The 57671-nt window shown below is 35.1% G+C and carries 49 protein-coding genes and 1 other RNA gene (1 of these 50 running past the window's edge); 31 read left to right on the top strand and 19 right to left on the bottom strand.

Annotated elements, in window-relative coordinates:
• Nucleotides 1–408 carry the 5' portion of an RNA polymerase sigma factor gene (locus L1I30_RS07395; protein WP_236133638.1) on the bottom strand. Its footprint begins 177 nt before the window's first position, so 408 of the gene's 585 nt are visible here — the first part of the coding sequence; it begins with the start codon at nt 406–408; its stop codon lies beyond the left edge, outside the window.
• A gap of 243 nt (nt 409–651) precedes the next feature.
• Between L1I30_RS07395 and uvrA the strand changes: the two genes are divergently transcribed.
• Together uvrA and L1I30_RS07385 are read left to right on the top strand one after the other, a co-directional pair.
• Nucleotides 652–3438 (top strand): excinuclease ABC subunit UvrA, encoded by a 2787-nt coding sequence (gene uvrA / locus L1I30_RS07390; RefSeq protein WP_236133637.1) that lies wholly within the window; start codon nt 652–654, stop codon nt 3436–3438.
• A 174-nt stretch (nt 3439–3612) separates the two neighbouring features.
• Nucleotides 3613–4773 (top strand): hypothetical protein, encoded by a 1161-nt coding sequence (locus L1I30_RS07385; protein ID WP_236133636.1) that lies wholly within the window; start codon nt 3613–3615, stop codon nt 4771–4773.
• Nucleotides 4774–4862: 89 nt separating this feature from the next.
• Here L1I30_RS07385 and L1I30_RS07380 read toward each other — a convergent pair whose 3' ends face one another.
• The 4 genes from L1I30_RS07380 to L1I30_RS07365 are packed head-to-tail and all read right to left on the bottom strand — an operon-like array spanning nt 4863 to nt 10345.
• Nucleotides 4863–6323 (bottom strand): oligosaccharide flippase family protein, encoded by a 1461-nt coding sequence (locus L1I30_RS07380; RefSeq protein ID WP_236133635.1) that lies wholly within the window; start codon nt 6321–6323, stop codon nt 4863–4865.
• Between the two features lies 1 nt (nt 6324).
• Nucleotides 6325–7608: a glycosyltransferase family 4 protein gene (locus tag L1I30_RS07375; protein WP_236133634.1), complete on the bottom strand. Its 1284-nt coding sequence runs from the start codon at nt 7606–7608 to the stop codon at nt 6325–6327.
• A gap of 23 nt (nt 7609–7631) precedes the next feature.
• Nucleotides 7632–10049: a YfhO family protein gene (locus L1I30_RS07370; protein WP_236133633.1), complete on the bottom strand. Its 2418-nt coding sequence runs from the start codon at nt 10047–10049 to the stop codon at nt 7632–7634.
• Nucleotides 10050–10075: 26 nt separating this feature from the next.
• Nucleotides 10076–10345 (bottom strand): DUF4834 family protein, encoded by a 270-nt coding sequence (locus L1I30_RS07365; RefSeq protein ID WP_236133632.1) that lies wholly within the window; start codon nt 10343–10345, stop codon nt 10076–10078.
• Nucleotides 10346–10451: 106 nt separating this feature from the next.
• Between L1I30_RS07365 and L1I30_RS07360 the strand changes: the two genes are divergently transcribed.
• Nucleotides 10452–11420 (top strand): transporter, encoded by a 969-nt coding sequence (locus L1I30_RS07360; RefSeq protein ID WP_236133631.1) that lies wholly within the window; start codon nt 10452–10454, stop codon nt 11418–11420.
• A 73-nt stretch (nt 11421–11493) separates the two neighbouring features.
• On the opposite strand, the gene capB is transcribed toward L1I30_RS07360, so the two are convergent.
• The 3 genes from capB to L1I30_RS07345 form a co-directional block, all read right to left on the bottom strand.
• Complete coding sequence (gene capB, locus L1I30_RS07355) at nt 11494–12753, bottom strand: cysteate-C-fatty acyltransferase (RefSeq protein WP_236133630.1); 1260 nt, start codon at nt 12751–12753, stop codon at nt 11494–11496.
• 143 nt (nt 12754–12896) lie between these two features.
• A complete protein-coding gene (capA, locus tag L1I30_RS07350; RefSeq protein WP_236133629.1) occupies nt 12897–13937 on the bottom strand; it encodes a cysteate synthase in 1041 nt (346 codons plus the stop codon).
• A gap of 102 nt (nt 13938–14039) precedes the next feature.
• The gene (locus L1I30_RS07345) at nt 14040–16166 is read right to left on the bottom strand and encodes a S9 family peptidase (RefSeq protein ID WP_236133628.1); all 2127 of its coding nucleotides are present in this window, start codon (nt 16164–16166) and stop codon (nt 14040–14042) included.
• Between the two features lie 63 nt (nt 16167–16229).
• Here L1I30_RS07345 and L1I30_RS07340 point away from each other — a divergent pair, with 63 nt between their 5' ends.
• On the top strand, nt 16230–16553 hold the full coding sequence (locus L1I30_RS07340) for a YbaB/EbfC family nucleoid-associated protein (protein WP_236133627.1): 324 nt from the start codon (nt 16230–16232) through the stop codon (nt 16551–16553).
• Nucleotides 16554–16626: 73 nt separating this feature from the next.
• Here the strand turns inward: L1I30_RS07340 and L1I30_RS07335 are convergent, their stop codons facing one another.
• Nucleotides 16627–17655 carry a threonine aldolase family protein gene (locus tag L1I30_RS07335; protein WP_236133626.1) on the bottom strand — a complete coding sequence of 343 codons (1029 nt, stop codon included), beginning with the start codon at nt 17653–17655 and terminating at the stop codon, nt 16627–16629.
• Nucleotides 17656–17830: 175 nt separating this feature from the next.
• Between L1I30_RS07335 and prfB the strand changes: the two genes are divergently transcribed.
• The 4 genes from prfB to L1I30_RS07315 all read left to right on the top strand — a co-directional run bounded on the left by prfB (nt 17831) and on the right by L1I30_RS07315 (nt 22349).
• Nucleotides 17831–18929 (top strand): peptide chain release factor 2 gene (gene prfB / locus L1I30_RS07330; protein ID WP_236133625.1). Its coding sequence is split into 2 segments (ribosomal slippage): nt 17831–17893 and nt 17895–18929, totalling 1098 coding nucleotides; the frame shifts between segments, so codons are not numbered across the junction.
• Nucleotides 18930–18994: 65 nt separating this feature from the next.
• Nucleotides 18995–19336, top strand: coding sequence for an arsenate reductase (glutaredoxin) (gene arsC / locus L1I30_RS07325; protein WP_236133624.1), 342 nt, complete (start codon nt 18995–18997; stop codon nt 19334–19336).
• Between the two features lie 30 nt (nt 19337–19366).
• Complete coding sequence (locus L1I30_RS07320) at nt 19367–19744, top strand: hypothetical protein (RefSeq protein WP_236133623.1); 378 nt, start codon at nt 19367–19369, stop codon at nt 19742–19744.
• 109 nt (nt 19745–19853) lie between these two features.
• Nucleotides 19854–22349: a TonB-dependent receptor gene (locus L1I30_RS07315; RefSeq protein ID WP_236133622.1), complete on the top strand. Its 2496-nt coding sequence runs from the start codon at nt 19854–19856 to the stop codon at nt 22347–22349.
• Nucleotides 22350–22496: 147 nt separating this feature from the next.
• On the opposite strand, the gene L1I30_RS07310 is transcribed toward L1I30_RS07315, so the two are convergent.
• The gene (locus L1I30_RS07310) at nt 22497–22673 is read right to left on the bottom strand and encodes a hypothetical protein (RefSeq protein WP_236133621.1); all 177 of its coding nucleotides are present in this window, start codon (nt 22671–22673) and stop codon (nt 22497–22499) included.
• A 203-nt stretch (nt 22674–22876) separates the two neighbouring features.
• On the opposite strand from L1I30_RS07310, the gene fumC reads away from it, so the two are divergent.
• Entirely contained in the window at nt 22877–24274 is a 1398-nt protein-coding gene (fumC, locus tag L1I30_RS07305) for a class II fumarate hydratase (protein WP_236133620.1), read from the top strand.
• Nucleotides 24275–24342: 68 nt separating this feature from the next.
• On the opposite strand, the gene L1I30_RS07300 is transcribed toward fumC, so the two are convergent.
• Complete coding sequence (locus tag L1I30_RS07300; protein WP_236133619.1) at nt 24343–27534, bottom strand: cytochrome c biogenesis protein; 3192 nt, start codon at nt 27532–27534, stop codon at nt 24343–24345.
• 122 nt (nt 27535–27656) lie between these two features.
• Between L1I30_RS07300 and L1I30_RS07295 the strand changes: the two genes are divergently transcribed.
• From L1I30_RS07295 to L1I30_RS07250, 10 genes are all read left to right on the top strand, one after another.
• Nucleotides 27657–28418, top strand: a complete 762-nt coding sequence (locus L1I30_RS07295) for a Rossmann-like and DUF2520 domain-containing protein (protein WP_236133618.1) — start codon at nt 27657–27659, stop codon at nt 28416–28418.
• Nucleotides 28402–28923, top strand: coding sequence for a KdsC family phosphatase (locus tag L1I30_RS07290; protein ID WP_236133617.1), 522 nt, complete (start codon nt 28402–28404; stop codon nt 28921–28923). Before L1I30_RS07295 ends, L1I30_RS07290 begins: the two co-directional genes overlap by 17 nt.
• Nucleotides 28920–29246, top strand: coding sequence for a DMT family transporter (locus tag L1I30_RS07285; RefSeq protein WP_236133616.1), 327 nt, complete (start codon nt 28920–28922; stop codon nt 29244–29246). Before L1I30_RS07290 ends, L1I30_RS07285 begins: the two co-directional genes overlap by 4 nt.
• A 12-nt stretch (nt 29247–29258) precedes the next feature.
• Nucleotides 29259–30173, top strand: a complete 915-nt coding sequence (locus L1I30_RS07280; protein WP_236133615.1) for a geranylgeranylglycerol-phosphate geranylgeranyltransferase — start codon at nt 29259–29261, stop codon at nt 30171–30173.
• A gap of 6 nt (nt 30174–30179) precedes the next feature.
• Nucleotides 30180–30770, top strand: coding sequence for a Maf family nucleotide pyrophosphatase (locus tag L1I30_RS07275; RefSeq protein ID WP_236133614.1), 591 nt, complete (start codon nt 30180–30182; stop codon nt 30768–30770).
• A 31-nt stretch (nt 30771–30801) separates the two neighbouring features.
• Nucleotides 30802–31692 (top strand): septum formation inhibitor Maf, encoded by an 891-nt coding sequence (locus L1I30_RS07270; RefSeq protein ID WP_236133613.1) that lies wholly within the window; start codon nt 30802–30804, stop codon nt 31690–31692.
• Nucleotides 31692–32231 carry a mechanosensitive ion channel domain-containing protein gene (locus L1I30_RS07265; RefSeq protein ID WP_236133612.1) on the top strand — a complete coding sequence of 180 codons (540 nt, stop codon included), beginning with the start codon at nt 31692–31694 and terminating at the stop codon, nt 32229–32231. The genes L1I30_RS07270 and L1I30_RS07265 overlap by 1 nt, the downstream gene beginning before the upstream one ends.
• A gap of 56 nt (nt 32232–32287) precedes the next feature.
• Complete coding sequence (locus L1I30_RS07260) at nt 32288–34774, top strand: PIG-L family deacetylase (protein ID WP_236133611.1); 2487 nt, start codon at nt 32288–32290, stop codon at nt 34772–34774.
• A gap of 107 nt (nt 34775–34881) precedes the next feature.
• On the top strand, nt 34882–36591 hold the full coding sequence (locus tag L1I30_RS07255; protein ID WP_236133610.1) for a sodium:solute symporter family protein: 1710 nt from the start codon (nt 34882–34884) through the stop codon (nt 36589–36591).
• Nucleotides 36581–37555 (top strand): Gfo/Idh/MocA family protein, encoded by a 975-nt coding sequence (locus tag L1I30_RS07250; protein ID WP_236133609.1) that lies wholly within the window; start codon nt 36581–36583, stop codon nt 37553–37555. The genes L1I30_RS07255 and L1I30_RS07250 overlap by 11 nt, the downstream gene beginning before the upstream one ends.
• 56 nt (nt 37556–37611) lie before the next feature.
• On the opposite strand, the gene L1I30_RS07245 is transcribed toward L1I30_RS07250, so the two are convergent.
• Nucleotides 37612–38454 carry a DUF2911 domain-containing protein gene (locus tag L1I30_RS07245; protein WP_236133608.1) on the bottom strand — a complete coding sequence of 281 codons (843 nt, stop codon included), beginning with the start codon at nt 38452–38454 and terminating at the stop codon, nt 37612–37614.
• A gap of 134 nt (nt 38455–38588) precedes the next feature.
• On the opposite strand from L1I30_RS07245, the gene L1I30_RS07240 reads away from it, so the two are divergent.
• Genes L1I30_RS07240 through L1I30_RS07230 form a run of 3 tightly spaced genes read left to right on the top strand, consistent with a single transcriptional unit; the run spans nt 38589 to nt 41108 of the window.
• Nucleotides 38589–39098, top strand: a complete 510-nt coding sequence (locus tag L1I30_RS07240; protein WP_236133607.1) for an SRPBCC family protein — start codon at nt 38589–38591, stop codon at nt 39096–39098.
• Nucleotides 39099–39108: 10 nt separating this feature from the next.
• A complete protein-coding gene (locus L1I30_RS07235) occupies nt 39109–39807 on the top strand; it encodes an SDR family NAD(P)-dependent oxidoreductase (protein ID WP_236133606.1) in 699 nt (232 codons plus the stop codon).
• Nucleotides 39807–41108: a cryptochrome/photolyase family protein gene (locus tag L1I30_RS07230; RefSeq protein WP_236133605.1), complete on the top strand. Its 1302-nt coding sequence runs from the start codon at nt 39807–39809 to the stop codon at nt 41106–41108. Before L1I30_RS07235 ends, L1I30_RS07230 begins: the two co-directional genes overlap by 1 nt.
• Before the next feature lie 16 nt (nt 41109–41124).
• Here the strand turns inward: L1I30_RS07230 and kdsB are convergent, their stop codons facing one another.
• A complete protein-coding gene (gene kdsB, locus L1I30_RS07225) occupies nt 41125–41868 on the bottom strand; it encodes a 3-deoxy-manno-octulosonate cytidylyltransferase (RefSeq protein ID WP_236133604.1) in 744 nt (247 codons plus the stop codon).
• A gap of 21 nt (nt 41869–41889) precedes the next feature.
• A complete protein-coding gene (locus L1I30_RS07220) occupies nt 41890–43329 on the bottom strand; it encodes an ATP-dependent DNA helicase (protein WP_236133603.1) in 1440 nt (479 codons plus the stop codon).
• 114 nt (nt 43330–43443) lie between these two features.
• On the opposite strand from L1I30_RS07220, the gene L1I30_RS07215 reads away from it, so the two are divergent.
• The 4 genes from L1I30_RS07215 to L1I30_RS07200 are packed head-to-tail and all read left to right on the top strand — an operon-like array spanning nt 43444 to nt 45824.
• Nucleotides 43444–44094 carry a hypothetical protein gene (locus L1I30_RS07215; protein WP_236133602.1) on the top strand — a complete coding sequence of 217 codons (651 nt, stop codon included), beginning with the start codon at nt 43444–43446 and terminating at the stop codon, nt 44092–44094.
• A 25-nt stretch (nt 44095–44119) separates the two neighbouring features.
• Nucleotides 44120–44908: a DUF3822 family protein gene (locus L1I30_RS07210; RefSeq protein ID WP_236133601.1), complete on the top strand. Its 789-nt coding sequence runs from the start codon at nt 44120–44122 to the stop codon at nt 44906–44908.
• A complete protein-coding gene (locus tag L1I30_RS07205) occupies nt 44899–45447 on the top strand; it encodes an RsmD family RNA methyltransferase (RefSeq protein WP_236133600.1) in 549 nt (182 codons plus the stop codon). Before L1I30_RS07210 ends, L1I30_RS07205 begins: the two co-directional genes overlap by 10 nt.
• Complete coding sequence (locus tag L1I30_RS07200; protein ID WP_236133599.1) at nt 45444–45824, top strand: hypothetical protein; 381 nt, start codon at nt 45444–45446, stop codon at nt 45822–45824. Before L1I30_RS07205 ends, L1I30_RS07200 begins: the two co-directional genes overlap by 4 nt.
• Here the strand turns inward: L1I30_RS07200 and rnpB are convergent.
• Nucleotides 45821–46153, bottom strand: an RNA gene (gene rnpB, locus L1I30_RS07195) — RNase P RNA component class A. The two genes, L1I30_RS07200 and rnpB, sit on opposite strands and share 4 nt — an antisense overlap.
• A 133-nt stretch (nt 46154–46286) precedes the next feature.
• Between rnpB and L1I30_RS07190 the strand changes: the two genes are divergently transcribed.
• The gene (locus L1I30_RS07190) at nt 46287–48119 is read left to right on the top strand and encodes a DNA polymerase III subunit gamma/tau (RefSeq protein ID WP_236133598.1); all 1833 of its coding nucleotides are present in this window, start codon (nt 46287–46289) and stop codon (nt 48117–48119) included.
• Between the two features lie 3 nt (nt 48120–48122).
• Nucleotides 48123–48704, top strand: a complete 582-nt coding sequence (locus tag L1I30_RS07185; RefSeq protein ID WP_236133597.1) for a MiaE family protein — start codon at nt 48123–48125, stop codon at nt 48702–48704.
• Nucleotides 48705–48707: 3 nt separating this feature from the next.
• Here L1I30_RS07185 and L1I30_RS07180 read toward each other — a convergent pair whose 3' ends face one another.
• From L1I30_RS07180 to pdxH, 4 genes are read right to left on the bottom strand one after another with little or no spacing between them, the layout of a single operon-like run.
• Nucleotides 48708–49598 carry a Ppx/GppA phosphatase family protein gene (locus tag L1I30_RS07180; protein ID WP_236133596.1) on the bottom strand — a complete coding sequence of 297 codons (891 nt, stop codon included), beginning with the start codon at nt 49596–49598 and terminating at the stop codon, nt 48708–48710.
• On the bottom strand, nt 49595–51697 hold the full coding sequence (gene ppk1, locus L1I30_RS07175) for a polyphosphate kinase 1 (protein WP_236133595.1): 2103 nt from the start codon (nt 51695–51697) through the stop codon (nt 49595–49597). The genes L1I30_RS07180 and ppk1 overlap by 4 nt, the downstream gene beginning before the upstream one ends.
• A 6-nt stretch (nt 51698–51703) precedes the next feature.
• The gene (locus L1I30_RS07170) at nt 51704–52189 is read right to left on the bottom strand and encodes a SixA phosphatase family protein (RefSeq protein WP_236133594.1); all 486 of its coding nucleotides are present in this window, start codon (nt 52187–52189) and stop codon (nt 51704–51706) included.
• Between the two features lie 2 nt (nt 52190–52191).
• On the bottom strand, nt 52192–52836 hold the full coding sequence (pdxH, locus tag L1I30_RS07165; protein ID WP_236133593.1) for a pyridoxamine 5'-phosphate oxidase: 645 nt from the start codon (nt 52834–52836) through the stop codon (nt 52192–52194).
• 329 nt (nt 52837–53165) lie between these two features.
• On the opposite strand from pdxH, the gene L1I30_RS07160 reads away from it, so the two are divergent.
• From L1I30_RS07160 to L1I30_RS07150, 3 genes are all read left to right on the top strand, one after another.
• On the top strand, nt 53166–53654 hold the full coding sequence (locus L1I30_RS07160) for a hypothetical protein (protein ID WP_236133592.1): 489 nt from the start codon (nt 53166–53168) through the stop codon (nt 53652–53654).
• Between the two features lie 482 nt (nt 53655–54136).
• Complete coding sequence (locus L1I30_RS07155; protein ID WP_236133591.1) at nt 54137–54640, top strand: hypothetical protein; 504 nt, start codon at nt 54137–54139, stop codon at nt 54638–54640.
• Nucleotides 54641–54675: 35 nt separating this feature from the next.
• Nucleotides 54676–57671, top strand: a 2996-nt coding sequence (locus tag L1I30_RS07150; RefSeq protein WP_236133590.1) for a DUF11 domain-containing protein, incomplete at its 3' end; no start/stop codon positions are given.

Here is a 57671-nt window from a genome sequence, read left to right as displayed (position 1 = left end):
CTTTATCAATTCCTGAACATCACATTCAATTTGATCTTTTATAAGTTGTCTCTCAATATCAAGATCTCCATCGCTTAAAACCGAAAAAATATTAAAATCCCCATTGTTCTCGAACATAGGCATTCTCTTATTTCTTCTGAAATGATCTATTACCAAATTATGAGCAATACGCATCACCCAAGGTAAAAATTTCCCCTCTTCATTATACTTACCTCTTTTTAGAGTATTAATTACTTTAATGAAAGTATCCTGAAAAACATCTTCAGCAATATCTTTATCAAATACTTTGGAATAAATAAAACTGTAAATACGGTGTTGGTGCCGGCTAATTAGAATAGAAAGAGAATTTTCGTTTCCCTGAATATAGGCTTTTACTAGTGAAGCATCAGTTGCCTTAGCATTTTCCATAATAGTTACTTTATTTCAGGTATTCAGAATACCCGGGGTTAGGTTTATTTTAAAACTTAAAAAGTAACTTTATGCAATAGGCAATAGATTTTTAGATTGTTCGTTGATGGCTCAAATATAGCAACATATTTTTAACAAAAACAAATATCAATCTTATTTTTTAACATACCTTACAGATATTCTTCACTTTTTACACTGATTGTTATTGAGTACCTTTGCATTCCGCATGAATAAAACAAATATATGTCTGCAGATATTTTAGATGTGAATCCGAAGGAAAACATCATAATTAAAGGTGCTAAACTTCACAATTTAAAGAATATAAACGTTGTAATTCCACGTAATAAATTAGTAGTTATTACGGGGCTGTCCGGCTCTGGGAAATCCAGCTTAGCCTTTGACACTTTATATGCTGAAGGCCAACGAAGATATGTGGAAAGTCTATCTTCTTATGCTAGACAGTTTCTTGGCAGACTTAATAAGCCAAAAGTTGATTATATAAAAGGAATTGCACCTGCAATTGCAATTGAGCAGAAAGTGAATTCTACTAATCCACGCTCTACGGTGGGTACAACTACAGAGATTTACGATTATCTGAAACTCCTTTTTGCAAGAATAGGAAGAACCTACTCCCCTATTTCCGGAGATGAAGTGAAAAAAGATACTGTTACAGACGTAATAAATTATATTAAATCCTTTCCTCAAGGTGAAAAAATGCTACTTCTTGCGCCAATTCTTGTTGAAGAAGGAAGAACTTTAGAGGAAAAACTTAAAGTCTTATTACAGCAGGGATACAGCAGGATAAAAGTAAAAGATAAGGTTATACGAATTGATGATGGAGAACTCGCAAAAATCAAACAAAAAGAGGTTTTTCTTGTGGTTGATAGAATCGTAACTAAAGATGATGAAGATTTCTATAACCGACTTGCAGATGCAACTCAAACAGCATTTTTTGAAGGAAAAGGAGAATTGTTCATTGAATCTCTATCAGATAATAAAGCAAGACATTTCAGCAATAAATTTGAATTGGATGGCATGAGTTTTTTAGAGCCGAATGTTCATTTATTTAGTTTCAATAATCCATACGGTGCTTGTCCAAAGTGTGAAGGTTATGGTGATGTAATTGGAATAGATGGAGATCTTGTTATTCCAAACACCGGACTTTCTATTTACGAAAATGCTATTTTTCCCTGGAGAGGAGACAGCATGAGCTGGTATAGAGATCAGTTAGTTAATAATTCACATAAATTCGATTTCCCTATACATAAACCTTATTTTGAGCTAACTGATGAACAGAAAGAACTTATATGGACAGGAAATCAGCATTTTGAAGGATTAAATGATTTCTTCGCTTTCTTAGAATCCAAAGCCTATAAAATTCAAAATAGGGTAATGTTATCTCGATATAGAGGTAAGACCAAATGCTCTGTTTGCAAAGGTAAAAGATTACGTCCCGAAACACATTATGTAAAGATTGGAGGAGCTAATATTACCGATCTTGTTGAAAAGCCCCTTGATAAGGTAAGAGATTTCTTCAAAAATCTTGAACTAAATGAATATGACGCTCAAATAGCAAAAAGGTTATTAGTAGAAATCAATAACCGCTTAGAATTCCTATCAAATGTAGGGCTCGATTATCTTACACTTAATAGAAAGTCTAATACCCTTTCTGGAGGAGAATCACAACGTATTAATCTGGCTACTTCACTAGGGAGTAGTTTAGTTGGATCGATGTATATTTTAGATGAACCCTCAATTGGGCTCCATCCTAGAGATACAAAGAAATTAATAACGGTTCTGGAGAAATTACGAGATTTAGGAAATACAGTAATTGTAGTAGAGCATGATGAAGATATCATGAAGGCTGCCGATGAAATAATAGACATTGGGCCCGAGGCCGGGACACATGGTGGAGAGGTAGTAGCAGCAGGGAATTACGATGAGATATTAAGATCCGATTCTTTGACCGCGAAATACTTGAACGATTCCATGAGAATTGAAGTTCCTAAGAAAAGAAGAACTTCAAAACAATTTGTAAAGATATTTGGAGCTAGAGAAAACAACTTAAAGAATATTGACGTAACATTTCCTTTAGGAGTATTTACTGCTGTTACGGGAGTTTCGGGAAGCGGAAAGAGTACGCTGGTTAAAAAAATAATGTATCCTGCATTGTTGAAGGAAATTGGCGGTTATGGAGAAAAAGCTGGACAATTCACTAAAATTGAAGGCAATTTTTCGAATACCACCTCTATAGAATTTGTAGACCAAAATCCAATTGGTCGCTCTTCCAGATCAAACCCTGTAACGTATATTAAGGCTTATGATGATATTAGAAACTTGTTTGCCAATCAAAAATTATCAGAAATAAGAGGTTTTAAAGCAAAACATTTTTCTTTTAACGTAGATGGGGGAAGATGCGAGACCTGTAAGGGAGAAGGAGAAGTTACCATCGAGATGCAATTTATGGCAGATGTTCATTTAGAATGTGAAACCTGCAGTGGTAAGCGCTTTAAAAAGGAAGTATTAGAAGTTACTTTCGCCGATAAGAATATAGACGATATTCTTAAAATGACTATTGAAGATGCCATAACTTTCTTTGATGAAAATGGAGAATCTAAAATTAAAAGAAAGCTAAAACCTCTTAAAGAAGTTGGATTAGGCTATGTTCAATTAGGCCAGAGTTCTTCTACCCTTTCTGGTGGAGAGGCACAGCGTATAAAGCTGGCTTCTTTTCTTGTTAAGGGAATCACTAAGGAAAAAGCACTTTTTATATTCGATGAACCTACAACCGGTTTGCACTTCCACGATATTCAGAAATTACTGAAATCCTTTAATGCTTTAATAGAAAAAGGACATTCGGTAATTGTAATAGAGCATAATATGGATCTTGTGAAATGTGCCGATCATGTTATAGACCTTGGACTTGACGGTGGAGAAAATGGAGGTTACCTTATTGCCACAGGAACTCCAGAAGAGGTTTCAAAAAATAATAAATCTTATACAGCTCCCTTTCTCGACGAGAAACTATAATTTTCATATAAAACTTAAATACTGGTTACCAACTAATTAAGCATGGATTTTGCTTTAAGTTGGTAACCTTTTTTTATGAGAGCCACTGATTATGGGTTATTGGCATGCAGTTTGTATAAGTCTAAGCAACTACCTCCAAGCAATAATTCAATATTAATTTTAAACCAGTGCCTTATGAAAAATATTACCTTAATACTAGCACTCTTATTAGTTGGATGGTCTGCTACAGCAGAAAATAACAAAGATTTTACTTACCCTTATAATAATTATGGTGAATCCTTCATCTTTATAGAAGGCGGGGTTGAATTTGCAGTTTATCCAAATGGTGAATTCGATTTCTACTATAATCCGCAATTTGAAAGAACTTCAATAGTAAATATATCCACCCCAGTAGTAAATATCAGTTACAACTCAGGTTATAACTATGATACTTATGTACAGTACGATGATTATGGTGCAGTAATTCAAATTGAAAATGTACCAATCTATTATGATTACTATGGAAGGATAATTCAGGCAGGAAACGTTGATATAGTTTATAACAATCATGGGAGCCTTGCACGTTTGGGAGGAATGCGTATCCAATATAACCAGTTCAATCAGCCTGTACGTTATGTAGGATATATCAACAGATATAATTCACATTATATATACAGACCATGGCATAAATATTATGTTAGACCACATGATTCTTACCGTGTGGTATATTATGAGCCTTACCGTACTTATTATGAACCAGTAAGATATAGTTATGTACAATACGTAAATGTTTATCACACAAATAACATTTATAAAACAAAAAAATTTTATAGACCCGGACAAAATGTTGTTAGCTATAATCATGGAAGAAGAACAACTTCAGCAAGGGAGATTACACCTGCTGTAAGATCTAATAGAAATGTTACTCATAGAACAAATGTAAATTCCTCATCAAAAAATGTTTCGAGCGGGAGAAGGTCTGTAAATGAAAGTTCAAATAGATCAAGTTCAAGACGGGAAGTTGCAAACACCAATAAACATGAAAACGCCGTAAGGAGCCAGAATAATAGAGGAAGAACAACAAGTTCAGACTCTAATACTAAATCGGTTTCAAGATCAGTTTCAACCCGAACCTCTGTTCCATCTAGGGTTGATACAGGGAGTACAAGAAGTGTAGTAAAAAAAGACAGAAATACCTCTGCACGATCTTCTCGAGCTAGCAGGAATTCAAATTCTAAAGTTCAGGATACCAATAGATCGAGAGAAACACAGGTGAGATCGGCAAACACTTCAACAAATTCAAATTCCAGAAATTCTTCTACTTCATCCAGAGGAAGAAGTTCCAGAGGAAATTAAAATAAGGCATAATAATTGAATTTAAACTTTTGGTTGGTTAGTTAGAAGCCCCCATAACATTGTAAAAAATGTGTGGGGGTTTTCATTTCCTATAACCATTTTTGAAGATATTTTTCGATTAAGTGGTTTACATCTTCTGAAAACCTGAATCGAACTGCAATCAGCAAATATATACTGCTACATAAAATTGATTTCAATATTATATTGATAATTGGATGAAAAGGAAATTCCCAAACATAAAATCCAATGGTTAATGCCGCAGAGAATAACAAAATATACAGGGTTTTTAGTGTAAAAGGCTGAATATGAAATTTATTAAGCACTATCAAAATCTTTGTTGCATTGTAAACACCAAAAGCCAGAAAACTCGCTATTGCTGCACCCACTATTCCGTATAATGGTATTAAAAGTAAATTAAATCCGAAAGCAACAAGAGATAGCGCTACCCCAAAAATCAGTACTAACCTGTAATAATCAGAATTAAATAATATGCTATTGTTATTACCCAGCATATTATCGAACAATTTCACTAACGAAATCAGCAATACAATCATCGGACTTATTTGATACTCCTCTGGCATAAGCACATATAATTGCTGAATATTGATAATGATTAGAATAAAAATCAAAGCACTGATTACGAGTAAACTTAAAGAACTTCTTTTATAAAGATCGGCCATACCCAACTTATCTTTTGCATTTAACAAACTCGCGGTAAGAGGATGAATAATTTGATGCATTGCCTTCTGCGGAACAGATATAACAGTGGCTATATATACTGCAATTCCATAAATAGCCACATTTTCGATTGGTAAATAATGTTCTATCATTACCTTATCTAAGTCTAATAAAATAGTTGCGACTGAGCCCGCAATCAATATTAGTGCTGAATATTTAAATACCGAATTCAAATTATCAGGCATTAAAAAACTGAATTTGGGTCTATATAATGAAAAGGCATAAATTTGCATGGTTATAGCCCTAAACACAAATATTACCGCAATAGCATATATAAATGTGTGAACATCAATCCATTTTAGATATACGGCAAACAAGAGTATTGTTACACAAATTCGGTGAAAAACCTCTTTCATAAAATTTCCATAAACGGTTTGGAGGTGGATTTTAGACCAAGCAAAAAATACTTCAAAATAAGTTGTAGCAAATGCAATTACGAATATGAGCCATACATATGGTTTTACAAGTTCGTTGCCTTCATCGAAATATTGCAGAATAAAATCATAACTAAAGAGACCAATAATTCCTAATAGAATAGAAACCCCTACCGGAAGTACAACTATTAGATTTAACAATTTATCCTTTTCGGAATCAGTTTTATAGGAAGAATAGAATTTAACTAGCGTATTATGAACACCAAAAGCCATTAATGGCCATACTAAATTTGCTGCAGAGAGCAAAAAACTAACCAGACCATAATATTCCTTTTCTAAAAAATAAGTGAACAAAAAGAGTGTATTGATTGCTCCTATACCAAACCCAAAATAGGTGGTCACCATATTTTTGAAAGACTGATTTAGAATTACCCCCATTTTAAATGTTCTTAATTAAGTTAGCGAGCTTCCCCGTAAGCATTTTTCTGCTGTATTCTTCGATATTCTTAGATGAAGACCTTAGCTCTTTATCCTGATACAAATTAAAGTAGGTGAGTATTTGTGATTTAAGTTGTTGTGTATCTTGATAAGAGTAATATTTTCCGCTATTGGTATGCTCCAATATCCTTATAACATCCCATTGCTCTGGTCCTATCGCCAAAATTGGACGTTTTGCAGCCAAATATTCGAAGATCTTTCCCGGAATAATACCTCTAGTTTCTATACTATCAATTTCAATTAACAATAATACTTGGGACTGGCGTTGAATTTTCAATGCCTCCTGGTGAGTAACATAGGCAACCACTTCTAAATTATTTTGCAAACCAAATGAATTAATGGTCTCTAAGACTTCTTTGCTTACCGCCCCAACCAGTTTAAGCTTAAATTTTTTAGCAAATAATTCATTTTCGGAAATTAATTGAGATAAGACCTCCCATAAATTATAGGGATTTCGGCCAGATAACAAAGAACCAATATGGGCAAGTGTAAAATTAGCATCGGGAACTACCTCCTTAATTAAAGTTTCATCGTACCCATTTGTAATTACAGTGATGGGTTTAGATGTTTTTTCCCGAAATTCAGCTTTAGTTGTATAACTGGTAGTGATAATAGTATCAGCAGTATTTAAAACCTTATGCTCAAAATTTAAATGTTTTCTTTTTGAAGCTGAAGAAAGTTTCAATTTTTTATGATAGCCTATTTGTGTCCATGGATCTCTAAAATCTGCTATCCAAGTAATAGGCAAATTAGACTTTATTTTTAAGCCTATAAGATGTAAACTATGCGGTGGTCCAGTTGTAATCACCGTTTTTATATCATTTTCTGAAATGTATTTTGAAAGATATTTTACAGATGGTTTTATCCAAAACTTTCGTGCATCAGGTATAAAAAAGTTACCTCGAATGTATAAAAACAACTTTTGAAGTGTTGTTTGTTTCTTAGTTTCAGGAATAATCCCAGAACTAATGTTTGAAGTATCTTTTTTTGAAAATACTTGTGCCAGTTGATAAGGCTCGAAGATCTTTTTCTTCAATATGCTTATCCCTTCCGGGATCTCATCCTGCAAAGATTCATCTATTAAGGGATATTCGGGATTCTCTGGTATGTAAACAATTGGTTCTACATTATAAGCCTTCAAATACTTTACGAACTTTAACCAGCGCTGTACCCCCGGACCCCCAGCGGGTGGCCAATAATAAGTTATAATAAGTACCTTTTCCATAAAAGTTTTGAAGATCAGATCAGCTATTCCTTTTTGTTTTTAAAGGTAAAGAATAATCCTCCCAAAAGTAAAAGGCCTAATATAATTGAACTTGCTAAAGCTATATTACTACCGGTTTTTATTACTTGCGGCTCAAATTCAAAAGTAATGGTATGAGCTCCTTTAGGAACAAGCATTGACCTTAAAACATAATTTGCTCTAAAATGTGGAACGGCATTTCCATCGACGTAAGCATTCCAGCCATCCTTATAATACATTTCTGAAAATACCGCTAGTTGATCTTGAGTACTATTAGTTCTATAAACCAACCTATTTGGCTGTTGTTCTATTAACTTAATTGTTGTGGTATCTGTCTGAATGCTTGTGGGCATTAGTTTTTTATATTCAGAATTTAAAATTGCGACCTTTGACAGATCTGTTTCCCCCAGGCTCGTTATTTCTTCATCTGCATTTGAAACATATTTTATTGAATTAACAAACCAGGCATTTCCATATGTTTCAGGATTCTGTTGAGCAATTACACCATCTTTTGTAGGAACGATGAAGTATTTTACATTCAACATATTCAGAATGTCCATATTATTCTTAGATATATAGAAATCGTAAAGATCTTGCATTCTCCCCGGCTTTGCAGCATGATACCCCCCTATCGAGTTATGAAAATAAGAAGTCTTCCCGGTATTAAAAGGGTTTTCGACAAGATCGAAGACTCTATAGTGCCCTTTATCCTGAAGTATTTGAGCATCTGCTGAAGACTGTTGAAATGGTTGATTCATTTGTCTTGCAGAAACAAAATCATCTGAATTCACATACCTTTTATCCACGCCTACCAGATCAACTAAAATTAGTATCACAAAACCTCCAATTATTAAATTCTTCGAGGCTTTTTCTTTTAAATATAACCAGATTAATCCTGCAGAAAGAAGCACAAATATCAAAGATCTTATGGCATCTGCAGAAAATATAGATTTCCTATCATTTTTTAAGGCTCGCACAAATTCGGCTCCCATTTGCTGAAGATAAGTTCCATCATTTGCCCCACTAAAATCGAACAATGTTGACTTCAGCAATAAAAAGAATAAAGCTACCCCCCCACTAATAATTGTAGCCCATTTTAGGGCATGTTCTTTTTCTTTCTTCTTTTCAAAATCATGGAATACCCTATATAAACCAAAAACAGCTAAAATTGGAATACACAGCTCGATAATAACCTGAATAGATGAAACCGCTCTGAATTTATTATATAGAGGAACAAAATCGATAAAGAATTGAGTAAGAAATGCGAAATTCTTTCCCCAAGATAAGAATAAAGCCAATAACGCTCCACCAACTATCCACCATTTCAATCTGCCTTTTACAAGAAAAAGAGCCAGGACGAATAAAAATAATACTGTTGCGCCAAGGTATGCTGGAGCACCTACAAATGGCTGATCACCCCAATACATGGGAGCGTTTTGTGCAAAATCTAGTGCCTGAGAAGGAGATGCGCCCATCTTTATTAGCTGCGCATACATTTCAGAATCTTTATCAAGCTTTTCCGAATTTGAGCCTCCCATGAACCTTGGGATAAAAAGATTAAATGACTCTAATTTCCCATAACTGTATTCGGTAATATAATCGTAATTCAATCCGCTATCCGTTTTAGTTTTACCATCGGGACCAATACCTAATCCAGTATCACCTCTTGTACTAAATGCGGTATATTCCTGGGTAGCCATTAAGTTTGTAGCATTGGCACCAATGGCCAGAACCACAGCCAACACCATAACTCCTAACGCCTTAAAATAATTTGGTAATTGCTTATGTTTATAGGCTTCAATTAAATAAACAATTCCCAAAACAATTACTAAAAGTAATAAGTAATATGTCATTTGAAAGTGATTTGCTCCTATTTCTAAAGCCATTGCAATAGCTAACAACAGGAAACCACCAATATATTTACTTCGGAAACAAAGCAAAATTCCTGCAAGCACCATTGGCATATAAGCTATGGCATGAGCCTTTGCGTTATGCCCCACCCCTAAAATAATAATGAGATAGGTAGAAAAACCAAATGCTAATGCACCCAGAAACGCTAACTTATAATCGAGTTTTAATACCAGTAATAGTATATAAAAACCTATAAAATAGATGAATAGGTAATCTGCAGGGCGAGGGAGAAATCTTAAAACAGAATCGATCTTTTTAATATAATTATGAGGATAATGTGCACCAAGCTGGTACGTTGGCATCCCTCCAAAGGCAGCATCCGTCCAATACGGTTCTTCTCCAGTAGCTGCTCTAAAATCATTTTGTTGTTTAGACATTCCTATATACTGCACTATATCACTTTGAAATATTTCCTTTCCCTGAAGTACGGGGCTGAAATATGCTAGTGAAATAACTACAAAACCTAAAACAACTAAAACATGCGGAAGAATACCTTTAAAAGACCTAATCATTATGAAGTATTTATTAGGCCCGAAAATTAATCAATTTCTTCGTAATCGATATACTCGCCAACATTTTTGTTGGATTTCTTCTTTCCTTTTTCCTTTTTATCAATAACAACATCGCCCTCTTTTTTAGTAGAACTTTGGGCTTGTGTAAATTGCTGTTGGAATTTACTTCCTATTTTCTTTAAAAAGTATTTCAGAATAAGAGGTCCGAACCATTTAATGAAGATCTTAAATGCAAAATAGATCAACATTATGATTAAAACAGTTTTCAGAATACCTTCAAATGAAGCTTCGTTCATCTTTTTATTTTTGGCAAAATTACTATTATACCGAGACAAAATTGGTATATATGCCCTAAAAAATTAATAAAATCCCATATATTTGATCGCAATAAACAGGCGAAATATGCAACACTCCACTTCCAAAGCCGTATTACTTCTACTGGTATTTTTCGTGAATTTTAGTATTTATGCTCAATACACAGAAACCATCAATTCCAACAGACCTGGTAGTTCTCAGGGGGCTTTTTCGGTAGGAACCGGTGTGCTTCAAGTTGAGGCCGGAGGATACTTAGGAAACGATCAACACAATTTGTTAGTTACAGATACCGATATTCTTGGAGCAGATTATGCTTTGAGGTACGGCTTATTTTTTGAAGCTTTAGAGGTAAGTCTAATTGGTAGTTTTCAAAATGAATCAACTACTCTAAAAGTTGGTGGCAATGAAGAAGAATTCAAAAGAAGCAATTTCAAGACTAATACTTTAGGGATAAAATATCTGATTTTTGATCCTTCTCGCAGTATTGAACCAGATAAACCAAATTTATATAGTTGGAAAGCAAATCAACAGTTCAAGTGGAAGAGTTTAATTCCTGCTGTTGCGGTATATGCGGGGGCTAATTTTTCATTTGGTGACAACCCGTATTTATATGAAGGAGAAAATAAATTGAGTCCTAAAATTGTAGTTTCCACTCAAAATAACTGGATTGGCAGCTATGTATTGGTAATGAATTTTATTGCCGATAAATTAACTGAAGATTCTCCTACTTTCGCGGGAATTGTAACTCTTACACATGCATTTACACCTAAAGTTGCAGGTTTCATTGAATATCAAGGACTTATAAGCGATATCTATGCCGATGATATAGCTAGAATTGGAGGAGCTTATTTATTTACAGATGACTTTCAAGTAGACCTGTCTGGATTAATCAATTTTAAAAATACTCCTTCCAGATGGCAGGTGGCTGCCGGCATTTCTTACAGATTTGATATGCATACAAAAGATGAATATATAGATGACTCTTTTGAAGGTGATCGCAGAAGGAAAAGATCTGAAGAACAGCAAGGGAACACAGAAGAACCGGAAACCGAATAATAATTTACCTGATACCATAAAAAAAATCCGCTACAAGTAGCGGATTTTTTTATTTATAAACTTTTGGATATTACTATTCTTCTGCTGAAGCAGTAACCGCCTCAGAAAGTCTTTTATAAGTTCCATTCTCTAATCGTTCTCTAATTGCAGAGAAAGCTTCTAAGGTAAGTTCTACATCTTCTAAGGTGTGCGTAGCAGTAGGAATCATTCTAAGTAATATAAGACCTTTAGGAATTACCGGATACACAACTATTGAACAAAAGATTCCATGATTCTCTCTAAGATCTTTCACCAAAGCCATTGCCTCAGGAATACTACCTTTAAGATAAACTGGAGTTACACAACTTTGTGTAGTTCCAATGTCGAAACCTCGTGATTTTAATCCATTTTGCAAAGCATTCACATTCTCCCATAACTTAGCTTTAAGTTCTGGCATGGTTTTCAACATCTCTAAACGCTTACGGGCACCAATTACCAATTGCATCTGTAAAGATTTGGCGAACATTTGCGAACGCAGATTATATTTTAAATAATCCATGATCTCTTTATCCCCAGCAATAAAAGCACCTGTACTGGCCATAGATTTGGCAAAGGTTGCAAAGTACACATCTATATCGTCTTGAACTCCTTGTTCTTCTCCTGCTCCTGCTCCTGTAGCCCCTAAGGTTCCAAAACCATGAGCATCATCTACAAACAATCTGAAGTTATATTTCTCCTTTAAAGCAACTATTTCCTTTAATTTACCTTGCTCTCCACGCATTCCGAACACACCCTCAGAGATCAATAATATACCTCCACCGGTTTGTTCTGCAATTTTAGTAGCACGCTGCAGGTTCTTCTCGATACTTTCCATATCGTTGTGCTTATATGTAAATCGCTGCCCCAAATGCAATCGAACACCGTCAATAATACAGGCATGTGCATCTACATCATATACAATAACATCAGCCTTAGAAACCAAAGCATCAATAGTAGAAACCATTCCCTGGTATCCAAAATTCAATAAATATGCTGCTTCCTTACTTACAAACTCAGCGAGCTCTTCTTGCAACTTTTCATGCATATCGGTATGCCCGCTCATCATTCTAGCCCCCATTGGGTAAGCAGACCCATACTCGGCTGCCGCTTCAGCATCTACTTTGCGAACTTCAGGGTGATTAGCCATTCCCAGGTAATCATTTATACTCCAGGTAATAACTTCTTTCCCTCTAAACTTCATTCGGTTAGAAATTGGCCCTTCCAGTTTAGGGAACACAAAATATCCTTCTGCCTGTTCAGCCCATTTTCCTAAAGGACCCTTGTCCTTATATATTTTATCAAATAAATCTCTCATAGATCTTTTATTTACGAGCTGCAAAAGTAGTTAAATACAACTCAATTTTACAATAATAATATTTAATGCCCGCATTATGTAAAATAAAAGCATCCTTTCAAAAGGATGCTTTTAAATATTAAATGTTATTAAAGGAGCATCTCTTACTTTATAAACTCAATACTTTGTGCAGCTGCTGCGTTCTTAGTGTCGAAAAATCCTTGTTCTGTCATCCAGTCGTCACTAAAAACTTTACTCATATATCGTGATCCGTGGTCAGGAAATATAACCACAACCTTACTATTCTTATCAAACTCGCCTTGTTCACTAAGTTGCTTTATTCCTTGCATAGCGGCACCACTAGTGTAACCAACAAAAAGCCCTTCGGTTTTTGCTAACTCACGCGCGGTATGCGCACTTTCTTCATCTGTAACTTTTATGAATTTATCTATTGCATCAAAATCGGTAGCAGTAGGAATGAGATTCTTACCTAAACCTTCAATTCTATATGGATATATCTCTTCAGAATCAAATTCGCGAGTTTCGTGATATTTCTTAAGCACAGAACCAAAAGCGTCTATTCCAATAACTTTTATATCTGGATTTTGATCTTTCAAATATCTGGCAGTTCCAGAAATAGTCCCTCCAGTACCACTGCAGGCTACCAAGTGAGTGATTTTTCCCTCTGTTTGATTCCAAATTTCCGGCCCTGTAGAATTGTAATGAGCATCCATATTAAGCTCATTAAAATATTGATTGATGTATACTGAACCTTTTCTTTCCTCGTGTAATCTTTTAGCTACCTGGTAATAAGATCTCGGATCGTCTGCCGAAACATGCGCCGGACAAACATATACCTTTGCCCCCATAGTTTTCAGCATATCGATCTTATCTTTTGAAGATTTTGAACTAACTGCTAAAATACATTCGTAGCCCTTTATTATACTCACCATTGCAATACTATAACCTGTATTTCCCGATGTAGTTTCAACAATAGTGTCTCCCGGTTTTAGAATCCCTTTTCTTTCCGCTTCTTCTATAATGTATAAAGCGATACGGTCTTTAGTAGAATGACCGGGGTTAAAAGCTTCGACTTTTGCGAAAAAATTACCTTCAAAATTTTTTGTGATGGAGTTTAAATGTATTAAAGGTGTATTCCCTATTAATTGTAATACATTATCATAAACTTTAATCTCTTCTCTCATAAATGAAGTTCTTTTGCAGAATTTGTATTTTTATAAAACAGCGCAATAAAAAAGTACCGTCTTAGTTATAAAAACCGGACAAATTTAAGCGAAATTTTTTAATTATTCATCAATTCCTTCCATGTCTAACAAAAACGCGTACTCTTCTGCTACCTCTTTCAAGGCTTCAAACCTTCCTGAAGCTCCTCCGTGCCCCGCATCCATATTTGTGTGCAGCAATAAAATATTGTCATCTGTTTTAAGCTCTCTTAGCTTAGCAACCCATTTTGCCGGTTCCCAATATTGTACCTGAGAATCATGAAGCCCTGTAGTTACCAGCATATTAGGGTATTCATGTTTACCAACATTATCGTACGGGGAATAAGAAAGCATGTAGCTATAGTACTCAAGGTCGTTAGGATTCCCCCATTCATCATATTCTCCTGTAGTTAAGGGAATACTGTCGTCTAACATAGTTGTAACAACATCTACAAAAGGAACTGCCGCTACCACTCCATTATAAAGTTCTGGCGCCATATTAACCACGGCTCCCATTAATAATCCTCCGGCCGAACCTCCCATAGCATAAAGATGCTGTGATGAAGTGTATTTTTGATCTATTAGATACCGGGATACATCTATAAAATCGGTAAATGTATTCATTTTCTTTAATAGTTTTCCATCCTCATACCATTGTCTGCCAAGATACTCCCCACCTCTAATATGGGCAATTGCATAGATAAACCCTCTGTCCAACAAACTAAGTCGAGCGGTAGAAAAATAAGGATCTATAGTAGAACCATACGAACCGTATGCGTACTGAAGTACAGGGTTACCTCCATTTCTCTCAATATCTTTTCTATAAATTAAGGAAACTGGAATTTTAGTTCCATCTGCAGCCGGCGCCCAGATTCGTTCAGTTGTATAGTTATCTTTATTAAATTTTCCACCCAATACTTCCTGCTCCTTAAGAACTACTTTCTCCTTAGTGGTCATATTAAAATCCACTACAGAGGTTGGAGTATTCATAGAATTATACGTGTATCTTAAGATATCGGTATCAAAATCGGGGTTAATACTAGTGTAGGCGGTATAAGTTTCATTATCAAATGGTAAATAATAGCTTTCCTGAGTATCCCATTTAGTGATTTTAATTTTATTTAGACCATTGTTACGTTCACTCACCACAAGGAACTTTTCGAAAATATCAATATCTTCCAATAAGTAATCATCTCTATGAGGGATTACTTCCACCCAATTCTCCATTCCGGTTTTATCTACCGGACATTTCATCAATTTGAAATTTGTGGCTTTGTCTTTATTAGTAAGAATATAAAATTGATCTTCATAATGACTTATTCCATATTCTAAACCTCTTTGGCGTTCTTGAAATATTTTGAACTCTCCTTCAGGAGTATTGGCGTCTAAAACCCTGTATTCACTAGTAAGGGTACTATGTGAACCTATTATTAAATACTTGCGTGACTTCGATTTATACACATAAGTATTATAAGTTTCATCTTTTTCTTCAAACACTAATACATCTTCACTGGGGTCTGTACCAAGTATATGCTTAAATATTTGATTGGACCTGAGTGTTTGTTCATCCTTTTTAGTATAAAAAAGCGTTTTATTATCATTCGCCCAAGTAGATCCTCCCGTAGTTGTTTCAATTTTTTCAGGTAGAATTTCACCTGTTACCAAGTTTTTTATCTGGATAGTATATTTTCTTCGGCTTAGCGTATCCACGCCAAAAGCAACCAATTTATTATCCATACTTACATTCAAACCTCCAAGACTATAGTATTCAAAGCCTTCAGCCATCTCATTAACATTGAAGAGAATTTCCTCCGGGGCATCAAGTGATTCCTTTTTACGAGAATAAATAGGATAATCTTTACCCTTTTCAAATCGGGTCAAATACCAATATCCGTTTAATTTATAAGGCACAGATTCATCATCCTCCTTTATACGACCTTTCATTTCCTCAAAGAGTTTTTCCTGAAACTCTTTAGTATGAGAAGTCATTTGCTCGTTATATAAATTTTCACTTTCCAGATAGGAAATCACTTTTGGATCTTCCCTGTCATTCATCCAGTAGTAATTATCTACCCTCGGCATATTGTGAGCTACTAATTCTTTTGCAATCTTCTCTGCTTTTGGGGATGTAATATCTTTTTTCAATTCGGTTTTATTTTGAGCGGTCACAAAGGTAAAACTTCCCATCAAAATAAATAATAGTGTTTTCATAATAACAGCTTTGGTAATGTAATTTAGTAATTTTGTAATCAATTAATTTTAAAAACTACTATTATGTTTGGAGATATGATGGGAATGATGGGGAAACTCAAAGAAACCCAACAGAAGGTGGAAGCCACCAAAGAACGAATGAAAACCGTTCTAATTGATGAGCAGTCTACAGATGGATTATTAAAAATAACGATAACAGCTGCCAGAGAAATCAAGAATATATCTATTGCCGACGAGTTATTAGAAGATAAAGAGCAATTAGAAGATTATTTGGTATTAACGCTAAACAAAGCGATTAAAAGAGCTACTGATGTGAATGAGGCTGAATTAGCTGCAGTAGCTAAAGATGGGATGCCTGATATCCCTGGATTAGACATGTTCAAATAATTAAAGATTCTATTGTATTAAAAAAAGCCCCGATATAGACATCAGGGCTTTTTCTTTTTTATAAACTTAAAGTTTACAGAGTGATCGTTTTAAGCACTTCTAAGAATTTCTGATGCATTTCTTCGGGATAATCCAGATGCGTCACTATTCGTAATTTTCCTTGCCCCATATTACTTATACGAATATTTTCCTTTTGAAGCGATTTCATAAAATCAGCTTCCTGAGAAACATCTTTTAAATAAAATATAATGATGTTGGTTTCAATAGTTTCTACAGTAGCAATATAAGATTGAGCACTTAGTACTGCTCCAATCTCTTTAGCTCTTTTATGATCATCATCCAATCTGTGAATGTTATTATCTAAAGCATAAATTCCTGCGGCAGCCATAAAACCAACTTGCCGCATTCCGCCTCCTAACACCTTTCTTACCCGAATAGCATTTTTCATAATATCTTTATTCCCCAATAATACAGACCCCATAGGAGTTCCTAAACCTTTTGATAAACATACAGATATTGTATCAAATAATTTTCCATACTCTTTTGGTGATTCCCCCTTTGCCTGCAACGCATTAAAAAGACGGGCACCATCTAAGTGTAGCCCCAAATTATGAGTGTTACAAACCTTGCGAATCTTTTTAATTTCTTCTAGATCATAACAAGCCCCTCCCCCTTTATTGGTAGTGTTTTCCAAACAAACTAAGCTAGTTAAAGGGCTATGGTAAAAATCTGGCGGATTAATATTCTCTTCTACTTGAGCAGCAGTAATCATCCCTCTGTCTCCATCTACTAATTTACATGAAACACCACTGTTAAAAGAAACTCCTCCCCCTTCATAATTGTATACATGTGCCCATTTATCGCAAATTAACTGCTCTGCAGGCTGAGTATGTAATTTTATCGCAGCCTGATTTGCCATGCTACCTGTTGGAAAGAACAAAGCTTGATCCATCCCAAACATTTTAGCCAGTTTTTCTTCAAGTTCATTCACCGTTGGGTCCTCTTTGTAAACATCATCCCCTACTTTAGCTGTCATTATAGCCTGTAGCATTCCTTTGGTAGGTCTTGTAACGGTATCACTTCTTAAATCTATTTCTTCCATATAATTATATCAATTTCTATAAAATTAAAGCCTTAGTCTCCTTTCAATCTCAATTAGGGGCTGCCATTTCCGGCTGCTTGTATTAAAATTAAATAGTGCTTAAAACTATAAAATAAATGCAAAATAGTTTTGGGTACAGGGGTTTAATTCTATTTTTACACTAAAAATAACACATATGATCACTTCAGAACATATAAAAGATCTTAGAGATCGCCTGGTAGCGTTAAGGAGGTATCTTTGACGTTGATGCCAAACAAATAGAAATTACCAATTTAGAAGAAAAGACCTATGCTCCCGACTTTTGGAACAATCCAAAAGAGGCAGAAATTTTAATGCGTGAACTTAACACTGAAAAAAAATGGGTGAACGATTATTTACAAGGGGAAACTCTTGTAGATGACCTAGAAGTAATATTTGAATTCTTCAAAGAAAAAGAAGCTACCTCAGAAGATGTCGCAACTCGGTTTGATAAGGCTTTAAAGCTTATAGAAGATCTTGAATTCAAAAACATGCTTTCTGATGAAGGAGATAGTCTAAGTGCCGTCTTACAAATTACAGCCGGTGCAGGGGGAACAGAAAGTTGCGATTGGGCAGAAATGTTAATGCGCATGTATCTTAGATGGGCGGAAGCAAAAGGATTTAAAGTTAAGGAACTTAATTATCAGGCAGGAGAAGTTGCAGGAATAAAGACCGTTACTTTAGAAATTGAAGGAGAATATGCCTTTGGCTGGTTAAAAGGCGAAAACGGAGTACACCGCTTGGTTCGCATCTCTCCTTTCGACAGTAATGCTAAACGTCATACTTCATTCGCTTCAGTTTATGTATATCCTCTTGCAGACGATACCATAGAAATAGAGATCAATCCGGCCGATATCTCCTGGGAAACTATGAGATCATCAGGAGCGGGAGGACAGAACGTAAACAAAGTGGAAACCGCCGTACGATTAAAACATGCTCCCACAGGAATTGTTATAGAAAACTCGGAGACCCGATCTCAATTAGATAACAAGACCAAAGCAATGCAGTTGCTTAAAAGTCAGTTATACGAAATTGAACTTCAAAAGCAACAGGCACAGCGTAGGGAGATTGAAGACTCTAAAATGAAGATTGAATGGGGATCGCAAATACGCAATTATGTATTACATCCTTATAAATTGATAAAAGATGTTAGAACTGCTGAAGAAACTGGAAACGTAGAAGCAGTAATGGATGGTGAAATTGATCAGTTTTTAAAGGCTTATTTAATGATGATGGGACAACGGCACGAAGATTGAATTAACTCTGGCTAAATGTTTAAAAAATAAAATTAATTGTTTATTTTAAAGCAACGATAGAAACCATGATAACTATATACCATAATCCTAGATGTAGCAAATCCAGAGAAGGCTTGGAAAAATTAAAAGCCTTTGGAAAGGAATATAAGATTCGGGAATATTTAAAAGAGGAATTATCTAAAAAAGAATTGACCCAGTTAATTAAGAAGCTTAATATAAATCCCGAAGCGCTCATACGAAAGAATGAAAAAGTATGGAAAGAGAATTATAAAGGCAGAGACTTAAATGACGATGAATTGATAAATGCAATGCTTGGAAACCCTAAACTTATAGAAAGGCCTATTATAGAAAGTAAAGAAATGGCTGTGATAGGTAGACCGGTGTCAAATATCGATCAGGTATTATAGCTATAGTTAACAAAATAAAAAATAAGATTCATGAAACTTCGAAACAGATTCATGCTTTTAGGTTTAACCGCCGCAGTTACCGGAGGATTTGTTATCTCTCAGATCTACATGCATGAAAAAAATAGAAAAGAACTTAGAGAAATTGCGCAGGAACTAGCTGCCAATTGGAGAATTAAATTAGGCCTGACTAAAGCACAGTGTACCTTATTAGAAGATATTTTAATAGAATATACCATTCGTAAAAATGAGGTTATTAACTCTGAGCTTACCGAGAGTCGAAAAATTAGCAGACTACAAGAAATTCAAAAACACGAGCATAATAGATTACGCAAAATATTTACAGAAGCTCAGTTCAACGAATATGTTGGAATAAACAAAAAAATTCCTAACGAGATTATGGATTCATAATCAGATAATTATTCAATTTAAATGTAATGGTTTAAACTTTTTAACGTTCTTTTAACGTTGGGAGTTTAAACCATTCTTTTTTTGTGTGGTCTAACTGTAAAAAGTTACTATGACCACCAAAAAATTACTTTCCATCAGCATCCTGCTGATTTTTATTTTTTCATTTTCACAATATTCCCATGCGCAATCTAAAAATTTCACCATTTCCGGTAAAGTTGTAGATGATGCACTGAATGTTCCCTTAGAATATGCCACCATTTCTATTACCAGAGCCGATGACCCTTCTTTTTTAGATGGAGGCGTTACAGACATCAATGGTGATTTTGCTATTCCGGTTCCGCCGGGAACATATTCTATAAAGGTTGAATTTATTTCTTATGAGACCAAAACCTTTAGAAATAAGGAAGTAAACTCCGATCTTAATCTAGGAACAATTAAACTCGGAATTAGTTCAGCAAATTTGGATGAAGTAGTAGTAACCGCCGAAACTACGCAGGTAGAAGTACGACTTGATAAGAAAATATATAATATAGGAAAAGACCTTACAACTGCTGGGGGTACTGTAAGTGATGCTTTAAACAATGTGCCTTCTGTATCTGTTGATGTTGAAGGTGGTATAAGTTTAAGAGGGAATGAGAATGTACGAATTCTTATAAATGGCAAACCATCAGCCATGGCTGGTTTTGGATCTACTGATGTACTAGGTCAATTACCTGCAAATGCTATTGAGCGGGTAGAGGTTATCACGTCTCCTTCCGCAAGATATGATGCTGAAGGAACTGCAGGGATACTGAATATCATTCTTAGAAAGGAAAAAACTTTAGGATTCAATGGGTCTTTAACTACCAACATTGGAGATCCTGCAGATTATGGAGTGACTGCAAATGCTAACTGGAGAACACAGAAATTCAACCTTTTTAACACTACCGGTTTTAATTACAGCAATGCTCCCGGAAATGCGAATTTTGATACACGTTATTTTGATGGTACCTATGATAGGGTTATTGAAGATAGAAAATACGACCGATTAAGAAGAGGCTTTAATACCAACTTAGGTTTAGAATATTATATTACCGATATGTCCTCGATTACTGCGAGTGCTTTCTATAGGTTAGGTAATAATAACGATGAAACTCGTAATTACACCAACAGGTACGTAAATGAAGAATTGGTTGCTCAAACCCTAAGAAAAGAGAGAGAAGCTGAAGATGATAATAGCTTACAGTTTGCGGTGAATTATATCAATAAATTCAATGAAGATGGACATCAGTTAACTGCCGATTTTCAATATGAATACGATAAGGAAAAAGAACCTTCCTTTATAACTGAAAATATTTTGTTAGACAATACACCTAATGGTCTGGGTTTCCTTGCTTCCGAAGAAACAATTAACAAAGAAACTCAAAAAGAATACTTAGCCCAGGTAGATTATGTGTTACCAATTGGTGAAGATTCACAGTTTGAAGCAGGTTATCGAGGAAATTTTAAAAATGAAATAACCGATTATACATTAAAGCAAGAGGATGAACAAACTACTCAGTTAATTGTAAATGACACCCTAACAAATATCTTTGATTACACCGAAAATGTAAATGCGATCTACACGCAATACGGATCAAAATTTGGAAATTTTTCCTTCTTATTAGGACTTAGATTAGAGAATACCCAATTAACAGGTTCTATAGATTCTGAACTTACAGATGAAGAAATTACAGCGGCTTTCGGTTTTCCCATAGACACCGATTTTGATAACAACTATTTAGGACTTTTTCCTACAGTGAATTTAATTTACGAATTAAGCGATACCGAAAATGTAACTTTGGGTTATAACAGACGTATTAATAGACCAAGAGGTTGGTTTATCAATCCCTTTCCTTCTCGCTCCAGTAGAACTAACATTTTCCAAGGAAACCCTAATCTCGCTCCTGCCTATTCCAGTGCGTTTGATTTAGGTTACTTAAAAAGATGGAAGAAATTAACTTTGACATCTTCGGTGTATTATCAGCATGAAACCGATGCTTTTGAACGAGTTCAACAAGGTACTGGCCAGTTGTTTGATGGAATCGAGATTGTTAGAACTATCCCTATTAACCTTGCAACCAACGAGCGAATTGGAGCAGAAATAGGCGCTCTTTACAATCCTGCAAAATGGTTGCGCTTAAATGGGAGCATCAATTTCTTTCAATTTAAGAAAGAAGGAGAATTTAATGGAAGAGATTATAGCTCTGAAAGTACCAGCTGGTTTGGAAGATTTAGTTCTAAGGTAAGTCTACCTGCAAGTATTGACTGGCAAACAAATGCTAATTATTTTGGACCTTCCGAAAACTCACAAACTAAGAGCGATGGAATCCTGAGCCTGGATGTGGCTTTAAGCAAAGAGATCTTTAATGAAAATGCTACAATATCACTAAACGCTCGTGATTTACTGAACTCAAGAAAAAGATCTTCTACCACCACTACCGAAACTTTTATTCAGGAGAGTGAATTTCAATGGAGACAACGTCAGATCACACTTTCTTTAACGTATAGATTCAATCAGCAAAAGAATCAGCAGCGTAAAAGGCAAATGAATGGTGGCGAAGAAGGTGGTGACTTCGAAGGATAACAGAAAATTAAAGTAATTAAAAAGGCTTGTCTCACGACAAGCCTTTTTTTATTATCCAGAAACCAACTCATTGCTAATAAAGAAATAAAAAAACCTTTCTGCTTATTCAGCAAAAAGGTTTTTTTAGGTATTCTATATTTTTAGGTCTTAAGCTTTACGCTCACGCTCTAAACGTTTTTTCTCTCTGTATTCTTTAAATAATTCTGTAACCGAACCACCTATCCAATAAGGTACAATGGCTACTAAAAATATCATTAACCAAAATCCCATGGTTAATATTACAAGAAAAGCTAAAAAGCCTAAGTACTGATCAAAGTCAAACATAATTAAAGAAGATTTTTAAATCATAGCAAAGATAGTGACTCTATTTTTTATCTGCCAACTAAAATTTAAATTTTTACCTGCCAATTGTAAATTTAAACTTCATCATTTGAAAATTTAGCTATGTTAAAAGATTTAAAATTTGTCGAAAAATTCAACATTAAAAAATTACTAACATGTAAATTTGTATTCAAATAGTAAAAATTATGGATTACAGAATAGAGAAAGACACTATGGGCGAAGTAAAGGTTCCTGCAGATAAACTGTGGGGTGCCCAAACTGAACGTTCTAAAAATAATTTTAAAATTGGTGCTGCAGGAAGCATGCCTTTAGAGATAGTATACGGTTTTGCATATTTGAAAAAAGCTGCAGCATTTACCAATTGTGAGTTGGGAGCATTAGCTGTTGAAAAAAGAGATTATATAGCCCAGGTTTGTGATGAGATATTAGCAGGAAAGCATGATGACCAGTTTCCTCTTGTTATCTGGCAAACAGGAAGTGGAACCCAAAGCAATATGAACCTCAATGAGGTTATTGCCAACAGAGCACATCAGCTTGCCGGAAAAAAAATAGGAGAAGGTGAAAAAACATTACAACCTAATGATGATGTAAATAAATCTCAATCTTCTAACGACACCTTCCCAACAGGAATGCATATTGCTGCATACCATAAAATTATTCATGTTACTCTCCCGGGAATAAAAAAGCTAAGAAATACTCTTAAGAAAAAATCGGAAGATTTTAAAGACGTAGTTAAAATTGGAAGAACCCATTTTATGGACGCTACTCCCCTTACTTTGGGGCAGGAATTTAGTGGCTATGTGGCACAATTAGATCACGGTATTAAGGCTTTGGAAAACACACTTCCTCACCTAGCCGAATTAGCCTTAGGTGGTACAGCAGTAGGAACCGGTTTAAACACGCCAAAAGGATATTCTAAACGTGTAGCAGAATTTATCTCAAAATTCACCGATCTTCCTTTTACTTCTGCTCCTAACAAATTTGAAGCGCTGGCTGCTCATGATGCGTTAGTAGAATCTCATGGTGCATTAAAACAATTGGCAGTATCACTTAATAAAATTGCCAACGATATAAGAATGCTTTCTTCAGGACCAAGAAGCGGTATTGGAGAAATTACAATTCCGGCAAATGAACCTGGATCTTCTATTATGCCCGGAAAAGTGAATCCTACGCAATGTGAAGCTTTAACCATGGTATGTGCTCAGGTAATGGGGAACGATGTGGCTATAAGTGTAGGTGGTATGCAGGGACAGTTTGAGTTAAATGTCTTTAAACCTGTTATGGCTGCAAATTTCTTACAAAGTGCACAATTGCTTGGAGATGCTTGTGCTTCTTTTGAAGAGCACTGTGCAAAAGGTATTGAACCTAATAAAAAACGTATCAAGGAATTATTAGATAACTCCTTAATGTTAGTTACAGCTTTAAATACCAAAATTGGATATTACAAAGCTGCAGAAATTGCAAATACCGCACATGCTAATGGTACAACCTTAAGAGAAGAAGCTGTTAATTTAGGCTATGTTACCAAAGAAGAATTTGACGAGTGGGTTAAACCTAAAGATATGGTTGGAGGATTAAAATAATTTCCAATCTTTCCCAATAAAAAAATCCTGCTATTAAAGCAGGTTTTTTTATTTATAAACTAAGATTTCTATTCTTTAACCTCTTTCTTAGGTGTCTTTTTATAATACTTATTATACTTCCAGTAAGATACCGCCCCAAGAACAGCAACTCCTGCAATGGTGTAATAAATAAACGTTGGAGTTATCACTTTATCACCACTCGCATAAGAATGCAATCCTGCAAGGTAAAAGTTCACACCAAAATAGGTCATCATTATACTGGCAAAGGCTACCACTGCCATTAAGTTGAAGAACCATCTACCTCTAAGCCCCGGCACTAACCTCATATGTATCACAAAAGCATAAACCATTATACTAATTAGCGCCCATGTTTCTTTTGGATCCCAGCCCCAGTAACGTCCCCAACTTTCATTTGCCCACTGGCCACCTAAAAAGTTTCCAATGGTTAACATTACCAGACCTACGGTTAAAGCCATTTCGGTAATAATAGTGATCTCTTTTATATTAAGATCCATTTTATGCTTATTCTTCTCGTTGGTAAGTATCATTAACAGTAATGAAACTGCTCCTAATATCATTCCTAAGGTGAAAGGTCCGTAGCTCCCAACAATTACAGAAACATGTATCATTAACCAATACGAGTCCAAAACGGGTTGTAAATTAGCGATTGCAGGATCCATCCAGTTCCAATGAGCAATCATCAAGATCATGGAAGCAACAAATGCTGTGGAAGCAATGGTCAAATTACTTTTTCTTCCAAAAGCCAATCCGAAGAACATAGTTGCCCAGGCAACATAGATCATAGATTCGTAAGCATCACTCCAGGGTGCATGACCAGAAATATACCATCTTGCAGCCAAGCCTAATGTATGTAAGATAAATAGCAAAAGAATTACTACTGCACTCGTGCCAATCAAAATTCTAATAGCTTTATTATCATTAAATATTTGAAAGATCACAAATACAAGCATTAGTAATCCAGCAAACATATAATACATGAACAAGCTTCTGAAAATATCATATTTATTGTAGGCTATTTCAGCGTCTATCTTGTTTTCAGAAGGCATTACTTCTGAACCAAATTTCTTCTGATATCCGGTAATACTTTCTAATAGCTCTTCCGCTTTATCATAATCACCAGTCGTTTTTGCCTCGCGAAGTGCGTTCATATAAATAGGAAGTATCTGTCTTGCATACAGCGAATCCATTCCCTTAAAATTAGCTTCAGGCACCTCAGGATAGGAAACCCATTTATTGTTTTCATCTCCAGGAATCGGAAAAATACGAAGCACTTTTCCCTGAAGCGCGTTAAAAAGAAGGTTTACCTTTCTATCGGTTTCAATAAAATCTTTTTGAAATTGATCTGGAACCGCTGCCTGATAAGCACTTTCCAAATAAGGTGATAATTTATAAGCGCCAGTACCATCAAAAAAGTCTGTCATTGCCAAGTACTTTTTATCTTTTTCCACACCGGCAATATGCCTAATACTATCATTATTAGGCTTCACATATATTAATGGAACATTGTACCAAAGAGCAGGATTTTCTGTCATTGAGATCAAAACCTGGTCGGCATTCAGGTCTTCATAATTATCCTTCTTACTAAGTTTCCTTAATAATTCTGAAGAGAAAGTATTTGCAGGCTTCATACGTCCTCCGGCATCTTGAATTACCAATCGCCCAAATTTTGCAGCGTGTTCAGGTTTAACAACATTATTAAGCAATAATGAATCAACCTGTTCTTTTGGAGATCTTACATGCGCATGCTCTTCTTCATTATCCTGAGCATAGCTTATAGATGTTAATAACAATAATGCTACAACACTAACTAATTTTGATTTTTTGACCTTTATTTTGTCCAGCATTACTTTCAGTTTTCCAAAACGGCTTCCTTTATCAAAAAGAATTAGCATTAAACCTCCATACAGTAAAAAGTATCCTATATAAGTAATCCAGGTTCCCCAAAAATCGTGATTTACAGAAAGTACAGTTCCCTTTTCATCCGGATCAAAAGAAGCTTGAAAAAAGCGGTAACCTTCCTTATCTAAAACATGATTCATGAAAATCTCATATGGCTCAGAACCTTTATCATCAATTACCTCAACTTTACTTTTAAAAGCTGAATAACTAGGAGTAGGATTATTTTCGGTTCCTGGATATTTATCAGCTATAAAATCATTTAGTTTGATGGAAAACGGAAGTTCCATTTGTTTAGAGCCATAGCTTAAGAAAACTTCCAATCCGCCAATCTCTATATTTTTAGGAGGATTAACCAAACCTTTACCTCCAAGCAGACTAAGGGTTTTTGATTCACCCCCAGTACTTACTTTTAAAGCAACCGCATCGGGCTGATTCTTATTTTTTTCTTCTGTAGGAACAATATCAAAATTTCCACGAGTAACAGGCTCAGGGATAACAAACTGCATCCCTCCCATATTGTATAAAGACCTCAGCATTAAAGTTTGTGTGCTATCGGCAATCATCTCACCTTTAAACTGATCGGCCATTCTCATGAAGGTTCCGCTAAAAGGAGATCTTATCTTATAACTCCCATCTGCTTCATCAACTATAATATTTACAGCTCCATCGGTAGGCTTATTAAAAGCAAAGAGCGTATTATGAATATTGGCAACCTCCCCTTCTTTCAAATAATGTTCATGACGCTGGCCATCACCAGCTTCAACAACCTGCAAATAGTTATCGCCATTTTCGCTTAGCACTAAGCCTTCCTTGGCCCCATGTATAAAATTGGTGACCTCAATTTTTACAGGTTGACCATTATAATCGGTATTTATTGATAAGTCGTTTTCAGTCTCAACTGCAAGAAGTACTTTCTCCTGCACCACTCGTCTACGTGGCTCTCCATCAATCTCTCCATCTAAATATGCAGTAAGATATGTGTCACCCGAAAGAAACGTATTTGTTGTTTCCCCTTCCCTAATAGGCATTATACCTTCATAACTAATATATCTTGTTACAAAAGCTCCAACCAGAATTAAAACAAACGATAAGTGAATAAGTAGAGAAGACCATTTTTCTCTTTTATGAAGATTATACCTTACAATATTGCCGGCGAAATTAATAACGAAGAATAACATTATTCCTTCAAACCACCAGGTATTATAGATCAAAACTCTTGCAGTTTCAATGGTATACCAACTTTCTATAAACGTCCCTAAAGCCATAGCAACAGAGAACACAATGAACAAAACTGCCATGATCCTTGTGGAGAACAAAACAGCACTAATTTTATTTTGCATTTAAGACTACTTTAAAACGCTGCAAATTTAACAAAATTTAAAGTTTTAAGAGGTTTAATAAAGAATCAATTCCTATGCTGATATGTTAATTTTAAACTCAGAATTTTTGGTAATTTAGCGGCATGACCAGCATAGTAATTTTTGGGACCGGGAATGTTGCAAAACATTTGTTTGAAGCTTTCCAATTAATAGAAGATTTCAAGGTAATCCAGATTTATAATCATTCGAGAACCAGCCTTCAGTATTTTGAAGATAAAGCAGCTACAACTACTTTATTGGAAGAGGTTGTGGAAGCCGATATCTATCTATTAGCGTTGAAAGATGATGTTTTACAACAAACTGCCAAACACCTTTCTTACAGAAAAGCTTTAATGGCACATACTTCGGGAGCTAATTCTATAGAGATATTTAAAGATTTTGACAGGTACGGATTGTTTTACCCACTTCAAACCTTTTCAAAGAACAGACACCTGGATCTTTCAAATGTTCCACTTTGTATTGAAAGTAATAATGAAAACGATCTGGACTTATTAGAAAAATTAGCTTCGAAAATTTCTTCAAACATATATAAGATCTCTTTTCAACAAAGAAAGGCGCTACATGTTGCCGCCGTATTTGCAAATAATTTTGTGAATTACCTTTATACAGAGGCCGAAGAAATTGCAAAAAATAATGATGTCCCTTTCGAGATATTGCATCCGTTAATTATAGAAACTGCTGCCAAAATAACTCAGTTAAGTCCGAAAGAAGCTCAAACCGGCCCGGCAAAAAGAAATGACCTGGAAGTTATAACTGCTCATTTGAAGCTTTTAAATACCGAACAAAAAGAAATATACCAACTTTTAACCAAATCAATTCAGCACCTTCATGGAAAAGAATTATAAAGAATATTTAAATCATATAGACACTTTTATTTTTGATGTAGACGGGGTTTTAACCGATGGATCTATTCAAATAAATACTCAAGGAGAACTCTTTAGAACTATGAACATTAAAGATGGATATGCTCTTAAAACCGCCGAACAAGCCGGGTATCATGTTTGTATTATTTCTGGCGGCAAAAATGAAGGGGTAAGACTTCGTCTTAGAGAATTGGGACTAACTAATATTTTCCTTGGAGTTCATGATAAAGTTGAAAGACTCGATGAATTTATGGATGTGTACGATATCAATCCCGAGAATGTACTTTATATGGGAGATGATATTCCGGATCTTTATTCTATGCAAATGGTTGGAATGCCTTGCTGTCCTCAAGATGCTGCCCCTGAAATTAAAGAAATAAGCAGATATATTTCCCATAAAAAAGGGGGGAAAGGCTGTGTAAGAGATGTTATTGAACAGGTATTAAAAGTACAGGGAAAATGGCTTCAAAATCATAGCGCATTATGAAATGGGTCCTGTTAATTATTGCAGGACTTTTTGAAGTAGCTTTCGCTTTTTGCTTAGGCAAAGCAAAATTTTCTTCGGGCTCTACTGCCAATATGTGGTTATTAGGCTTTATTGTCTCCCTTGTTATAAGCATGGGATTGCTTTATAAAGCTACTCAAACACTTCCAATTGGAACAGCTTATGCAGTATGGACAGGTATTGGAGCTGTAGGCACCGTATTATTAGGGATATTTATTTTTAAAGAACCTGCGCATTTCTGGAGATTGTTCTTTTTGTGCACGCTTATTATTTCTATTATAGGTCTAAAATTTGTATCCCATTAAACTGAACGCGCTATGTTATTAGCATTTTTCAAAGTTTGCCGATTGCCCAATTTACTTATTATCATTATTACTCAATATTTAATAAAGTATAGCTTATTCAACAGTTTTGGGATTGATATTACACTAAGTGATTTTGGCTTTTTTCTCTTGTGTTTAGCTACAGTATGTATAGCGGCAGCAGGAAATATCATTAATGATATATATGATATTGAAACAGATCAAATCAATAAACCTCAAAAGCAGATACTGGATAAGGATATTTCTCTTAAAACGGCCAATAATCTCTATATAATTTTAAGTGTACTCGGTGTTGGGATAGGTTTCTATCTTTCCAATTTAATTGGGAAACCTGGGTTTTCTGCCATTTTCATTCTTATTTCAGCTTTACTCTATTTGTATGCTACCTATCTAAAACAGGTTGCCTTGCTGGGAAATGTTGTTATTAGTTCACTGGTGGCAATGGTCATTTTAATTGTTGGTTTATTTGATCTATTTCCCGCAATAACTCCTGGCAATAGACAAACACAATCTGTTATATTTTCCATACTTTTAGACTATGCTTTATTTGCTTTTTTGCTGAATATTCTGCGAGAAATTATAAAGGATCAGGAAGATATTATTGGAGATTACAATTCTGGAAGAAAGACCCTGCCCATTATTTTAGGGGCACAGCGTACCAATAAACTTATATTTTTAATAGGACTTATCCCTCTTGCGGCGGTTATTTTCTACATTTATCAATATTTATATCAACATCTATATGCAGTAATCTATGCATTACTGTTAATAGTAGCGCCCCTCCTCTATTTTTTAATTCAATTATGGACGGTTAAAACCACATCAGAATATAGAAAATTAAGCCTTATTTTAAAACTGATCATGGTTTCCGGATTATTATCTATAGGTTTATATCAATTCATATTATAATTAGTTATGCTGAAAGAAATTTTAAAAAATCACCATGTCGTTCTAGCTTCAGGATCTCCCAGAAGACATCAGTTTTTAAAAGACCTTGGTATTCCATTTATAGTGGAACATAGAAAGATTAAAGAGATCTTTCCGGAAGAACTTAAAGGAGCTGAAATAACCGATTATTTATCTGAATTGAAAGCCAAGGTGTTTCTTTCAGAATTAAAACCTCAGGATATTTTAATTACCAGTGATACTATTGTTTGGCATAATGAAAAAGCCTTAGGAAAATCCGAAACCACTTCAGAGGCATTTAAAATGATTGAATCCCTATCAGGTAAAACACATGAGGTAATAACGTCGGTTACTTTTACCACCAGTAAAATTCAAAAAACGGTGAATGCAACAACTAAAGTCACATTTAAAGAACTTAGTAAAGACGAAATAGATTATTATATATTGAATTATCACCCTTTAGACAAAGCCGGTGCTTATGGTATCCAGGAATGGATTGGTTTAATTGGAATTACTACTATTGAAGGTAGTTACTTCAATGTAGTGGGCTTACCCACACACTTGGTATATAAAACGCTAATAGAAATAGCCTCCCGATGATATTTCTTAATTTTATAAGAAATTGATCTCCATGAAAAACAAACTACTATTAAGCATACTTATAACGTTCCAGCTTCTTACAAGTTGTAATGGTCCAGCTTCAAAAAAATCGCCTATTCCAAGGATAGAACTATCACAAGACTTTAAAAATTACTGGTTCTCGGGAGAGGCTGAAATTACTTCCTATCAGTTAAATCAATCGCGGTATGGAGAAAATAGAACAGGAACAGCGGTACTTATTTATGTTACAGAAGATTTCTTAAAAGATCAACAAGTTAAAGCATCAGGTATTAATAAAAGCAATATTCCTGTTATTAAACTTAATTCCACAAAAAAGTTCACAACAGGCATATATCCTTATTCCATCATGCAAAGCGTATTTTCCCCGTTAGAAGGGAATTCTCACGCAATAAAAACCTCGACCTCTGTGCAGGAATGGTGTGGGCACGCCTATACCCAAATTAATAATAGAAATGAATTTGAAGTTAGTTCGCATTCTTATTTTGAAAATGAAGCAGATCAGGGTTTCTCCCTTGCCCCATCATATTTAGAAAATGAGATTTGGACATTGCTTAAAATTGATCCCAACTTATTACCAACTGGCGAAATACAAATGATACCTTCTTTAGAAAGTATTCGTCTAAATCATTTTCAAATTAAAGCCTATTTGACAGAAGCAGAATTCTATCAGGATGGCAAATTGGGAGTTTATAAATTATACTATCCTGAGCTTAAAAGAAGTCTAAGTATTTACTACCAAACCAGTTTCCCTTTCAAGATTGAAAAATGGGAGGAAATCCTTGAGAAAAATGGAAAGAAAGAGCTTACAATAGCAACAAAAATGGCTGATATAAAAACTGCTTATTGGACAAAAAATTCTAATATTGATTTACCTTTGCGTAAGAAATTGAACCTAGATTAATGTACGAGCTATACACTATTAATAAATCTCAAATTGCATATACCCTTGCAATAATTGTAATATTAGTAATCTTTCAATTTGTTTTAAAGAAAGCGGCCAACCGTGTAGGAAAACGCAGTGAAATTCATATTTCCCGTACCAGACTCATGTTCAAATATATTAATATCCTGGTAGTATTAATTGCAGTGTTCATGTTGGCCTTTGCATGGGGAGTAGGGCTGAAAGATCTTTCTCTAATCTTCTCTTCTGTGTTTGCTGTAATAGGAGTTGCATTATTTGCAATCTGGTCTATATTAAGCAATATCACTTCGGGTATTATTCTCTTCTTTTCCTTTCCTTATAAAATTGGAGATAAAATTAAAATTCACGACAAGGAGATGCCAATTATTGGTGTTATTGAAGATATAAAAGCTTTTCATTTACATATTATTACCGATGATGGAGAACTCGTAACATACCCCAATAACCTTATACTTCAAAAAGCAGTTTCTCTCATTCAAAAGGATGTATATCTGGATGAAGGAAAAGATAGCTTATAGAGAGAGAAACAGGCTTAAAGTTTATATATTTGAAGGAATTGATATCAATTTTTCAAATGCGAAAAACACTTTTACTTGTCTTCTGTTTTTTAGTCACAATTTCAGAAGCGCAAACCCCTCAAAAACTTAATTCAGCTGAAATTCATCAGGCCATCAAGAAACTTAACTTTCTTGGCTCTGTACTTTATATTGCCGCTCATCCCGATGATGAGAACACAAGACTAATTTCATACATCTCCAACTCATTACATGCGCGTACCGGTTACTTATCTGTTACTCGCGGAGATGGCGGGCAAAACCTTTTGGGGCCACAATTAAAAGAATTATTAGGAGTAATAAGAACTCAGGAATTACTGGCAGCAAGAAGAATTGATGGCGGGGAGCAGCGTTTTACGCGCGCTATCGATTTTGGTTATACAAAGACACCGGAAGAAGCTCTTAAAATATGGAATAAGGAAATAGTGCTGGGTGATGTGGTATGGGCTATACGTAATTTTAAACCTGATGTTATTATAAATCGCTTTAATCACAGAACTTCCGGCGATACTCACGGTCAACACACTGCATCTGCCCTTCTAAGTTTTGAAGCATTTAAATTAGCTGGTAATTCATCTTCTTATCCTAATCAGCTTAAATTAACAAAAACCTATACACCAAAAAAGCTCTATTTTAATACCTCTTCCTGGTTTTATAGTAGTCAGGAAGCATTTGAAAGTGCCAGTGCTCAATTTTCAAAATTTGATACAGGTGTGTATTTTCCATATAACGGACTTTCAAACCCGGAAATTGCGGCACTTAGTAGAAGTCAGCATCAATCTCAAGGCTTTGGAAGCTCTGGAAGCAGAGGCTCGCAAATTGAATATTTAGAATTACTTGAAGGCGAGCAACCAGAAAACAGTACAAATCTGTTTGCCGGGATAGATACTTCCTGGAACCGATTAAACGGAGGCCTGAAGATTGGGCAGATTTTAAAACAGGTAGAAGAAAATTACGATTTCGAGAATCCTTCAGCAAGTGTTCCTCAACTTCTTGAAGCTTATAAATTGATACTCGAATTACAAGATGAACATTGGAGAATCATAAAAACTGAAGAGATCAAAAATATCATTGCAGCCTCAGCCGGTTTATATTTGGAAGCCGTTTCCAAAACACCCACCGCCACTCCTTCCGAAAAAGTTACTATAGCGCTTGAAGCTATTAATAGAAGTCCCATTAATATGAAGCTGACGGCTATTTCATTACTTCCCGGGAATTCAGAGATCAAAATTCAGCAGGAATTAATGGATAATTCAAACTGGAAAACTACTGCTAGTTTCAAGGTTCATCCCACTGCAAAGTTTACTTCAGCATATTGGTTAAAAGAACAGGCAGCTTTAGGAACATATACTGTAAAAGATCAAAACCTTATTGGTTTACCTGAAGCTCCATCACAATACAAAGCTAGATTTTCACTAACCATAGAAGGTATTGAAATTTCATTTGATAAGGCGATCTCTTATAAAACTACTCATCCTGTTAAAGGAGAAATTTATCAACCCTTTGAGATCATCCCCCCGGTTTCTATTAATATAGCCGATAAGGTTTTGATATTTGCGAATAATGATACCAAAACCGTTCCGGTAACTATTACAGCTTCCAAAGCTAATATTTCCGGAAAGTTAGATCTGAAAACTTCAGATGGCTGGAAGATCGTTCCTCGAAACACAGATTTCAGCATCAAAGAAAAAGGAGGTACGATGACTCTTAATTTTGATATCACTCCACCAAGCGACCAAGCTGAAGCAATTTTAACTCCGATTGTTACAATAGGCGATAAAACATATTCTGATGAAGTGGTTCAAATAGATTACAATCACATTTCGTTACAAACTTTAGCGCTGCCTGTTAAAACCAAATTGGTAAAACTCATTATCAAGAAAAAAGGAGAACAAATAGGTTATATTGAAGGTGCCGGCGATGTAATTCCTGAAAGCTTAGAACAAATAGGTTATAAAGTAACCAAAATTGCTCCTAGCTCGATCTTAGCTAATTATTTAGCTAATTTTGATGCTATTGTAGTGGGAATACGTGCTTACAATATTGTAGATGATCTAAAATTTCAGCAAGAGGAACTATTTAAGTATGTAGAAAATGGTGGGACATTAATCTTTCAGTATAATGTGAATCGAGGTCTTATTACAAACAAACTCACCCCTTTTCCACTTGAAATTTCGAGAGAAAGGGTTACCGAAGAAGATGCTGAAGTAAGCTTTCTCGATAAAGAGAATCCGATTTTGAATGAGCCCAATAAGATCACTTCTGCCGATTTTGAAAATTGGGTACAAGAAAGAGGTCTATATTTCCCAAGTTCCTGGGGAGAAGAATTTACTCCTATCCTATCTATGCATGATGAAAATGAAAAAGCTTTAAACGGAAGTTTGTTATGTGCTAAATACGGAAAAGGTTATTTTATCTATACCGGTCTAAGCTTTTTTAGGCAGTTCCCCGAAGGAGTTCCCGGAGCTTTTAGATTATTCGCAAATATAGTCTCTATTGGAAAATAATGAAAATAACTAAAACATACATCTGGAAGAAAAGTTATACGTGGGTGTTATTAGCCAATGCAGCTTACGTTCTCCTATTTTATATTATAATGAAAACCTTCGCGTAGATGCAATTAATCGACTGGTGGATACTTATTGGAACCCTTGCATTTATAGTGAGCTATGGAGTTTATAAAACTCGAGGCAGTAAAAATGTAAAGGATTATATAGGCGGTGGGAATGATGCCCAGTGGTGGACCATTGGATTGTCGGTAATGGCAACCCAGGCCAGTGCCATCACCTTTCTTTCTACCCCCGGACAAGCGTATCATGATGGAATGGGGTTCGTTCAATTTTATTTTGGACTTCCCATAGCCATGATCATAATTTGCATGGTGTTCATCCCAATTTACCACCGACTCAAAGTATACACAGCCTATGAATATTTAGAATCTAGATTCGATAGAAAAACCAGAACGCTTACTGCTCTACTTTTTCTCGTTCAAAGAGGACTATCTGCCGGGATTACCATCTTTGCTCCCGCTATCATACTATCAGCTGTATTGGGTTGGAATTTGAATTTTCTTACTATCCTCATAGGTGTTTTGGTTATTATATATACCGTATCGGGTGGCACTAAGGCTGTAAATGTCACTCAAAAACAACAAATGGCTGTGATATTTGGCGGAATGTTCGCTGCTTTCTTCTTAATTGTAAGTTACCTCCCAGATAATATCAGTTTTTACAATGCTCTTGAAATTGCCGGTGCCAGCGGAAAAATGGAAGTTTTGGATTTTTCATTCGATCTTAACAATAGATATACCTTTTGGAGTGGAATAATTGGAGGTTCATTTTTAGCACTCTCCTATTTCGGTACAGATCAAAGCCAGGTACAGCGCTATCTAACTGGTAGATCTGTACGAGAAATGCAATTAGGTTTAATTTTCAACGGACTTCTTAAAGTGCCTATGCAGTTTTTCATACTTCTCGTGGGAGTAATGGTATTTGTATTCTACCAATTCAATCAAGCTCCGTTAAATTTCAATCCTACTGCAGAAAAAGCAGTTTTAAGTTCTTATTACGCAGAAGAATATCAGGATCTTATGGCGCAAAATGAAGAGCTGCAAAGATTGAAACATCAAAGCACCATAGATTACGGGGTTAGTTTAAATACGCCTTCATCACCTGAAAAAGTGCTTCTAAAGAACAACATGCTAGAATTGAATTCCCTAGAAAAAGAAAACCGCGCCCAAGCCAAAGAACTTATAAAAGCAACTAAAAAAGATGTGGAGATAAATGATAAGGATTATGTATTCATTCATTTTATTCTGAATAATCTACCACGAGGTTTAATCGGGTTATTATTGGCGGTAATATTATCGGCAGCAATGTCTTCTACGGCTTCCGAATTGAATGCTTTAGCCTCAACCACCACAATTGACTTATACAAACCTAACCTCAAAGAAGAACGATCGGAAGAGCATTTGGTGAAAGTGTCTAAATTTTTCACCTTAGGATGGGGAATAATGGCTATAATATTTGCCAGTTTTGCGAACCTCTTCGATAATTTAATACAATTAGTGAATATTGTAGGTTCTATATTCTATGGTAACGTACTGGGGATATTCCTGCTAGCTTTCTTCATTAAAAAAGTACATAGTAATGCTGTATTTATTGCGGCAATAATAACTCAAACTCTGGTTTTATTAGTATACTTCTCAGGATTGATGGAATACTTATGGTTAAATCTATTAGGCTGTGGTTTAGTAATAGTTATAGCTATGCTTTTACAAACCATTATTTATTCTCCGGATAAAATAATTTCAAATGAAAAATAAAACATTCAAATGGGGCATTATAGGCCTCGGAAAAATAGCAGGTAAATTTGCATCAGATCTGCAGAAAATTCCAAACGCAGAGCTTTATGCAGTAGCAAGCCGATCTGATGAAAAAGCAGAAGAATTTGCAAAACAGTACAATGCAATAAAGAGTTACGGCTCTTATGATGATTTGGTAAACGATGCTGAAGTGGAGGTTATTTATATAGCCACACCTCATGTATTTCATTTTGAACATACCATGCTCTGCCTAAAACATAAAAAAGCGGTTTTATGTGAAAAACCTTTTGCTATCAATAGCGATCAAGTGAAGAAAATGATTGCAACCTCTATATCAGAAAATGTGTTTTTAATGGAAGCTTTATGGACACATTTTCTACCTCACTACAAATATGTATTAGAACTTGTAAGAACAAAAGAATTTGGAGAAATAACTCATTTAAAAGCCGATTTTGGCTTTGCTGCTCCCGTAGATCTAGACAAGAGAATTTACAATAAGAAGCTTGGTGGTGGAAGTTTATTAGATGTGGGAATCTATCCCGTTTTTGCCGCCTTAAGCTTGTTAGGAAAACCAGATAAAATTAGAGCAAATGCTACGTTAGGGAATACCGGTATTGATAAAGATTGCTCCATGATCTTTGAATATGCCAATAACAACAAAGCGCACTTATATAGCAGTATTCATGAGGATACCCCTACTCAGGCCGTAATTACCTTTGAAAAAGCGAAAGTAACTGTAAACTCCAGGTTTCATGAACCGTCATCGGTTACAGTAGAAGAAAATGGAGATCAAGAGATCAAGACTTTTGAGACCAACTGTATTGGTTACAAATATGAAGCACTTCACGTACAGGAAATGTTATCTCAAAATAGAATCGAAAGTGATATTATGACCTTCAATAAAAGTCTTAAACTTATTGGGTTGTTAGACGCAATTAGAGAAGAAATCGGTTTAGAATATTAATAAAAAAAGCCTGTCTTGCACAGACAGGCTTTTTAATGTTTTCTTAAACTATAAAATTACAAAGCTCCCCATTCCTTTAAAGAATCCTTATTCATTTTTACATAATCGGCATTCATAGCTTTTTCAGCTGCAGCTAAAGAATTCTTAGCAGTTGCAATAGCTTCCTTCTTCATACCCAATTCAGCTTCAATTAAAGATTTTCTACGTAACATCCAGTATGCCTCAGGTTGCATACTTGTTGCTTTCTTAATCCATTCTAAGGCTTGTTTCAAGTCTTTACCAGATTCATGATAATAAGAAGCCGCGGCAAAATAATCGTTCGCACCGGGGCCATTCATTACCTTTTTAATGCTGCTCATGGTTTTAGCCTCCGTAGGGACTTCAATTTTTAAATGTGCTTCCACATTCCCCCATACAAAGCTCATAATTGCAGAATCTGATTGTAAATCATCAAAAAAGATGGTGAAAGTTTGTACTTCAAATGGTAATTCTATCACTTCTGCAGTTGCTTTTAAAGCCACCATACTTTCATCCCATGTTTCCGGATTCCCCCAATTGGTCGCATTCGAATAGAACATCACATCCCAAGACTCTTTATTAGGGATGGTATAAATACCGTAAGTTCCTTTTTTAAGTACTTCCCCATCTATTTCCACATCATCGCTAAAAGTGATTGTAGTGTTTGCATTGGCTCCGGTTCGCCAAACTTTTCCATAAGGCACAAGGTTTCCGAATATTTCCCTTCCTTTCATGCTTGGCCGTGAATATTCTAAAGTAATATCTGTAAGACCCACTTTTTGTTCCATTCTAGCAAATGGACTAGGTTGAGGAGCTTCGATCTGTGCAAAAGTACTTCCCGAAAGGAAGAGGGTGCACATTAAAAAAAATAATTTTTTCATATGTTGATATATTAGTTTCTCAAATATACAAATTCGGCAATTCATTATACTCCCTCTAACTTTAATTATTGTTTAACCTTTTCAATATTAAATTAAACAAAATAATTTTTAAATTTGATTCATATTTTATAATCATGAAAATTCACACCCTTACTTCTCAACAACAAATTCCCATAAGCCTTCAACAAGCCTGGGATTTCTTATCCAATCCAAAAAACTTAAAAACCATCACCCCAGATTATATGAGTTTTGATATTCTCTCAGGAGCCGATCGACCTATGTTCCCGGGTCAGCTCATTCAATATATCGTGACACCTATTGCGGGGATTAAAACTAAATGGGTTACAGAGATTACACACGTTAAACACCTGGAATATTTTGTTGATGAACAGCGCTTTGGTCCTTATGCACTTTGGCATCATAAGCATTTTATAAAAGAAATTGAGGGGGGAGTGCTTATGGAAGATATTGTAGATTATAAGGTTCCTTTCGGGATAGTAGGCGAAATGGTGCATCCCTTTATGGTGGCACCAAAACTTAAGGAGATTTTTGACTATCGCAGACACAAGCTTATCGAACTATTTGGGGAATTCCCCTCTTCTTCAGAAAATAAGAGCATCCTTAAACCGGATATTTTAAACTAAGTAATTGCATATGAAAAAGAACATATTATTTATTGGAGGTTCCAGCGGAATTGGATTGGAAGCGGTTAAACTCTTAGCCGCTGATAATAACATATTTGTAGCTTCCCGAACTTCTGAGAATTTAGGTGAGCTGGAGGTTAGGCATTATGAATTTGATGTCCTTAAAGACAGTATTGAAGATTTAGAATTACCAGCTACGATTGATGGTTTTGTTTACTGCCCCGGAAGCATTAATTTAAAACCTTTCAAAATGCTGAAACCGGAAGTTTTTGAACAGGAACTTCAACTTAACTTTATTTCCTTGATAAAGACAGTACAAGGTATAATTCCAAAACTCAAGAATTCAGAACAAGCCAGCCTGATATTTTTTAGTACAGTTGCTGTAAAAATAGGTATGCCTTTCCATACCAGTGTAGCTGCATCAAAAGGAGCTATAGAAGGTTTTGCCAAAGCTCTGGCTGCCGAATATGCACCCTCTTTCAGAGTAAATGTAATTGCTCCTTCCTTAACAAACACCAATCTGGCAAAAAAATTATTATCTTCTGAAGATAAGATCGATAAAATGAATAATCGGCATCCGTTAAAACGGGTTGGAGAAGCACATGATATCGCTAACCTTACGGCATTTCTTCTTTCAGACAAAAGCAGTTGGATGACCGGGCAAATAATTGGATTAGACGGCGGGGTCTCTACACTAAACATAAATTAATGAGTGATAAAATAAGCATTTTCTGGTATAGAAGAGATCTTAGGATAGATGATAATGTAGGTTTTTTAGAAGCTTTAAAAGGAGATTTTCCTGTAATGCCCATCTTCATTTTCGATTCTGATATTCTAGAAAAGCTACCAGAGGAGGATGCTCGTGTTAGCTTTATACACGCAGCCTTAATGAAAATAAGAAATGAATTACAAGAAGCTGGAAGCTCCTTAGCCATCTTTTCAGGCAAACCAGTTGAAATTTTTAAATCATTATTAGACAATTATGATATTCAGGCTGTATATACCAATAGGGACTATGAGCCTTATGCTAAAGAAAGAGATGAAGCTATAACTCGACTTTTAGCTAAGAAAGATATTGAACTATTAAGTTATAAGGATCAGGTAGTATTTGAAAAAGATGAAGTGGTTAAAAAAGATGGAGAACCATATGTAGTCTATACCCCATATATGCGAGTATGGAAAGCGCTTTTTAAGGAGAAAGATCTTGTAATCCATTATACCAGTCAGTATCTTAAAAATTTAATTCAAAATAGTCGTCTGCCCACATTAAGCTTATCAGATATAGGTTTTAAAACTTCAACTATTAAAGTGCCTGATTTTGATGCTACTCCTAATCTCATTCAGGAATACGACGCAAAACGAAATTTTCCTGCCCAGGATGCTACCTCTCATTTAGGTCCGCATCTGCGCTTTGGCACGGTTAGCATTCGAAAAATGATGAAAAAAGCTATTGCAGAAAAAAATGAGGTGTTTTGGCAAGAACTGATTTGGAGAGAGTTTTTTATGCAAATATTATTTCATTATCCTCACACCCTTACCGAATCATTTAAAAGTAAGTACGACCGAATAAACTGGCGAAATAATGATGAAGAATTTGAAAAATGGAAACAGGGAAAGACCGGCTACCCAATGGTAGATGCAGGAATGAGGCAATTAAATGCCACCGGATTTATGCATAACAGGGTAAGAATGCTGGTTGGGAGTTTTTTATGCAAGCATCTATTAATAGACTGGCGATGGGGAGAAGCGTATTTTGCTGAAAAATTACTAGATTATGAAATGTCTTCCAATGTGGGGAATTGGCAGTGGATTGCCGGAAGTGGCGTAGATGCAGCTCCTTACTTCAGAATTTTTAACCCTACTACGCAAATAAAAGATTATGACAAGGACTTAGAATACATAAAAAAATGGATCCCGGAGTTCGATACAGATCAATATCCTGAAAAAATGGTAGATCACAAAGAAGCCCGGGAAAGAGCTTTATCAGAATATAAAAAGGCAGTTTCTTAGAACTGCCTTTTTATATTTACTGAAATAATTTCTTTGCTTTCTCCAGATCTTCCGGGGTATCGATACCAATCCCTTTAAAATCGGTTTCTACCATCATAATATTCTTCCCATATTCCAAATATCGTATGGCTTCTATTTTCTCGGTAGCTTCCAGCTCGAGCATTGGCAGTTTATGGAAATCCATTAGAGCCTGCTTTCTAAAGGCATATACACCAATATGCTTATAATAGGTTACACCACTATTGGTATCTCTAGGATAAGGGACAGGGAATCTCGAGAAATAAAGGGCAAGATTATTCTTGTTGGTTATCACTTTCACGTTATTGGGATTGGTGATCTCTTCGCTTTCATACATAGGTGTTTTTAATGAAGCTAGGTCTATAATTCCCTTTTCATCAAATTTAAAGACTTGTAAGAGCTTAAAAAGGCTTTCTTTATCTATTAAAGGTTCATCCCCTTGTACATTTACTACAATGTCTACATCCATCTCGGCCACAGCTTCAGCAATCCTATCGCTGCCGCATTCATGTTCTTTCAGGCTTTTTATAGCCTTTCCTCCAAATTTTGTTATCTCATCAAAAATAATATCGCTGTCGGTTACTACGTATACTTCATCAAATAAATTCGTATTAATCGCTGCTTCATAGGTACGGTGAATTACCGTTTTACCATTTAGATCTTTCATTAATTTTCCCGGGAATCTACTGGCTTCATATCTTGCCGGGATCATTGCTATTGTTTTTAATGTGCTATTATTCATTCTTAATAATGTCTATATATATTAATTTTCAGCAAAGAAATCATCTTTAAAACCAATAAGGTATAATTTTTCCCTTGCCCTGGTCACAGCTGTATACAGCCATCTTAAGTAATCCTTATCTATTCCATTAGGCAAATAAGGTTGCTCTATAAAAACAGTGTTCCATTGTCCACCTTGTGATTTATGGCAGGTCATGGCATAAGAGAATTTTATTTGTAAGGCATTAAAGAATTTATTACCCTTAACCTTTAAGAACTTCTTGTACTTGGAGGTTTCCTCTTCGTAATCTTTCATCACTTCCTGATAAAGCTTATTAGACTCATCATAGGTTAAAGAAGGTGTATTACTTTCTAAAGTGTCCAGAATAACCACCGTTTCAAAGGCAGCCATTTTTGGATAATCTACCATTTCTACTTTCACTTCAGCAAAACGAAACCCATATAATTCTTTAATTGCATAAATTTCGAGAACTTTAATAATATCCCCATTTGCAATAAATCCTGCTTCGGAAGATGGTTTTATCCAAAAGTAATTATTCTTAACAACCATAAGGTAATCTCCTGCCGCAATTTCATCTTCTTGAAAGAGAATACGAGACCGTATTTGCTGATTGTACTGATTGGCTCTTTTATTCGAACGCACAATAATAGTAGTATCTTCATGCCCCAAACTATCGTAAGAATCCTGAATTGCATCTAAAATCTCTTGCCCATCCATCAACCTAATTAGGTCAGCTTTGGAAGTGAGTTTAAATTTAAAAGACTCATAAAATTCCTGAGAAATTGCTTCTCTAATTCTAGTGGCATTTAGCAAAATATCGCTTTCAACACTCTGTCTAACCACTTCATCTAACTCAATGTGAGTAACCTCTTTATCGTAGTTTATTTGAAGTTTTTGTTCTTCCAACGCAGGACTTACATCTAACTTAACCGGCGGCAACTGTGCTGTATCACCAATTAATACCAGAGAGCATTTATTACCACTGTAAACGTATTGTATAAGATCGGCTAATAGCCCGTTATTTTCAAAAAGCTTTGCGTCCTGATTCTCATCAGGGATCATGGAAGCTTCATCAACTATAAAAATACAGTTTTTGTGTTTATTAGGTTGCAGTACAAATTGAACTCCCGCCCCACCTCCAGTTTTTTTCGGGAAGTAGATTTTCTTATGAATAGTTTGAGCTTCCTGATTGGAATAAAGAGAAATAACCTTTGCAGCACGCCCTGTAGGAGCCAATAACACACTACTTTTCTTAACTTTCCATAAATTTTTGACGAGTGCACTAATTATTGTAGTTTTACCTGTACCGGCATATCCTTTTAATAAAAAAATGGAATTTGGGTTGGGATTTAGTATAAATGAAGATAATTGTTGTAAAGCAATATCTTGTTTCAGCTTTGCTTCAAACCCTAAGTCATTGATTAATAGTTTATAAAATTTATCGGCAGTAAGGGTTTCCATAGGCTTTGTTACAAATCTCAAAGATAACAATGGATTTTTAGGGCAGAAACTTTTACGAATAAAAAAAAATTGTAGATTTGCGATGAACTCTAATAATTTAAAAAAATAAACAGCATGAAACTTGTAATTCAATTACTCCTTTGGATTGTGATTATCTTTTTGGGATACCTTGTCTTTAACTCGGTGTATGAACCAATTCAGTTTAATAAAGTTAAAGAAAAGCGATATGCTAAAGTAATTGACCGTCTTAAGGATATTCGTGCTGCGCAATTAGCTCACCAAGAAATCACTGGATCTTTTGAAAAAGATTTTGACAAACTAGTTAGATTTATTGACACTGCCGAATTTACACTAACACAAAGAAGAGATTCCACCGTTATGGATGAGGAATACAGAAAAGCTTTTGGTGTAGATAAATATAAAGATGTAATTGTCATTGATACTTTAGGAACTGCATCTGTAAAAGATTCTTTATTTAAAGATACCGACCGTTACAAAAGAATGATGAATGTTCCTGTTGAAGGAGTGGATGCAAAATTTGAAATGGATGCGGGTACAATTGTAAAGAACGATAACAAAATTGCTGTTTTTGAAGCAAAGGTTGCTAAAAACGTTATTCTAAGTGATCAGGATAAAGACTTAATAAATCAGGAGAACCAGGTTATATCTGTAGAAGGTGTAAATGGAGCTTATATTAGAGTTGGTTCTATGGAGGAAGTTAACACCAAAGGTAACTGGCCAAAAGTTTATGGTAGCGACGAATAATACTGAAATAAAAAACTTAATAAAGTTGTCCATTCAAGTTAGCTTGAATGGACTTTCTTTTTGTACTCTAAATTGCGCAGACCATTCGGTAATCTGGTATAAGAAGATAAAATTTAAAAAAGAATATAATCCCGTTAAAATATTAGAGCAAATTGAATTGCTATTTGCATCAGAAGAAGAATTAAAAAGGAGTATTGATGAGGTAGTGTTACTATTTTCTAATGACCTTTATAGCCTTGTACCCGGCGAATACTTTATAGAGGAAGATGCTTCTAATTATTTGAAATTTAATACCAAGATTCTAAAAACAGATATAGTGGCTCAAGACCACATTTTAGATAGTACTCTGGTAAACGTATATATTCCCTATACCAACATTACCAATTTTTTGTTCGACAAATATGGCGAGTTTGAATATAAGCATACAGTTTCAGTTCTTATAGAATCGGTGATTAACCTTCATAAAAATAACTCGGTAAATCTATATTTAAATAATAATGATGGCTACTTTGATCTTGTTGTGGTAAAAAATAATACTCTTCTACTGGCAAATACATTTAGCTACGACACCAAGGAAGATTTTATCTATTATTTACTTTTTACTGCAGAACAATTAGAATTGGATACTTCCAAACTACATTTATGGCTCTTAGGAAATATCACAAAAGAGAGTTCGTTATACTCGATTACTTACACTTATATCAAGAATATAGATTTCTTACTTTGTAATTTCGATCTCAGTGCCGAAACACATTCCACACAAGAGTTTCAACGTGAGGCTTTCACTTTAATAAATTCAATTAAATGCGAATAATTTCTGGAATACATAAAGGAAGAAGAATTACGGCGCCTAAAAAGCTCCCTATTCGACCAACAACAGATATGGCAAAGGAAGCTTTGTTCAATATCATCAACAATCAATTCCGATTCCATAATTTAAGCGTGTTAGACCTGTTTTCTGGCTCAGGAAACATATCGTATGAATTTGGTTCTAGAGGTGCAGGCCCAATAACCTCTGTCGATGGGAATTTTGAATGTGTAAAGTTTATAAAGACCACCGCTGCTGAATTAGATTTAGACATAACTCCTGTTAAAAGTGATGTATTTAAATATTTAGAAAAAGCTCCAATTAAAGCCGATATCATTTTTGCCGATCCTCCTTACGATTTTGATGAAGAGAAATTTCTGAAGATAGCAAATCTTGTTTTTGAAAAGGAGCTGCTAAAACCAAAAGGGGTGTTGATTATTGAACATTCTAAACACACTAAACTTACTAATAATCCACATTTAACAGAGGCCAGAAAATATGGGAATTCTGTATTTAGTTTTTTTAGAGCGACTGATGCAGAATGAGAAAAGTTTTAAAAACTTTAGAGTTAGAGTACACCACACTTGAGTTCTATGAAAATTTTGTTGTGTCTCAGGTTCGTGAAGATGTGATATTCAGCAAGTCTCAAGTTTATGATCTTGCAATCATATGTTCTGCCCATTATGCGGGAAAAAAATATGTCTATATATCTAATAGAGTTAACAATTACAATGTAGATCCTATTGTGTATGTACAGTTAGAAAAAATGAAGAAGAACCTTTATGGAATTGGGGTAGTAATTAATAAACCTTCTACCCTAAATATGGTACAATTTGAACAAACATTCATAAAAACTAATTCCAATATTTTCTTCAAACTTGAAGAAGCCATGGAATGGGCTGAAGAATTATTAAAAAAATAAAAAGCAGACCTATAAGCCGGATTCTGTTCTCTTTGAGTTGAAAAGGTAACCCCTTCCACTTTCAAAAAGACCTTATCATTTATCTTATATTTCTGTTACCAAAAATCTCTAGCTGCCTACCCTCCGGCGCGAACGAGCAGTTCTTAAATACCGGTATACATGGCATTGCACCGCATAGAGTTTACCTGTTTTCACTACAGCATTACCTGTACATACTTTCTGTTGCACTTGTCCTAATCTTCCGACTGGTGGGCGTTACCCACTATGCTGCTCTACGGTGTCCGGACTTTCCTCCGCGCATAAAGCGCAGCGATAAGGCGGTCTACTTTTTTGCAAAGATACTACATGAAAACCCATAAATCAAGATGCTTTATAAAATCAGTAGAAATAAAGGTAAAAAAGAGACTTTTAGACTTACATCTTTGATATGGTATTTCTATATTTGTTCTTCAAAATTAATTCATGGAGCATTTTGTTGTATCAGCGCGTAAATACCGTCCACAAACTTTTAAAGATGTGGTGGGGCAACAAGCCATTACAAACACTTTATTGAATGCCATAGAGCATGATCACCTTGCTCAAGCCTTACTTTTTACTGGTCCGCGTGGAGTGGGTAAGACCACCTGTGCCAGAATTTTGGCTAAAATGATTAACCATGACGGGACGCAACAACCCGATGAAGATTTTGCTTTTAATATTTTTGAATTAGATGCTGCCTCTAATAACTCGGTAGATGATATTAGAAATCTTATAGATCAGGTTCGTATCCCGCCACAAGTAGGAAAATATAAGGTGTATATTATTGATGAGGTGCACATGCTTTCTGCATCCGCTTTCAATGCTTTTTTGAAGACCTTAGAAGAACCGCCAAAGCATGCTATTTTTATTTTAGCGACTACCGAAAAACATAAGATTATTCCCACCATACTGTCAAGATGTCAGATATTCGATTTTAAAAGAATAACTGTGACCGATGCTAGAAAATACCTAGCATATATCGCTGAGCAGGAAAATGTAAAGGCTGAAGAAGATGCTTTACATATTATTGCGCAAAAGGCAGATGGCGCTATGAGAGACGCTTTATCTATTTATGATAGAGTTGTTAGTTTTAGTGGTGCTAATCTTACGAGACAATCGGTGACTGAGAATTTAAACGTTCTGGATTATGAAACCTATTTAAACGTAACCCGATTAATTTTAGAGCATAATATTCCTGAACTCTTAGTAGAATTCAATAATATACTTTCTCAAGGATTTGATGGGCATAATTTCATTTCAGGCTTAGCATCACATTTTAGAGATCTATTAGTTTGCAAAAATCCAAAAACTATAAATCTCCTGGAAGTTGGAGAAACTACAAAGGCTAATTATTTTGAACAATCTCAGCAAACCACTCAGGAGTTCTTGTTACAGGGAATAGAATTGGCGAATGATTGTGATATGAAATTTAAAAGCAGCCGAAATCAACGTTTGCTTATAGAACTTTGCCTAATGCAATTAGCCTCTATCAATTTTGATGGAGAAAAAAAAAAGTCTGAGCAATACATAATCCCTCCTGCTCATTTCAAAAATGGAAATTCTCCGGCAGTAAAGATTTCTTCAGCTAAAAAAGAAATAATTACAGAAAATGAAATGTCACAGGATTCAGCGGCACCAAGTCCTGAAGCTCAGGTTCCAGTTTCAACCCCACAAACCTCTTCTATTACTACACCAGCTAAAGAAAAAGTTAGTGAAGTTTCTAACTTGACCACACCCACTCCGGCAGTTGAAACTCCTAAAGAAACTTCAGAAGAAAAACCTGTAGCAACCTCTGAAACAACAACTAAAACTCCTGAAAAAGTTTCCGGTTTATCTTTAAGCAGTATTCGCAAAAAAAGGGAATTACTAGCAAAACAACAAGGGCAACAACATCAACATGCCGTTGAGGAAAAGGACACTCCTTTCAACGAAACTCAATTGCATGCAGCTTGGGATGAATACATTCATAGAATAAAGAACAAAGGTGAAAAGATTCTTGCTTCTATTATGGAAACTGATATGCCCAAAGTGAACGGACATGTAATTTCTATGGAGCTACCCAATAGTACGATGAAGAAAGATCTTGAAAAAGGTCAGAATCCATTAATGTCATTTCTAAAGAAAAAGCTTAATAATACTTTTATAAGTTTAGAAATACATGTGAATGAACAAGCTGCAAAAAAGTTTGCGTTTACGGATATGGAAAAGTATAATAAGTTAAAAGAAAAGAACCCGTTGATCGAGAAACTTCGAGCAACATTTGATCTAGATATATAAGTCATGCTTGGTTTAAAACTTCCTACCGACCCTAGATGGGCTAAAATCGCTGAAAAGAACATAGAAGAAATTCTTATCGATCACGCCTATTGTGAGCAAAAAGCTGCCTCTACAGCAATTTCCCTGATTGTATCTTTCCCTGAATATTCTGACTTAGTTGTTGAAATGACAGCTCTGGCCCGTGAGGAAATGGGACATTTTAAAATGGTACACGACAAGCTCTTAAAACGCGGTTTCACATTAGGTTGGGACAGAAAAGATGAATATGTTATCAAGCTAAGAGAATTCTTTCCAAAAGGCGGAAGCCGGGTAACGCAACTCGTGCACAGACTTCTTATTGCCGCTTTAATAGAAGCTAGAAGTTGTGAGCGGTTCAGACTACTTTCTGAAGAACTACAAGAAGAGGAACTTAGAGAATTCTACAAACAACTAATGATAAGCGAGGCAAACCATTATACTCTTTTCCTCAATTCTGCCCGTAAATATGGAGAAAGAGCAGTTGTAGATAAAAAATGGCAGGACCTATTAACTTTTGAGGCAGAAGTAATGAAAGATTTGGGAACAAAAGAAAGTATTCACGGATAGTAGTTAACTGTTTTCCTGATATAGGGATTTAATAATACCATCTGCCAATCCAATTTTAGGGACATAAATGCGCCTGGCTTTGGTCCATTTCATTGCCGATAAGTAAATTTTTGTTGCGGGTATAATTACATCGGCGCGGTCAGCATTCAAATTAAGTTCAGTTATTCTCTCTTCATAGGTAAACGAATTCAATAATTGATAATAAGAACTTAAATAAAGAAAACTAAGAGGCTTACCTATTGCTTTCCCGCTGCTTTTGAAGATGTTATTTATGTTACCACCGGAACCTATAAGGTCTATTTTAGAATACTCTTTAGAAATTTGCTTTATCCAAGCTTCTACTTCATCCCATAATTCGTCTTCAACAATATTTTTTAGCAAGCGTACAGTCCCTAATTTAAAAGATCTTGAGGCGATGGTCTCTCCATTAGAATACAAGGTAAATTCGGTACTACCTCCTCCCACATCAACATATAAATAAGTTTTATCACTTTGTATAAGAGCATGTAAATCGGTTGCAGCAATTATAGCAGCTTCATGGCTACCGTCAATTATATCAATTTTAACTCCTGTTTTTTCGGCAATTAAGTCAGCAACTTCTTCTCCGTTTAAAGCTTCTCGCATAGCAGAAGTAGCACATGCTTTATATTTTTCAATTTTATGGGATTTCATCAGTAAATTGAAAGCCTGCATGGTATCTATCATTCGCTGAATATTTTCCTCAGAAATTTTCTTTGCCATAAAAACATCTGCTCCAAGACGAATAGGCACCCTTACCAGCGAAGTCTTTTTAAAAATGGGCTCTCTCCCCTCCTGCTCTGTAATAGTGGAAATTAACAATCTTACTGCGTTCGAGCCTATATCTATGGCCGCAAATTTTCTTTGTACAATCACCCTTGATAGTTTTCTAATTTCTTCTGATAATATTCATACAATGCAAACTGAGACCTTAATGCGGGTTTATCATTTCTTCTATAAGCATTATCCTGATTACCACTATGTATTCTAGCTTTTACATTATCGTTCCAGCTTATCATAAATGTTTCTAGGATCTCATTTTTTATATCTTCATCATAGATAGGGCAAGAAACCTCCACCCTGTAATCCATATTGCGTGTCATCCAGTCTGCAGAAGAAATATAGATCTTAGGAGAACCGGCATTTTCAAATATATAAACTCTTGGATGTTCTAAAAATTTATCTACTATACTAATTGCCTCAATGTTTTCACTCATTCCGGGAACACCGGGTATAAGGGAACAAATTCCACGAACAATAAGCCGAATTTTAACCCCGGCTCTACTGGCCTCGTACAATTTATCTATTAAAGTAAAATCGGAAAGACTGTTCAATTTTAATTTGATGCCTGCAGGTTTTCCCTTTTGAGAATTTTCAATTTCGGTGTTAATCAGTTTAACCAATGCTGTTCTGGTATAGTGAGGAGAAACAAGTAAATGCTTGTAACGACTCACTTTATAGTTAATTTCAAAGAAATCAAATACTTTATTGATCTCCTTTAATAGTTCCTGATTTGAGGTGAAAAGGGTGTAATCTGTATATATCTTAGAGGTAGATTCATTAAAATTTCCAGTACTTATAAAACCATATTTTAGCAATTTACCATGCTCTTCTCGTTCAATAATACAGGTTTTGCAGTGTACTTTAAGTCCTGTTACGCCAAAGATCAGGTTAACACCCTCACGTTGCATTTGCTCGGCGTACCTAATATTGGCAACTTCATCAAATCGTGCTCTAAGCTCTATTTGAACGGTCACTTTTTTCCCATTCTTAACCGCATTTATCAAGGAACTCGCTATATGAGAAATCTTGGCCAGTCTGTAAATAGTGATTTTAATGGTTCTTACCTTTGGATCTAAAGCTGCTTCTCTTAAAAATTTCACCACATAAGAGAAGGTTTGATAAGGTGCATAGAGTAAGTAATCCCTTTTAGCGATTAAGCCCAATAAGCTTCCTTGAAGTACTAAACCTGGAATTGGCAGAGGGTCTATAGCCTTATATTGCAAATTATCATTTCCTAAACTAGGAAAATTCATATAATCCCTCCTATTATGATATCTTCCTCCCGGAATAATACTATCGGTAGAATCTATTCCCATTTTCCCCATCAAATATCCTAAAGTATCTTCATCTATGTTCATATCATAAACAAACCGAACGGGATCTCCTTTTATTCGGTCTTTAACACTCATGGATATTTTCTCGATAAAACTTTTACTCAAATCACTATCAATATCCAGCTCTGCGTCTCTGGTTATTTTTATCATATGAGCCGAAATGCTCTCATACTCGAAAATATTGAAAATGGTTTTTAGATTAAAGCGAATTAAATCGTCTAGCAAAATAATATATTGTTTTCCATCTTCCTCTGGCAATACAACAAATCGCTCAATACTTCTTGGAATTTCAATAAGTACATATTTCCTGTCTCTAACCTGCCTATTAAGTAATTTTGAAATTCCTTGCTGCGCCACTTCTTCCTTCATCACCATTTTCACAGCTAAATACGCAGCACTATCCTTTAAACTTGGAATATCAACCAGGTCGTTAAGTATAATGGTTACCAATGCAGGACTTACCTTTGTAAGAAAATAACTTTTGATGAAGGCTTCCTGAGATTCAGATACCTGTTTCTCATTTATGATATAAATATTATGATCCTGTAATTGCTTTTGAATCCTTTCTAATACTTTAAGACTGTCAGACTGTTGCTGAATAACAATTTGAGTGATCTCTTCGAGTAGTTTTCCGGCTTTTATTCCCCCTAAAACACTTTTGGCACTTTTACCTGCCAGATCTATTCGTTTTATGGTAGCATATCTAACTTTGAAAAATTCATCGAGATTATTAGAAAAGATTCCTAAAAACCTTAACCTTTCTATTAAAGGAACTGTTTCATCCTCTGCCTCCTGAAGTACTCTTGCGTTAAATTGAAGCCAGCTAAGCTCTCTATTGATGTATTGGTTATTGCTCATGAAATCTTATCGTAAATTTTTAGGGAATAAATTTAAAAGTGTAGTTCCCTGTTTTAAATTCTCCCAAGTAGCACTTTCAAAATTGATATAGGTTAATCCCGTGGTGGGAATATTGTCAAAATGTTTGTCACCCAAAATATTAACTAAATTAGTCATAGCAGGGTTGTGCCCAAAGATCATCAAATTTTCAACTTCAGGTTCACAGCTATTAATAATATGAAGTAGCTCTTGCCAGTTAAAGGTATATAAGCCCTGTTTAATATTGAACTTATCCTCAACAATATTCAAATTATTTCTGAAAATTTTAGCGGTTTCTAAGGCTCGTATAGCTGGGCTTGTCCAAATTACAGGAGCAATATCTAAAGATTTGGTAAATGCTTTGGAAACAAGTTCACCATCGGTATATCCTCTTTTTAATAAAGGTCTTTCATTATCGGGAAGATTGTGTTCCCACGAAGATTTTCCATGTCTTACCAATATCAGTTTCTTCATTTTTAAGGCGCTAGTCTTTTAAAATTCCAATCGGCATCTACCTTATCATATTGTATTCTATCATGCAAGCGACTGTCTCGACCCTGCCAAAATTCGTAGCTTAAAGGTTTTATTATATAGCCACCCCACCAATCGGGCTTCGGAATTTCTTTTCCCTCAAAACGAACTTCTAATTCCCTAATACTCTTTTCTAAAACCTCTCTTGAAGCAATCTCTCTACTTTGACTGGACGCCCAAGCACCTAACTGACTTCCTCTGGGTCTCGACTTAAAATAAATAACAGCCTCAGTTTCTGAAGCTTTTTCAGCTATCCCTTTAATAACTACTTGTCTTTCTACTTCCGGCCAGAAAAAAGAAATACAAACATGCGGATTATCCTGAATAGCTCTTCCTTTATCAGACTCATAATTAGTGTAAAACACAAAGCCTTCGACGTTAAATTCTTTTAAAAGCACTACGCGATTTTTAGGAAAACCATCTTTACCTATAGTAGAAACTGTCATGGCGTTTACTTCTATAGAATCGTCTAGAGATTCCATATATTCAAACCAATTTTTAAATAATTCTAATGGATTTTTTGGAAGATCAACTTCCAGTAACTCATGCTTCACATAATTTTTCCTGAAGTTGGATAAGTCTCTATTCATATGATGATTCTTTAGTGCAATTTACAAGTTTTGGAAGGAAAACGGAATAAGATTACGTAAAGTTTATCTCTATTTATTTATAATATTAAACACAACTAAATAGCATATAAAACCTTCATTCCTACAAAGCATTTTTTCATACTATTAAATATAAGTTAAAGGATTGTTCTTCATCGTTTCAATTAAGCTTTACAGCTAAAAAGCTACTATTTACATTGCTAATCTAAGAATCAAATATATATTCGTAACAGTTAGTTTTTAAACCCGAAAATCTACTATAAATACCTACTTAAAAAATTAGCATAATTCAATTTTAAAAGTAGTTCTAAATGTTTTATTTCAAGTTCAAATCGCTTACCCCATATTCTTTGCTAAAAGTAATTAGTATCCTCTTCTTAAGCATCATCCTACTTTCAAGCTGCACTATTCCTTCTATGATGAATCCAGATAATTACGGTAGAAACCATACTGTTTACGCTGTTGATTTCAACCCTAAAGACCTAAATAGTATCATCTTATTGAAAATGGATGAAGGTAATTGGGAAAATATGGGAAAAGTTAAAAATAATGAAGATGCTAAATTCAGTATTCTAATTAAACATGGATACATGACTGTTCAGTCGAATGAGAAAGAAATGGATATTCCAACTTATCAAACCTGGCTTAATTATGCACGAACTCAACTTGGATATACCACTGAATCTGAATATGATATATTTGACACGGTAAAAAAGGGCTGGGTATATGATGTTAATCTTAAAAAACATCCACTAGTTGATGGAGAAAACCATAGGATACTTATGTATGAAATAAACTAACTTCTATATTCAAAAACACCATTAGTCTATTGATTTTTTTTGAGTAAAGTTGACACAACAAAACCAGGTTTATTAGATCTATCGCAAATCTAATAGTCCTCTAAAACTGCCTTAAAACGTCTCTTCCCCAACAAATTAGGCATTAAAATACTGCACTTCATCCTTGAAAGTTAACCTTATATCTAAAAGTTTCTCAAATTCATTTTTAGGAATTCTAATTACTATATTTTTACCCTAATATTAATAACAGGAACAATTATTTGATCCATTTTAAATGTAATTATCCCCATAGTTACAAATGAAAAAATAAAGCAAAAGATGCCCCCTACATTGCTGACTTTGAAATAATGATGGTAGAGTTTTTTTTAGATTATATCAACTTTCATTATTTGTTTTTCATAAATAAATCTTAGAACAACTTAACCGCTTTAAATATGCTAGTGAAAACTTCCTCCCGATCGTACAATAGAAGTACTTATTTAATGAACTTAATATTCTGTTTAGGAGTATTTACTATTGTTACCAGTAATCTACAAGCACAGAATTCTACCGCTTTCGAGTTGAACGAATATCTTTCCGTTAACGCTACTAATAAATCATCATTAAACTTAAAAAGTAAGGAGGCTACTTCTACCCCTTTACAGGTGCTCGCCTATGATCTTGTGCCTACAGTTTATATAGAAAACGGAGATATTAAAGTTTTTGACGAACAAAACCCTGTGAAGGCTGAAGTAACTATAAATTCCTTTCAACTTCTAAGCTCCTCGAATAAACTTTTCAAATCAGTAGAACTACTCGTTATAAAACTGGATTCTGAAAGTCAAATTAGTTCAAGCTTAGACTTCTCAAAACTTTCCGGTTTTGACAACCTTAAATTTGTGTACTTCCTGTGCCCTTTCAATTGTTCCAAATCACAAATTGAAAATATTGCACAAGGTCTTCCAACTGGCATCACATTGCTTTACTCTGCTTCAATTCCTGAATAATCAGGAATAAAGGTTTTACTATAATAGTGGGATATATGAAAAAAAATTACTTTATAAATGCTGAAAGAAAGATGTTGAAAGCTTATGCGGTTATACTCCTCATAATCTTTGGAAATATCGTACATGCTGAAGCTCAGGTTAGAACCGACTTCAAGCAGAGAACTTCTTATGCTTCGCCGGAAAAAAAGATCTATAATATTCATGGAGATTTTGCAATTATTGGTAATACCAATATGACCTTATCTAATTATGAATTAAATAAGAACAACAGTAATAACACCATGCAAAAGGTAGATGAAGATGGTATATCTAGTACCAGTAATTCTTCTTCTGCACAGTTATTATTTTCAAACGAAAACAATGCCTCAGAAGAATGTTCTGAGATAGTTTATGCAGGTTTGTACTGGACAGGAAGAACCAGTAGCAATAACTCTTCTAAAGCGAAGCGCAGCATAAAATTAAAGGGCCCTAAAAATAGTACTTACCAGGAGTTTACTGCTGGGAATTCAGATATCAATTTCCCTGGAGATGATAATATGTATGTTGGTTATGTAGAAGTAACCGATCTTGTTAAAAACAATGGTGCTGGTCAATATTGGGTAGCAGATATCGAAATCTCCGAAGGTAACGGAGGTTCAACCGGATATTATGGTGGTTGGGGAATGGTTGTTATCTACGAGAATGCTCAAATGAATCTTAGAGATATCACCCTTTTCGACGGTTATGCCTATGTAAAAGGTCAAGTAACAGAAAGTTATGAAATCCCGGTTTCAGGATTCAATACCGCCCAATCCGGCCCAATTAATATGAAGTTAGGTTTGATGGCTGGAGAAGGAGATCGAGGTATTTCGGGGGATTATTTCGAAATTCAAAAATTGAATGGATCTTGGGAACGCCTTAGTCATAGCAATACTACTCCTAATAACTTCTTCAACTCCTCCATATCCACTCCTGGAACACGCATACCAAACCTGGTAAATAATACTGGTTTAGATATAAACGTTCTAACTATTCCTAATTCGGATAAATCTATAATTGGTAACAACCAAAATTTTGCTAAGTTCAGATATGGATCAACACAGGATACCTATGTGATTTTCAATATGGTCATGTCTGTTGATGCTTATCAACCAAATATCGAAGGGGTTAGCTCAGTACAAAGTATACAAAACAATAATACTCCTACTTCTACTACAGAAGCTCTTCCGGGAGATATTATTACGTATAAAGTCCAATTAAAAAATAAGGGAAATGAGCCTATTAAAAATACTAAGCTTATAATCCCGGTACCTTATAATGTCTCATATGTACCTAATAGTGCTACAAAGAACATTTACTTCTCACCAAACCCTACTCCTAACTCTGTTACCTATGATCCATCATTAGGAGCAACAGGTTCTATTATCTGGAATGTAGGTACGCTTCCTGTTAGTTCCAACACTAACAACGTTTTGGGAGATTTGACTTTAAAATTTAAAATTACTGAAGACTGTACTATTCTAAAAAATTCTATTTGCGGTGATGGAAATAATGTCACTTTTAAAGGAACTTTGAGTGGAATAGGTGAAATAACTCAAATACCGGTAAATAATAAAGATCTTATACAAGGTTATACAGATAATGTGGCCTGTAAAGGTCAGCCTATTACCGCTCCGTTAAAAAACCTTATTAATGCCAGAACATTTATAGAAAATAACTGTTCAAATACTCCTGATAAACGAGTTTTTAATTATTGTAATAGAACGAATCCTATTCAAATTACTGAGGTAAACTCTGCATTTCCTTCTGGCACCAGATTTTATAATAGTTATCCTGTAGTGGATTCAACGGTAGAATACACTATCAATAATCCATTTCCAAAGACTACCGGAACTAAAAATTATTACGCAATTGTTCCAGGGGCTAATGACTGTTATATAGCATTTGACATTGTCGTGAATAATATAACCTCTGTTCCTACAGCTACAGATGTAGAATATTGCCTAAACGAAGAAGCAATTGCATTAACAGCAACTCCTAGTAAGACAGGATATACACTATTCTATTATACCAGCGATTCAAATACTCCTCAAATCTCTATCACTCCTAGCACTGATGTTGCTGGTGAATTCACTTATTATGTAGCTGAAGGAGAATCAGGAAGTTGTATCAGCCCTAATAAAGTGGCTATTAAGGTTAAAGTTAATCCTGCGACAGTAGCAGCAACAATTGCTAATCAAAATGCGTGTAATTCTTATTCTTTACCTGCCTTGCCAGAAGGGAACAAGTATTTCACTAAAGCCGGTGGACAAGGAACTGAATTATTTGAAAATACGATAATCACTGAATCGAAAACTGTATATATTTATACACCAGGAAAAGGATCTTGTGGTGCAGCAGAATCTAATTTTGATATAACAATCGAGTTTTCTCCGAATGCAGGAACTGATGGAGCTTTTACGGTATGTGAAGGAACTACTATAACTAATGAAATGTTATTTGATGCCCTAACAGGTGCTGATGCCGGGGGAACCTGGTCTGCTTCTGTGGATGGCGTTTACACCTATACACTAGCTGCAACTCAATACTGTGAGGCGGATTCGTCTAAAGTAACAGTAACTTTCACTACTGCGCCAAATGCAGGAACTGATGGAGCTTTTACGGTATGTGAAGGAACTACTATAACTAATGAAATGTTATTTGATGCCCTAACAGGTGCTGATGCTGGGGGAACCTGGTCTGCTTCTGTGGATGGCGTTTACACCTATACACTAGCTGCAACTCCATACTGTGAGGCGGATTCTTCTAAAGTAACAGTAACTTTCACTACTGCGCCAAATGCAGGAACTGATGGAGCTTTTACTGTATGTGAAGGAACCACTATAACTAATGAAATGTTATTTGATGCCCTAACAGGTGCTGATGCCGGGGGAACCTGGTCTGCTTCTGTGGATGGCGTTTACACCTATACACTAGCTGCAACTCAATACTGTGAGACGGATTCTTCTAAAGTAACAGTGACCTTTACAACGGCTCCGAATGCAGGAACTGA

It is taken from the genome of Gillisia lutea (assembly GCF_021568705.1).
GTDB classification, from domain to species: Bacteria; Bacteroidota; Bacteroidia; order Flavobacteriales; family Flavobacteriaceae; genus Gillisia; species Gillisia lutea.
The sequence above is the reverse complement of the archived record's forward strand: the minus strand, read 5'-3'. Positions and strand labels throughout refer to the sequence as shown.

What these genes read in the sequence shown, in the direction of transcription:
- uvrA (WP_236133637.1), top strand. Translation starts at nt 652, where the DNA reads ATGTCTGCAGATATTTTAGATGTGAATCCGAAGGAAAACATCATAATT.
- L1I30_RS07385 (WP_236133636.1), top strand. Translation starts at nt 3,613, where the DNA reads ATGAAAAATATTACCTTAATACTAGCACTCTTATTAGTTGGATGGTCT.
- L1I30_RS07380 (WP_236133635.1), bottom strand. Translation starts at nt 6,323, where the DNA reads ATGGGGGTAATTCTAAATCAGTCTTTCAAAAATATGGTGACCACCTAT.
- L1I30_RS07375 (WP_236133634.1), bottom strand. Translation starts at nt 7,608, where the DNA reads ATGGAAAAGGTACTTATTATAACTTATTATTGGCCACCCGCTGGGGGT.
- L1I30_RS07370 (WP_236133633.1), bottom strand. Translation starts at nt 10,049, where the DNA reads ATGATTAGGTCTTTTAAAGGTATTCTTCCGCATGTTTTAGTTGTTTTA.
- L1I30_RS07365 (WP_236133632.1), bottom strand. Translation starts at nt 10,345, where the DNA reads ATGAACGAAGCTTCATTTGAAGGTATTCTGAAAACTGTTTTAATCATA.
- L1I30_RS07360 (WP_236133631.1), top strand. Translation starts at nt 10,452, where the DNA reads ATGCAACACTCCACTTCCAAAGCCGTATTACTTCTACTGGTATTTTTC.
- capB (WP_236133630.1), bottom strand. Translation starts at nt 12,753, where the DNA reads ATGAGAGATTTATTTGATAAAATATATAAGGACAAGGGTCCTTTAGGA.
- capA (WP_236133629.1), bottom strand. Translation starts at nt 13,937, where the DNA reads ATGAGAGAAGAGATTAAAGTTTATGATAATGTATTACAATTAATAGGG.
- L1I30_RS07345 (WP_236133628.1), bottom strand. Translation starts at nt 16,166, where the DNA reads ATGAAAACACTATTATTTATTTTGATGGGAAGTTTTACCTTTGTGACC.
- L1I30_RS07340 (WP_236133627.1), top strand. Translation starts at nt 16,230, where the DNA reads ATGTTTGGAGATATGATGGGAATGATGGGGAAACTCAAAGAAACCCAA.
- L1I30_RS07335 (WP_236133626.1), bottom strand. Translation starts at nt 17,655, where the DNA reads ATGGAAGAAATAGATTTAAGAAGTGATACCGTTACAAGACCTACCAAA.
- arsC (WP_236133624.1), top strand. Translation starts at nt 18,995, where the DNA reads ATGATAACTATATACCATAATCCTAGATGTAGCAAATCCAGAGAAGGC.
- L1I30_RS07320 (WP_236133623.1), top strand. Translation starts at nt 19,367, where the DNA reads ATGAAACTTCGAAACAGATTCATGCTTTTAGGTTTAACCGCCGCAGTT.
- L1I30_RS07315 (WP_236133622.1), top strand. Translation starts at nt 19,854, where the DNA reads ATGACCACCAAAAAATTACTTTCCATCAGCATCCTGCTGATTTTTATT.
- L1I30_RS07310 (WP_236133621.1), bottom strand. Translation starts at nt 22,673, where the DNA reads ATGTTTGACTTTGATCAGTACTTAGGCTTTTTAGCTTTTCTTGTAATA.
- fumC (WP_236133620.1), top strand. Translation starts at nt 22,877, where the DNA reads ATGGATTACAGAATAGAGAAAGACACTATGGGCGAAGTAAAGGTTCCT.
- L1I30_RS07300 (WP_236133619.1), bottom strand. Translation starts at nt 27,534, where the DNA reads ATGCAAAATAAAATTAGTGCTGTTTTGTTCTCCACAAGGATCATGGCA.
- L1I30_RS07295 (WP_236133618.1), top strand. Translation starts at nt 27,657, where the DNA reads ATGACCAGCATAGTAATTTTTGGGACCGGGAATGTTGCAAAACATTTG.
- L1I30_RS07290 (WP_236133617.1), top strand. Translation starts at nt 28,402, where the DNA reads ATGGAAAAGAATTATAAAGAATATTTAAATCATATAGACACTTTTATT.
- L1I30_RS07285 (WP_236133616.1), top strand. Translation starts at nt 28,920, where the DNA reads ATGAAATGGGTCCTGTTAATTATTGCAGGACTTTTTGAAGTAGCTTTC.
- L1I30_RS07280 (WP_236133615.1), top strand. Translation starts at nt 29,259, where the DNA reads ATGTTATTAGCATTTTTCAAAGTTTGCCGATTGCCCAATTTACTTATT.
- L1I30_RS07275 (WP_236133614.1), top strand. Translation starts at nt 30,180, where the DNA reads ATGCTGAAAGAAATTTTAAAAAATCACCATGTCGTTCTAGCTTCAGGA.
- L1I30_RS07270 (WP_236133613.1), top strand. Translation starts at nt 30,802, where the DNA reads ATGAAAAACAAACTACTATTAAGCATACTTATAACGTTCCAGCTTCTT.
- L1I30_RS07265 (WP_236133612.1), top strand. Translation starts at nt 31,692, where the DNA reads ATGTACGAGCTATACACTATTAATAAATCTCAAATTGCATATACCCTT.
- L1I30_RS07260 (WP_236133611.1), top strand. Translation starts at nt 32,288, where the DNA reads ATGCGAAAAACACTTTTACTTGTCTTCTGTTTTTTAGTCACAATTTCA.
- L1I30_RS07255 (WP_236133610.1), top strand. Translation starts at nt 34,882, where the DNA reads ATGCAATTAATCGACTGGTGGATACTTATTGGAACCCTTGCATTTATA.
- L1I30_RS07250 (WP_236133609.1), top strand. Translation starts at nt 36,581, where the DNA reads ATGAAAAATAAAACATTCAAATGGGGCATTATAGGCCTCGGAAAAATA.
- L1I30_RS07245 (WP_236133608.1), bottom strand. Translation starts at nt 38,454, where the DNA reads ATGAAAAAATTATTTTTTTTAATGTGCACCCTCTTCCTTTCGGGAAGT.
- L1I30_RS07240 (WP_236133607.1), top strand. Translation starts at nt 38,589, where the DNA reads ATGAAAATTCACACCCTTACTTCTCAACAACAAATTCCCATAAGCCTT.
- L1I30_RS07235 (WP_236133606.1), top strand. Translation starts at nt 39,109, where the DNA reads ATGAAAAAGAACATATTATTTATTGGAGGTTCCAGCGGAATTGGATTG.
- L1I30_RS07230 (WP_236133605.1), top strand. Translation starts at nt 39,807, where the DNA reads ATGAGTGATAAAATAAGCATTTTCTGGTATAGAAGAGATCTTAGGATA.
- kdsB (WP_236133604.1), bottom strand. Translation starts at nt 41,868, where the DNA reads ATGAATAATAGCACATTAAAAACAATAGCAATGATCCCGGCAAGATAT.
- L1I30_RS07220 (WP_236133603.1), bottom strand. Translation starts at nt 43,329, where the DNA reads ATGGAAACCCTTACTGCCGATAAATTTTATAAACTATTAATCAATGAC.
- L1I30_RS07215 (WP_236133602.1), top strand. Translation starts at nt 43,444, where the DNA reads ATGAAACTTGTAATTCAATTACTCCTTTGGATTGTGATTATCTTTTTG.
- L1I30_RS07205 (WP_236133600.1), top strand. Translation starts at nt 44,899, where the DNA reads ATGCGAATAATTTCTGGAATACATAAAGGAAGAAGAATTACGGCGCCT.
- L1I30_RS07200 (WP_236133599.1), top strand. Translation starts at nt 45,444, where the DNA reads ATGAGAAAAGTTTTAAAAACTTTAGAGTTAGAGTACACCACACTTGAG.
- L1I30_RS07190 (WP_236133598.1), top strand. Translation starts at nt 46,287, where the DNA reads ATGGAGCATTTTGTTGTATCAGCGCGTAAATACCGTCCACAAACTTTT.
- L1I30_RS07185 (WP_236133597.1), top strand. Translation starts at nt 48,123, where the DNA reads ATGCTTGGTTTAAAACTTCCTACCGACCCTAGATGGGCTAAAATCGCT.
- ppk1 (WP_236133595.1), bottom strand. Translation starts at nt 51,697, where the DNA reads ATGAGCAATAACCAATACATCAATAGAGAGCTTAGCTGGCTTCAATTT.
- L1I30_RS07170 (WP_236133594.1), bottom strand. Translation starts at nt 52,189, where the DNA reads ATGAAGAAACTGATATTGGTAAGACATGGAAAATCTTCGTGGGAACAC.
- pdxH (WP_236133593.1), bottom strand. Translation starts at nt 52,836, where the DNA reads ATGAATAGAGACTTATCCAACTTCAGGAAAAATTATGTGAAGCATGAG.
- L1I30_RS07160 (WP_236133592.1), top strand. Translation starts at nt 53,166, where the DNA reads ATGTTTTATTTCAAGTTCAAATCGCTTACCCCATATTCTTTGCTAAAA.
- L1I30_RS07155 (WP_236133591.1), top strand. Translation starts at nt 54,137, where the DNA reads ATGAACTTAATATTCTGTTTAGGAGTATTTACTATTGTTACCAGTAAT.